Raw genomic sequence first — 57671 nt, 5'->3', positions numbered from 1 at the left:
CATGCCCGCCGCGCCCTGTGCCGCCTCCGCCGGGAGCCGCGAACCTGAACGGCCCTCACGAAATCTCCGAGGCTGCACACGCCCGGCTCCGGACCACCTCGGAACGCGCACGAGGCCGCCACAGCCGCCTCGTACGATCGCCTGGCTAACCCGCGGTAACCCATGCCCCCGGCCTCTCGCCGGTGAACGCCTCGGTGGGCGAGGCACGTACGTCAGGCAGCAAGCAGTTCACCGCTGCACGCCCGAGGAGCCGCCCCGTGACCACACCCACTCCGTTTCCGAGCGCCCCTGCCTCCTCCGGCGCGCACGTCTCGGCCACCGACTACGACGGCCGCCCGGTCCTGGTCGAACCCGCGACCCGGCGGCTGAACGGCGTCGTACGGGAGGCGTACGTCCCGCCGTTCGCGCCCCCGGTGACGCGGGGCTCGCTCGCCGACCTGCCGTTCGACAACGCCGAGGAGGACCCCGGCGCGATCGTGCTCGGCCGCAGGGTCGACGAGGAGCACTGGGAGGACGTGACGGCCGCTCTGTTCGCCCAGCAGGTGACGGCCGTGGCGAAGGGGCTGATCGCCGAGGGCCTGATGCCGGGGGACCGGATCGCGGTCATGGCCCGGACGACGTACGAGTGGACGCTGCTGGACTTCGCCGCGTGGGCGGCCGGACTGGTCACCGTCCCCGTCTACCCCACCTCCTCCGTCTTCCAGACGCGCTGGATCCTGCACGACTCCGGAGCGGTCGCCCTCATCACGGAGACCGCCGACGAGGCCGCCGCGATCGAGCCCGAACTCCAGCACCTGCCCGGCCTCAGGCATCTGTGGGTCATCGACGAGGCGCACGTGGAGGGGCTCGCCCAGCAGGGCGTCCCGGTGCCGGACAGCGAGGTGGCCGTGCGCCGGGGCATGCTCGGCCCCGACACCCTCGCCACGCTCATCTACACCTCGGGCACCACCGGCCGCCCCAAGGGCTGCGCCCTCTCGCACGGCAACTTCTTCGCGGAGATCGACAACGCCATCGAACTCCTCCACCCGGTCTTCAAGGCCGGCCGCGGGGCGGACGCGTCGGTGCTGCTCTTCCTGCCGATGTCCCATGTCTTCGGCCGGATGGTGGCGATCGCGTGCGTCCGCGCGCGGGTGCGGCTCGGCCACGCGCCGAGCCTGAGGGCGGACGACCTGCTCGCGGACCTGGCCGCCTTCCGCCCCACCTGCCTGCTGACCATCCCCTATCTGCTGGAGAAGCTCTACAACGCCGCCCGGGCGAGCGCGGAGGCGGGCGGCCGGCTGACGACCTTCGAGCGCGCGGCGGCGACGGCCGTACGGTACGGCGAGGCGCTGGAGGCCCGGCAGAACGGCACCGGGAACGGCCCCAACGCGGCTCTGAAGGCGGCCCGTTCGCTGTACGACCCACTGGTCTACCGGCGCATCAGGGCCGCCATGGGCGGCAAGGTCCGCTGCGCCATCTCCGGCGGCTCCCCGCTCGGCCGGCGCCTGGCCGCCTTCTACGCCGGGGCCGGCATCGACATCTTCGAGGGGTACGGCCTGACGGAGACCACCGCCGCCGCCACGGTCACCCCGCCGCTCAAGCCCCGCCTCGGCACGGTCGGCTGGCCGCTGCCCGGCACCCGGGTCCGGATCGCGGCGGACGGCGAGATCCTGGTCGCCGGCGACCACGTCCTGCGCGGCTACTGGGATCCGCAGGCGGGCGGTGTCGTCCCCGCCACCCAGGAGGGCTGGCTGGCCACCGGCGACATCGGCGAGCTGGACGACGAGGGGTATCTGACCATCACCGGCCGCAAGAAGGAGATGCTGGTCACGGCGACGGGCAAGTCGGTGGCCCCCGCGTTCCTGGAGAACTGGCTGCGCCAGCACCCGCTGATCTCCCAGTGCATGCTCGTCGGCGACGGCCGCCCGTACATCTCCGCCCTGCTGACCCTGGACGGCGTCGGCATCAACCACTGGCGCCAGATGAACGGCAAGCACCCCGTGCCGCCGGAACTCCTGCTCGGCGACCCCGAGCTGGAGGCCGTCCTCCAGCACGCGGTCGACGAGGCCAACACCCTCGTCTCCCGCCCCGAGTCCGTCCGCCGCTTCGCCGTCCTGCCCGTCGACTTCACGGAGGAGGCGGGCCATCTGACGCCGTCGATGAAACTGCGCAGGGAGAAGATCCTCGCGGACTTCGCCGACACGGTGGGCGGCCTGTACGGCGGCTGATCCACCCGCCCCCCCCGGCGTCCACCGGTCCGCCCGCGCCGGTGTGCCGGGTGGGGGTGGACCGGCGCGTCCGGAGGAGTCCGCCGGGGTGACGCGCGTGACGTCTTCATGATCCCCGGACGCCTTGCGCGGAGATCACGCCAAGGGGACACGGGGGCCGGGACGGGCCGGAAGAGGGAACACGCGGGCGGAGAGACGCGCGGAGTCCGGCAGATTCCGGAAGCGGCGGCGCGGTCGCGGATCGCGCGGAATTCGCCGGGAATTCATCCGGTGTTCCCGGGAAAAGGCAGGAGCCCCGTTGGCCGTGAGGCGCGGGGCTCCTTGGGTACTGCTCTCAGGTTCTGCGATCAGGCAGTGATCAGACGGGGGTGACGTTCTCCGCCTGCGGACCCTTCGGACCCTGCGTCACGTCGAAGGAGACCTGCTGGTTCTCCTCGAGCGAGCGGAAGCCCTGGGCGTTGATCGCGGAGTAGTGGACGAAGACGTCGGGGCCGCCGCCCTCCTGGGCGATGAAGCCAAAGCCCTTTTCGGCGTTGAACCACTTAACGGTTCCGGTAGCCATAAGCCCTCCTTGGGCTCAAAAGGGTTTGCCCTGCTCCAGAACCTGCACGTGCGAAACGGTGCTGCACAATTGCATTCGTCTGAAAACGACGAGAGCCCGCGGTCACATGCTCCGCAGGCTCTGTACTGCAAGGGAAACCAAACTGCAACTTGCGGCGAGCCTAGCACGCAGGCACCCGAAAGCAATAGAGGTCAAGATCACTTCACCCGTATGTTTGAAACCCCGGACGGGTGTGTTGACGGCGGGGTGGGTCCCCGGGCCGTACGGCGGGGGGTCTAGTCTCGCGATGTGGACAATTCTCGCACCCGGCCGCGTGTCGGCCACATCCAGTTCCTGAACTGCCTGCCCCTGTACTGGGGGCTCGCGAGAACCGGCACGCTCCTCGACTTCGAGCTGACCAAGGACACCCCGGAGAAGCTCAGCGAGAAGCTCGTGCGCGGCGATCTCGACATCGGGCCCATCACCCTCGTCGAGTTCCTGCGCAACGCCGACGACCTGGTCGCCTTCCCGGACATCGCCGTCGGCTGCGACGGCCCCGTGATGTCCTGCGTGATCGTCTCGCAGGTCCCCCTCGACCAGCTGGACGGCGCCCGCGTCGCCCTCGGTTCGACCTCGCGCACCTCGGTCCGGCTCGCCCAGCTGCTGCTGGCCGAGCGCTACGGCGTACAGCCCGACTACTACAGCTGCCCGCCCGACCTCAGCCTGATGATGCAGGAGGCCGACGCCGCCGTCCTCATCGGTGACGCCGCCCTGCGCGCCAACCTGCTCGACGGCCCCCGCTACGGCCTCGAGGTGCACGACCTCGGCGCGCTGTGGAAGGAGTGGACGGGGCTGCCGTTCGTCTTCGCGGTCTGGGCGGCCCGGCGCGACTACCTGGAGCGCGAGCCGGAGATCACCCGTCAGGTCCACGAGGCCTTCCTCTCCTCCCGCAACCTCTCCCTGGAGGAGGTCACCAAGGTCGCCGAGCAGGCCGCCCGCTGGGAGGCCTTCGACGAGACGATCCTGGAGCGGTACTTCACCACCCTCGACTTCAGCTTCGGCGCCCCGCAGCTGGAGGCGGTCACGGAGTTCGCGAAGCGCGTGGGACCGACCACGGGATTCCCGGCGGACGTGAAGGTGGATCTCCTGGCGCCGTAATCACTAGGCTGCGTTCGGTGAGGCGCGCCGGGGGGACCGGGGAGAGGTGGACGCCATGCAGCCGCTCGGAGCCGACGAACCGGCCGCCATCGGGCCCTACCGGCTGCTCGGCCGGCTCGGCTCCGGCGGCATGGGCCGGGTCTACCTGGGCCGCAGCGCCGGCGGCCGCACGGTCGCCGTCAAGATCGTGCACCCTCACTACGCGCTGGACGAGCAGTTCCGCGCCCGCTTCCGGCGCGAGGTGGAGGCCGCGCGCCGGGTCGGCGGCGCCTGGACCGCGCCGGTCCTCGACGCGGACCCGGAGGCGGCCGTGCCCTGGGTCGCCACCGGCTACGCGGCCGGCCCCTCCCTCGCCGCGGCCGTCACGGACGGCGGCCCGCTGCCCGCCCGCACGGTGCGGGCCCTGGGCGCGGGCCTCGCCGAGGCGCTCACGGCGGTGCACGAGCTGGGCCTCGTCCACCGGGACGTCAAACCCTCCAACATCCTGCTGACCCTCGACGGCCCGCTGCTGATCGACTTCGGCATCGCGCGGGCCACGGACGGCACCGCGTCCCTGACCTCGACCGGCGTCTCCGTCGGCTCGCCCGGCTACATGGCCCCCGAGCAGATCCTCGGCAGGACGGCCACCGGCGCGGCCGACGTCTTCTCCCTCGGCGCCGTCCTGGTGTACGCGGCGACGGGCCTGCCGCCCTTCCCCGGCGACTCCTCGGCCGCGCTGCTCTACAAGGTCGTGCACGAGGAGCCGGAACTCGGTTCCCTCGGCGGCGAGTTGCGTGAGGTGGCGGTCGCCTGCCTGGCCAAGGACCCCGCCGCGCGGCCGGCCCCCGCCGCACTCGCCCGGGGGCTCGCCCCCGAGGGAGCGGCCCGCCTGGTCACGGCCGGCTGGCTGCCCGGCCCGCTGGTCGAACAGGTCAGCCGCAGTGCCGTCCAGCTGCTCAACCTGGAGGCGGTGGGGGAGGCGCCGTCGGGACCGGTGGGATTCAGCAGCCCTTCGGTCCCGGCGCCCTCGGTCCCGGCGCCCTCGGTCCCGGCGCCCTCGGTCCCGGCGCCCTCGGTCCCGGCGCCCTGGGGACCGGGCGGCCCGGCCCCGAGGGCGCCCGCGGACTCCAACGGCCTTGCGGCCTCCACCGGCCCTGCGGCATCCGGTGGCTTCGAGGCCTCCACCGGCCCTGCGGTATCCGGTGGCTTCGAGGCTCCCACCGGCCCGACGGCATCCGGTGGCTTCGAGGCCTCCACCGGCCCTGCGGTATCCGGTGGCTTCGAGGCTCCCACCGGCCCGACGGCATCCGGTGGCCGCCCGGCTTCCGACAGTCCTGCGGCCTCCGCGGGGCCCGCGGCCCCGGCGGGGGACCCGGCTTCCGCGTCGCCGGACGCCGGGCGGTTCGGGCCCGCTCCCCGGATGGCCGCCACGGAAGCCGCCGACGCGGGCACCACCGGTTCCGGTACAGCGCGCGGGACGGGGGCCGGGACGGAGGCGGCGGGAGCCGCCGTGGCGGCGGCTCCGGGGGCGGTGACGGAGTCGTCCGGTGCCCCGGCCGGGGCACCCACCGTGGTGCCCGGGCAGCGGGGCGCGGTGCCGTCCCCGGGCAGGGTCACCGTCAGCGTCGCGGCCGCCGCCGGGCCCGGGGAGAGCGGGCGCGGGCGGCGGGTGAGCTGCACGGTGGCGCTGGCCGTGGCCGGTGCGCTGATCGGCGGGGTGGTGGGGCTGGGATCGCTGCTGCGGCCCTGGACCGGCGGCGGTGACGACACGGCGGACGGCGCGGCCTCCAAGCCCCGTCCCTCGGTCACCTCGGCCCCCTCCGGCTCCTCGGGTGCCTCCCCCGGTCCGTCCGCCGCGGCGACCGGGCCCGGGTCCGACCCGACCGGGAGCGCTCCGGCGCCCAGCACGCCGGGCGGCACCGGCGGCGCGGTCCCGTCCCGCTACCTCGGCACGTGGGAGGGCCCGGCCACCGGCCTGGGCGGCACCCTGCCCATGGGCACCTTCCGGCTCACCGTCCACCAGGCCGCCGTGGGCGCGGAGTTGGGGCGGCTGCGGCAGACCGACCAGCTCGGCGCGGTCTGCACGGACGTCCTCACGCTGAAGAAGGTCACCGGGACGCGGATCACCGCGACGTCCACCGGCGCCGCGGACAACCACGCCGGCTGCAACCCGACCCCGCACCCGGTGGAACTCACCCCGGCCGGCGACAGACTGACGTACACCTCGGACAGCGAGGCCGAGGGCAATCCGGTGGCGCGCCTGTCCAGGGCGGGGCAGAGCGATGGCTGACCTCGTGGAGGCGGCGCTGGTCGCCGTCGCCGCGGCCTGGGGCGTCGCGGCGGGCGCCCTGCTGCCCCGCGCCGCCCACCGGTTCGCCGTCCCGGACGGGGAACCCTGGCGCTCGCACTGCCCCGGCGGTCACCCGCTGCGCGGATGGCTCGGCCGCGTCCCGTGCGGCACCTGCGCGAGGACCCCGGCGGCAGCGCCCCTGGACCCGACCGGCACCCCGCACCCCGGAGCCGCCGGAGAACCCCGCCCCCCGGAGACCCGTACGGCCGATCCCGCAGCGACGGGGCAGCCGTACCCCGCAGCCGCCGACGAGCCACACTCCGCGACGACCCGGCAGCCGTACCCCGCAGAGTCCCGGGCGGCCGACCCCGCAGCGGCGGCGAGGCCCCACCCCGCGGAGACCTGCGCGGCCGACCCCGGAGCGACCGGCGAGCCGTACTTCGCGACAACCACCGGGCAGCCGTACCCCGTGACAACCCGCCAGCCGTACGTCCCCTCCGGTCTGTCGCTCGCCGGGGTGACCGCGGTCGTCTGTGCCGCGCTCGCGCTGGTCACCGGGGCGCGGCCCGAACTGGCGGTCTGGCTGGTGCTCGCGCCGGCCGGGGTGCTGCTGGGGGCCGTGGACCTGCGGGTGCGGCGGCTGCCGGACCCGCTCACACTGCCGCTCGCGGCCGCCGCGCTCGCGCTGCTCGGTGTCGCCGCCCTGCTCCCGGAGCACGCCGGGCACTGGCCCACCGCGCTCTACGGCGCCCTGGCGCTGGGCGGCGGCTACCTCGCGCTGTTCCTCGTCAACCCGGCCGGCATGGGGTTCGGCGACGTGAAACTCGCCCTCGGCGCGGGCGCCGTCCTCGGCTGGTACGGCTGGCCGACCGTGCTGCTCGGCACGTTCGCCGGGTTCGTGTCCGGGGCGCTCTACGGCGGCGCGCTGGTCGTCCTGCGCAGGGCGGACCGCGGGTCGGCGATCCCGTTCGGGCCGTTCCTCCTGGCGGGTGCCTTCGCGGGGCTGCTGGCAGGGGCGTTCACGGCCTGAGGTCGGACGGCCCCGGGCGCTGGCGTAGGCTGGCCGGGTCCGTTCACAACCTTGACGAAAGGGACGCCCGGTGTCCGAGAAGGCCGACCTCGCTTCCGTTGATGTCACAGCCGCGCTCGACCGGGCCGCCGCGGGCGGACGCATCACCCCCGAGGAAGCGCTCGTCCTCTACCGCGACGCCCCGCTGCACGCGCTGGGCGCCGCCGCCGACGCCGTACGCCGCCGCAAGTACGCGGGTATCGAGCACATCGCGACGTACATCATCGAGCGCAACATCAACTACACGAACGTGTGCGTCACGGCGTGCAAGTTCTGCGCGTTCTACGCGGCCCCCAAGGACACCAAGAAGGGCTGGACCCGCGACCTCGACGACATCCTGCGCCGCTGCGCGGAGACCGTCGAACTGGGCGGCACCCAGATCATGTTCCAGGGCGGCCACCACCCGGACTACGGCGTCGAGTACTACGAGACGCACTTCAAGGCCATCAAGGACGCCTTCCCGCAGCTGGTCATCCACTCCCTCGGCGCCTCCGAGGTCGAGCACATGGCCCGCATCTCCAAGGTCTCGGTCGAGGAGGCCATCACCCGCATCCACGCGGCCGGCCTGGACTCCTTCGCGGGCGCCGGCGCCGAACTGCTCCCCGAGCGGCCGCGCAAGGCCATCGCCCCGCTGAAGGAGAGCGGCGAGCGCTGGCTGGAGATCATGGAGACCGCCCACAAGCTCGGTGTCGAGTCCACCTCCACCATGCTGATGGGCACCGGCGAGACCAACGCCGAGCGCATCGAGCACCTGAGCATGATCCGTGACGTGCAGGACCGTACGGGCGGCTTCCGCGCCTTCATCCCGTACACCTACCAGCCCGAGAACAACCACCTGAAGGGCCGCACCCACGCGACCCTGTTCGAGTACCTGCGGATGATCGCCATCGCCCGCCTGTTCCTCGACAACGTCCAGCACATCCAGGGCTCCTGGCTGACCACGGGCAAGGAGGTCGGCCAGCTCTCCCTGCACTACGGCGCCGACGACCTCGGCTCGATCATGCTGGAGGAGAACGTGGTCTCCTCGGCCGGTGCCAGGCACCGCTCCAACCGCCTGGAGATCATCGACCTGATCCGCAAGGCGGGCCGCACCCCGGCGCAGCGCGCCACGACGTACGAGCACCTCGTCGTGCACGACGACCCGGCGAACGACCCGGTCGACGACCGCGTGGTCTCGCACATCTCCTCCACGGCCATCGAGGGCGGCACCGCCCACCCCGAGCTGAAGCTGCTGAGCGCCAACTGATCCCCGCGTGCTGACACTTCACGTCGCCGAGCGGTCCCCGGAGACGGCCGTCCTGGTCGACGGGGCGTTCATCGCCGCCGTCGGCCCGTACGAGGAGCTGGCCGCCGCCGAGCCCCGGGCGAGGGTCCGGCGCTGGCCCGGCATCCTCACCCCGGGGCTGCTGAACCCGTACGGCCCGGAGCTGCTGGAGGCCACCTACCACCCCGACCCGCGCGAGGCCGACGTGCTCGGCACCGAGCCCATCGGCGGGGCGCGGGCGCAGGCGCTCTTCCGCCGCGAACCGGCACGCCTGGGCGCGAGCGCCCGGCGGGGCGTGCAGCGGATGCTGGCGCACGGCACGGTGGCGGTGGCCGGGGAGCTGCGCTCACCGGCCGTGGCCGACGCGGTGCGCCGGGCCGGGCTGGTCGTGGCACAGCGGCCCGACCGTCTCCCGGGGCCGGCGGCGCTGTCCCCGACCCCGCTGATCCTGCTGCCACAGCCGGCTCCCGGCGCCCCGGCCCGCTTCGCCGTGTTCGACGTGGCGGACCGCGCCGAGCTGGTCCGCCGGGGCGCTTCCACCTGTGTGGCGACCGTCATCGCGGGCCGCCTCGTGTTCCGCAGCCGCTGAACGACGCCCTCCCGGCCCTCGCGGGCCGCCCGGAGGTCCTCGCGGACCGCCGGCCACGGCCCCGCGCCCCGCCGTGGCGCGGCCCGGACGGATCCCGGAAAGCCGGGCTGCAACAATGGGCGGGTGACCCGCGCATCCCTGGACAAGCAGCCGCACGAAGTCGCCTCGATGTTCGACAACGTGGCGGAACGGTACGACCTGACGAATGACGTCCTGTCGCTCGGCCAGGACCGCAGATGGCGCAAGGAGGTCGCGAAGGCGGTCGACGCGCGCCCCGCGCAGAAGATCCTGGACCTCGCGGCCGGTACGGCGACCTCCTCGCTGCCGTTCGCGCAGGCGGGCGCGTACGTCGTCCCGTGCGACTTCTCCCTCGGGATGCTCCAGGTCGGCAAGAAGAAGCACCCCTGGCTGCCGATCACGGCCGGCGACGCGACGAAGCTGCCGTTCAAGGACGACACCTTCGACGCCGTCACGATCTCCTTCGGCCTGCGCAACGTGCAGGACACCGACGCCGCCCTGCGCGAGCTGTACCGGGTGACCCGGCCCGGCGGACGCGTCGTGATCTGCGAGTTCTCGCACCCGACGTGGTCGCCCTTCCGGACCGTCTACACCGAGTACCTCATGCGGGCGCTGCCGCCGGTCGCCCGCGCGGTGTCCTCCAACCCGGACGCCTACGTCTACCTCGCCGAGTCCATCCGCGCCTGGCCCGACCAGCCCGCGCTCGCCGAGCGGCTGGCCAAGGCGGGCTGGTCGAAGGTGGCGTGGCGCAACCTCTCCGGCGGGATCGTCGCGCTGCACCGGGGCTTCAAGGCGAGCTGAGCGGCGGCCGCGCGGTCAGCGGCCGGTCATCTCGAACGCGTTGCCCGGCGTGCCGAGTTCGCGCTGGAGGCCGCCCGTCGGCGGCCTCGGCACGCGCGGCTCGCGCACACCCCCGCCGCCCTCGCCCTCACCGAAGTCGAACCACACGTACACCATCGAGTCCGGCGGCACCTCGGCACCGGGCGGCGGGAACTGGCGTACGACGTAGTCGACGACCGTGTGCGGGAAGTCCGGGCGGTCCGGCGCGTGCAGGAACAGGCCGCGCGCCCTTGCCGTTTCGCGCGCGTCCACGGCCATCAGGCCGACCAGGCGCGGAATGCGTACTTCAGATGTTTTGGGTGGTATGTGCACAGATGTCACCCCCAGCGGTACTGGAAGGGTAACTCCGCCATCTGTCACCCGGAAGTGTCATATGGCTTTCTGTGACAGTCAGTTACTGTGAGTCACAGGTCGAGGCGGTAACAGTGCCCCTCCCGCGCCGAGGCGGGCGTCACGAACGTCTCCGCGAGCCGCATGCCCAGGCGCCGGGTGACCGCGATCGAGCGCTCGTTGCGGGCGTCCACCATCGCCACCACCCGCGACACGCCCGCCGACCGCAGCCGTTCGAGAGTCTCCTCGGCGGCGGCCGAGGCGTAGCCCCGGCCCCAGTGCGCCCGGCCGAGCCGCCAGCCGATCTCGATCTCGCCCGCCGGTCCCCAGGCGTGCGGCCACGGCTGGGCGCCGGTGAAGCCGACGACGTCCCCGTCGTCGTCCAGCACCGACCACAGGCAGAAGCCCCGCTCGGCATCGTGCCGGCGCTGGCGCGCGGTGAGTTCCTCGTAGACGGAGAGCTCGGCGGCCCTGCCCCCGTGGAACTCCATCACCTCCGGGTCGGCGAAGACCCGGTGCCAGGCGAACGCGTCCTCGTCGGTGGGCACACGAAGCCGTACTGCGGGGTGAGTTCGGTTCACGGGGCAGCCCTTCAGCCGGGTGATCAATTCTGCTGAATAGACTGCCCATGTCCAGTGCCCGTCGGCACGCAGATTTTTGAACCCTGGGGAGAACCCGCCGTGACCGAGCCCCTCTCCGACAACACCGCCGATGTGATCGTCGTGGGCGCGGGGCCGGCCGGCTCCGCCACCGCGTACCACCTCGCCAAGTCCGGACTCGACGTCCTCCTGCTGGAGAAGACCGAGTTCCCGCGGGAGAAGGTCTGCGGTGACGGCCTCACCCCGCGTGCGGTGAAGCAGCTCGTGGCCATGGGCATCGACATCTCGGAGGAGGCCGGCTGGCTGCGCAACAAGGGTCTGCGCATCATCGGCGGCGGCACCCGGCTCCAGCTCGACTGGCCGGAACTCGCCTCCTTCCCCGACTACGGCCTCGTCCGCAAGCGCGACGACTTCGACGAGCAGCTCGCCCGCAACGCGCAGAAGGCGGGCGCCCGCCTCTACGAGCGCTGCAACGTGACCGGCCCCGTCCTCGACGAGCGCACCGGCCGCATCACCGGCGTGACCGCCAAGCTCGGTGAGGAGAAGCTCGAGGTCACCTTCCGCGCGCCGCTGGTCGTCGCCGCCGACGGCAACTCCACCCGCCTGTCGCTGGCCATGGGCCTGCACCGCCGCGAGGACCGCCCGATGGGCGTCGCGGTGCGCACCTACTTCACCTCGCCCCGCCACGAGGACGACTACCTGGAGTCCTGGCTGGAGCTGTGGGACCGCCGCGGCGCCCAGGACCGGCTGCTGCCCGGCTACGGCTGGATCTTCGGCATGGGCGACGGCACCTCCAACGTGGGCCTCGGCGTGCTCAACACCTCCACCTCCTTCAAGGAGCTGGACTGGCGCGAGGTCCTCAAGGCCTGGTGCGCCTCGATGCCCGAGGACTGGGGCTACACCCCGGAGAACATGACCGGCCCGATCCGCGGCGCCGCCCTGCCGATGGCCTTCAACCGCCAGCCGCACTACACCAAGGGCCTGATGCTGGTCGGCGACGCCGGCGGCCTGGTGAACCCCTTCAACGGCGAGGGCATCGCCTACGCCATGGAGTCCGGCCAGATCGCCGCCGACGTCATCGTCCAGGCCCACGCGCGGGCCACGCCCGCCGGGCGCGAGATCGCCCTCCAGCGCTACCCGCGCGTCCTGAAGGACACCTACGGCGGCTACTACACCCTCGGCCGCGCCTTCGTGAAGCTCATCGGCAACCCGCGGATCATGCAGATCGGCGCCCAGCGCGGTCTCACCCACCCGGTGCTGATGAAGTTCGTCCTCAAGCTCCTCGCGAACCTCACCGACCCGACCGGCGGCGACGCGATGGACCGTGTCATCAACGGCCTGACCAAGGTGGCCCCGAAGGCGTGACCCACGCCGTGCGGGCGGACGGCCGCCCGCACGGCACGGATCCCGTCAGGACCGGCGCAGCTCCGCGGCCCTGGCGGCCCGGCGGGCGAACACCTCGTCCCGCCGGTCGGTCATCTGCCGCAGCGCCTCCCTGCGGTCCTTGCGGGAGAGCCGGTCCAGATAGACGTGCCCCGCGGTGTGGTCGGTCTCGTGCGCCAGGCAGCGCGCGAAGTACCCCGTGCCCTCGATGACGAGCGGGGCGCCGTCCCTGTCCTGCCCGCGCACCACGGCACGGTCCGGGCGCGGCAGGGCCATCACGGCGCCGGGCACCGACAGGCACCCCTCGTCCTCGTCGAGCAGCCGCCGCGCGCCGGACGTCTCCTCCAGCACCGGATTGACGAGGTGCCCGACGTGGCGGACCCCGTCGTCGTCGGGGCAGTCGTACACGAAGACCCTCAGGCCGACACCCACCTGATTGGCCGCCAGACCGGCCCCCTCCGCGACGTACATGGTGAGGAACAGGTCGTCGATGAGCGCGGCGAGGTCGGGCCCGAACTCCGTGACGTCCCGGCAGGGCCGGTGCAGGACCTCCTCACCGGTCTCGGTGATCCGGCGCACCGCGCCGCGCGCCGCCTCGGGGGCGAGACGGGGGTAGTGGCCGGCGGGGTTTCCCTGGACGAACACGCGTGGCATCGCGCGGTCTCCTTCGCTCGGGTGCGGACCGCCGGGCGGCGGCCCGTGCCGAGCATGGCAGCGCGAGCCCGCGCGGCACGCCGGGAACGCGGCGAACACCCGGAGCGCGCCGGGAGGTCGGCAAGAGCCGGGGGCCGGGAGGGCCGGGGGCGGAGAGAGCCCGGAGGGCGGGGAGAGCCGGGAGGGCGGGGAGAGCCCGGAGAGCCGGGAGGGCGGGGAACGCCGTCAGGGCCGCCGCCCCCGAGGGGGCCGCGGCCCTGAACGTGCCTGTGCGGCGCGCTGAGCGCTCAGAGCACCCGCACGGCGCCGGTCGGCGGGTCGTACGACAGCGGCTTCTCCACGATGCCCGTGGAGGGGTTCTGGGCGCCGACGAACATGCCGTCACCGACGTACACCGCCACGTGGTACGCGCTGCCCGCACTGCCCCAGTAGAGGATGTCGCCCGGCTGAAGGTTGCTCAGCGACACCTGGGTGCCCGCGGTCGACTGGTCCTGGGAGACGCGCGGCAGGCTGATGTTCACCTGCTTGAAGGCCGTCTGCACCAGACCGGAGCAGTCGTAGGCGGAGGGACCGGTGGCGCCGGAGACGTAGGCCTTGCCGATCTGCGCCTTCACGAACGAGATGACCGCCGCGGCCGAACCGGTCGCCGTGGACGAGCCGGTGGAGGACGAGGAGCCGATGCCGGTGGACGCCGAGGCGGAGAGCGTCGTGCGCTCCGTGCTGCGCGAGGCGCGTGCGGCGGCCTCCCTGCGGGCGTCCTCCTGGGCCTTCTTCTTGGCGTCGGCGGCCTTCTGGCGGGCCTCCGCGAGGTCGGCCTTGGCCTGCTTCGCGGCGTTCGCCGCGGCCGCGTCACGCTCGGCCTGCAGCTCGTAGTTCGCGGCGGCCAGCTGGGTGGCGTCCGCGGACTGGGCGACCTGAGTGGCCACGTCGGCCGTCAGGGTGGGCAGTTCGAGGGTCTGCGTCACGGGCTCGGCCGCGTTGGCCGAACCTGCAGCCCCGGCGACTGCCAGGGTGCTGAGGACGCCACCGGCAACTCCGGCCCGCATCGCGATGGTCGACGCGCTGCGGCGGGGCTTCCGGTGGCTGCGTATGTGAGCGGTGTGGGACATGGGAACAACCGGTATCAGGGGCTCCTTCATATCTACAAGAAACGTGTGCTGCGCCACAATTGCTCAACGGAGTCTCAGAATCCCGGGCGTGTCGCTCTTTATTGACGCCGTAACGGACATAGCGGACCGGCCTCAATGGGCTCTTGATCACGGTCTTTGATCATTAAGTCCGAATTGCCCCGTGCCTACCATTCGTTGGGATGGATGGCCAAGTCCGGCTTTCCGGCGGCACTCCGCGGTGTGGCGGAGGTCACGGAACGGCCACCGGAAGGCCGGCGTCCCGCGCGTGGCGACTTCGTGAACGCGTGCACGCGCCCGGCGCGCGTCCACATCGCACCCCGGACGTCCCCCCGATGTGTGAACGGGGGTCTCTATCAAGACAGTGACCCTGGCGCCAATTTGCATGCAGGGGAACCCTCTTGATATGGAGACGCCCCCTCCGGCCTGCGACGACGAGCGAAATTGTCACTTCTGGTGATCAGCTGAACGCTTCGCGTACGAAGATCACCCCTCATCCGGCTTCATGATCCTTCGTCAGGTGGTGGAGATCACAAAGCTTGTGGAATACCCCGTGTCGCAGATCACAGAGCGGCGGGCATAAGATGCGAGGCAGTTGGGCTTGTGACCTGCTTCACATGTTCTCGATCTTCGTCGGTACCAGCGGGGCTCGTGGGGCGCGTGAGGCGGAAGCGAACCCACTGTCCGCCACCAGTCAGTGCCGACTGAGAGGAGCGAGGAGCGGTGAACGCGTATGCGCCCATCCTCGTACTGGGAGCCCTCGGGGCAGGCTTTGCGATCTTCTCCGTGGTCATGGCCACGCTGATCGGTCCGAAGCGGTACAACCGCGCCAAGCTCGACGCCTATGAATGCGGCATCGAGCCGACCCCCACGCCGGCCGGCGGCGGGCGCTTTCCCATCAAGTACTACCTGACGGCGATGCTCTTCATCGTCTTCGACATCGAGATCGTCTTCCTCTACCCCTGGGCCGTCACCTTCGACGCCCTGGGGATCTTCGGGCTCGTGGAGATGCTGCTCTTCGTGCTCACCGTCTTCGTCGCGTACGCGTACGTATGGCGGCGCGGCGGCCTGGAATGGGACTGAGGGGCCTTTAACGACATGGGACTCGAAGAAAAGCTGCCGAGCGGCTTCCTGCTGACCACCGTGGAGCAGGCCGCGGGCTGGGTGCGCAAGGCGTCCGTCTTCCCGGCCACCTTCGGCCTGGCCTGCTGCGCCATCGAGATGATGACCACCGGCGCCGGCCGTTACGACCTCGCCCGCTTCGGCATGGAGGTCTTCCGCGGCTCACCGCGCCAGGCCGACCTGATGATCGTCGCGGGCCGGGTCAGCCAGAAGATGGCGCCGGTGCTGCGCCAGGTCTACGACCAGATGCCCGACCCCAAGTGGGTGATCTCCATGGGCGTCTGCGCCTCCTCGGGCGGCATGTTCAACAACTACGCGATCGTCCAGGGCGTCGACCACATCGTCCCCGTCGACATCTATCTCCCCGGCTGCCCGCCCCGCCCCGAGATGCTGATCGACGCGATCCTCAAGCTCCACCAGAAGATCCAGTCCTCCAAGCTCGGCGTCAACGCCGAGGAAGCCGCCCGCGAGGCGGAGGAGGCGGCGCTCAAGGCCCTGCCCACGATCGAGATGAAGGGGCTGCTGCGGTGAGCGACGGACACGGCACCAACGGCGCGAACCCCGAGAAGGACCTCTCCGCGTCCAACCTCCCCGGCCAGCGCGGCCAGGGCGGCGAGGAGATCCGCGTCCAGCACGGGATGTTCGGCGCCAACAACGGAGGGGACACCTCCGGCTACGGCGGACTGGTCCGCTCCGTCCGCCTCCCGGGACCGTCGGTCCGCCCCTACGGCGGCTGGTTCGACGAGGTCGCCGACGAGCTGGAGGGCGCCCTGGAGGAACAGGGGCTCCTGCCCGCGAACGCCATCGGCAGGACGGTCGTCGACCGCGGCGAGATCACCTTCCACATCGAGCGGGAGCACCTGGTCCGCGTCGCCCGCACCCTGCGCGACGACCCGGCCCTGCGCTTCGAGCTGTGCACCGGCGTCAGCGGCGTGCACTACCCGCACGACAAGGGCCGCGAGCTGCACGCCGTCTACCACCTGCGCTCGATCACCCACAACCGGCTGATCCGCCTGGAGGTCAGCGCCCCGGACGCCGACCCGCACATCCCGTCCCTGGTCCCGGTCTACCCGACCAACGACTGGCACGAGCGCGAGACCTACGACTTCTTCGGGATCGTCTTCGACGGCCACCCGGCCCTGACGCGGATCATGATGCCGGACGACTGGCAGGGCCACCCGCAGCGCAAGGACTACCCGCTCGGCGGCGTCGCCGTCGAGTACAAGGGCGCCCAGATCCCGGCTCCGGACCAGCGGAGGTCGTACTCGTGAGCACGCAGTCAGCATCGTCCCGCGAAACCACCGAGGGCACGGTCTACACCGTCACCGGCGGCGACTGGGACGAGGTCGTCCAGTCGGCGGCCCGCGCCGACGACGAGCGCATCGTCGTCAACATGGGTCCTCAGCACCCGTCCACCCATGGAGTGCTCCGTCTGATCCTGGAGATCGACGGCGAGACGGTCACCGAGGCCCGCTGCGGCATCGGCTACCTGCACACCGGCATCGAGAAGAACCTCGAGTTCCGCACGTGGACGCAGGGCACCACCTTCGTCACGCGCATGGACTACCTGACGTCCTTCTTCAACGAGACCGCCTACTGTCTCGCCGTCGAGAAGCTCCTCGGCATCGAGGACGAGGTCCCCGACCGCGCCCAGATCGTCCGGGTCCTCCTGATGGAGCTGAACCGGCTCTCCTCCCACCTGGTGTGCATCGCCACCGGCGGCATGGAACTCGGCTCCACCACGATCATGATCTACGGGTTCCGCGACCGCGAGATGATCCTCGACCTCTACGAGCTCATCACCGGCCTGCGCATGAACCACGCCTACATCCGGCCCGGCGGACTCGCCCAGGACCTGCCGCCCGGCGCGGTGGACCGGATCCGCGAGTTCGTGAAGACGATGAAGAAGAACCTCCCGGAGTACGACAAGCTCGCCACCGGGAACCCCATCTTCAAGGCCCGCATGCAGGACGTCGGCTATCTCGACCTGGCCGGCTGCATGGCCCTCGGCGCGACCGGCCCGATCCTGCGCTCCACCGGCCTCCCGCACGACCTGCGCAAGGCCCAGCCGTACTGCGGCTACGAGACGTACGACTTCGACGTCCCGACCGCCGACACCTGCGACTCCTACGGGCGCTTCCTGATCCGCCTGGAGGAGATGCGCCAGTCGCTCAGGATCGTCGAACAGTGCCTGGACCGGCTCCAGCCCGGACCGGTCATGGTCGCCGACAAGAAGATCGCCTGGCCCGCCCAGCTCGCCCTGGGCCCGGACGGACTCGGCAACTCCCTCGACCACATCAAGAAGATCATGGGCACCTCCATGGAGGCCCTGATCCACCACTTCAAGCTGGTCACCGAGGGCTTCCGGGTACCGCCGGGACAGGCCTACGTGGCCGTCGAGTCGCCCAAGGGCGAACTCGCCGCGCACGCCGTCTCCGACGGCGGCACCCGTCCCTACCGGGTCCACTTCCGCGACCCGTCCTTCACCAACCTGCAGGCCATGGCGGCCATGTGCGAAGGCGGCCAGGTCGCCGACGTCATCGTCGCCGTGGCGTCCATCGACCCCGTGATGGGAGGCGTCGACCGGTGACCACCTCTTCTTCGGAGCGGGGCGTCAGCCTGGGCATGCCCGAACTGCCCGCGCCCGCGTACCCGGACGACGTCCGGACCAGGCTGGAGGCGGACGCGCGCGACGTGATCGCCCGCTACCCCGACTCCCGTTCGGCCCTGCTGCCGCTGCTCCACCTCGTGCAGTCGGAGGAGGGCCACGTCACGCGCACCGGGATGAAGTTCTGCGCGGACGTGCTCGGCCTGACCACCGCCGAGGTCACCGCGGTGGCCACCTTCTACACCATGTACCGGCGCAAGCCGTCCGGTGACTACCAGGTGGGGGTGTGCACCAACACGCTCTGCGCGGTGATGGGCGGCGACGCGATCTTCGAGACCCTCCAGGAGCACCTGGGTGTCGGCAACGGCGGCACCACCGAGGACGGCTCGGTCACCCTGGAGCACATCGAGTGCAACGCGGCCTGCGACTTCGCGCCGGTCGTGATGGTCAACTGGGAGTTCTTCGACAACCAGACGCCGGCGAGCGCCAAGGGCCTGGTCGACGACCTGCGCGCGGGACGCCCCGTCGAACCCACGCGCGGGGCGCGCCTGTGCACCTTCAAGGAGACCGCCCGCATCCTGGCGGGCTTCCCCGACGAGCGGCCCGGGGCCGTCGAGGAGAGCGTCAGCGCGGGCCCCGCCTCGCTGGTGGGCCTCCGCCTGGCCAGGGGAGAGGCCGCACCCGCGCGCGTGGTGCATCCGCGAGACGGCGGACCGCACGACGAGCCCCACGCGGCGGCGCACGAGCCGTCGCCGACCGAACACCTCAGCTCGCACGACGCGCCGCTGGACACGTCGGCCTCCGATCCCTCCCACCCGGCAGGCCCGACCGCAGAGGAGGGGGAGTGATGACGGTGGCAGCCGAACTCAAGGACACGAGCCCCGAGAAGCTGCTCGCACCCGTGCTGTCGGCCTTCTGGGACGAGGACCGGTCCTGGACCCTGGACGTCTACCGCAGGCACGAGGGGTACGAGGGGCTGCGCAAGGCGCTCGCCATGTCGCCCGACGACCTGATCGCGTACGTCAAGGACTCCGGTCTGCGCGGGCGCGGCGGCGCGGGATTCCCGACGGGGATGAAGTGGCAGTTCATCCCCCAGGGCGATGGGAAACCGCACTATCTGGTTGTCAACGCCGACGAATCGGAGCCCGGGACCTGCAAGGACATCCCGCTCCTCTTCGCGAACCCGCACAGCCTCGTCGAGGGCATGATCATCGCGTGCTACGCGATCAGGTCGTCGCACGCCTTCATCTATCTGCGGGGCGAGGTCGTCCCCGTACTGCGGCGGCTGCACGAGGCCGTACGCGAGGCGTACGAGGCCGGCTACCTCGGCGAGAACATCCTGGGCAGCGGACTCGACCTCGACATCACCGTGCACGCCGGCGCCGGCGCGTACATCTGCGGTGAGGAGACCGCGCTGCTCGACTCGCTCGAAGGGCGCCGCGGCCAGCCGCGACTGCGTCCTCCCTTCCCTGCGGTGGAAGGCCTCTACGCCTGCCCCACCGTGGTGAACAACGTCGAGTCGATCGCGTCGGTTCCCGCCATCCTGAACCACGGCAAGGAATGGTTCAGGTCGATGGGCAGCGAGAAGTCGCCCGGCTTCACGCTCTACTCGCTCAGCGGCCACGTCACGAGCCCCGGCCAGTACGAGGCCCCGCTCGGCATCACGCTCCGCCAGCTCCTCGACATGAGCGGCGGCATGCGCCCCGGACACCGCCTCAAGTTCTGGACCCCGGGCGGCTCCTCGACGCCGATGTTCACCGACGAGCACCTCGACGTGCCCCTCGACTACGAGGGCGTCGGCGCCGCGGGCTCCATGCTCGGCACCAAGGCCCTGCAGTGCTTTGACGAGACGACCTGCGTGGTGCGGGCGGTCACCCGCTGGACCGAGTTCTACGCCCACGAGTCCTGCGGCAAGTGCACACCCTGCCGTGAAGGGACCTACTGGCTGGTGCAGTTGCTGCGCGACATCGAGGCCGGCAAGGGCGCCATGTCCGACCTCGACAAGCTCGCCGACATCGCCGACAACATCAACGGCAAGTCCTTCTGCGCCCTCGGCGACGGCGCGGCCTCACCGATCTTCTCCTCGCTGAAGTACTTCCGCGAGGAGTACGAGCAGCACATCACGGGCCGGGGCTGTCCCTTCGACCCGGCCAAGTCGACGGCCTGGGCGGACCGCCCGGAGGTGAACGCATGACCGTGACCACCAGTTCTCCCTCCGGAGGGGGAGAGGCGGCGGTCCCGCCGGAGGACCTCGTCACGCTGACGATCGACGGCGCGGAACTCAGTGTGCCCAAGGGCACCCTGGTCATCCGTGCCGCCGAACAGCTCGGCATCGAGATCCCGCGGTTCTGCGACCACCCCCTCCTCGCCCCCGCCGGTGCCTGCCGCCAGTGCATCGTGGAGGTCGAGGGCCAGCGCAAGCCGATGGCGTCCTGCACCATCACGTGCACGGACGGCATGGTGGTGAAGACCCAGCTCACCTCCCCGGCCGCCGAGAAGGCCCAGCACGGGGTGATGGAGCTGCTGCTCATCAACCACCCGCTGGACTGCCCGGTCTGCGACAAGGGCGGCGAGTGCCCGCTGCAGAACCAGGCCATGTCGCACGGCAACGCCGATTCCCGCTTCGAGGGCCGCAAGCGGACCTACGAGAAGCCCGTACCGATCTCCACCCAGGTGCTGCTCGACCGCGAGCGGTGCGTGCTGTGCGCCCGCTGCACCCGCTTCTCCCAGCAGATCGCGGGCGACCCGATGATCGAACTGGTCGAGCGGGGCGCGCTCCAGCAGGTCGGCACCGGCGAGGGCGACCCCTTCGAGTCGTACTTCTCCGGCAACACCATCCAGATCTGCCCGGTCGGCGCGCTCACCTCCGCCGCCTACCGGTTCCGCTCCCGCCCCTTCGACCTGATCTCCTCGCCGTCGGTGTGCGAGCACTGCTCGGGCGGCTGCGCGACGCGCACCGACCACCGGCGCGGCAAGGTCATGCGGCGCCTCGCCGCGAACGACCCCGAGGTCAACGAGGAGTGGATCTGCGACAAGGGACGCTTCGCGTTCCGGTACGCGCAGCTCAGGGACCGCGTCGACACGCCGCTGGTGCGCAACGCCGAGGGCGTCCTGGAGCCCGCCTCCTGGCCCGAGGCACTGGAGGCGGCCGCGCGCGGACTCACCGCCGCCCGCTCCCGCGCCGGTGTCCTCACCGGCGGCCGGCTGACGGTCGAGGACGCGTACGCGTACAGCAAGTTCGCGCGCGTCGCCCTCGACACCAACGACATCGACTTCCGCGCGCGCGTGCACAGCGTGGAGGAGGCCGACTTCCTGGCGTCCCGGGTCGCCGGCCGCGGCCGGGACCTGGACGGCACCGGTGTCACCTACACCCTGCTGGAGAAGGCCCCCGCGGTCCTGCTGGCCGGGTTCGAGTCGGAGGAGGAGGCGCCCGGCGTCTTCCTGCGGCTGCGCAAGGCCTGGCGGGCGCACAAGCAGCGGGTGTTCGCGCTCGCCACGCACGCCACCCGGGGCCTGGAGAAGGCGGGCGGCACGCTGCTGCCGGCCGCTCCCGGCACCGAGACCGAGTGGCTGGACGCCCTCGCCGGCGGTGTGGGCCTGGACGAGCCCGGCACCCGGGCCGCCGAGGCGCTGCGGGCCGACGGCTCGGTGATCGTCGTGGGCGAACGGCTCGCCGCCGTCGCCGGAGGCCTCACCGCCGCCGTGCGCGCGGCCGCCGCGACCGGCGCCCGGCTGGTGTGGATCCCGAGGCGGGCCGGTGAGCGCGGCGCCGTCGAGGTGGGCGCGCTGCCGTCGCTGCTGCCGGGCGGCCGCCCCGCGACCGACCCGCGCGCGCGGGAGGAGGTCGCCGCCGCCTGGGGGCTGGCCGAACTGCCCCTGCGCCACGGCCGCGACACCCACCACATCATCGAGGCCGCGGCGACGGGCGAACTGTCCGCGCTGGTCGTCGCCGGTGTGGAGGTCGCCGACCTGCCCGACCCGGCACGCGCGCGCGAGGCGCTCGACTCCGTCGGCTTCCTGGTGTCGCTGGAGCAGCGCCCCGGCGAGGTCACCGAGCGCGCCGACGTCGTCCTGCCGGTCGCCGCCGTCGCCGAGAAGGCCGGCACCTTCCTGAACTGGGAAGGCAGGGTCCGCTTCTTCGAGGCCGCCCTCAAGCCCGACCAGATGACCCGCCGGCTCGCCCCCGCCGACGCGCGCGTGCTCCAGATGCTCGCCGACGCCATGGACGTCCACCTGGGCCTGCCGGACCTGCGCACCACGCGCGCGGAGATCGACCGGCTCGGCTCCTGGGACGGCCCGAAGGCCACCGAGCCCATGGAGAGCGGCGGCGCGCCGCCCCGGCCCGCCGCGGGCGAGGCCGTGCTCGCCGGTCACCGCCTGCTGCTCGACCAGGGCGTCCTCCAGCAGGGCGACGAGGCGCTCGCCGGCACCCGGCACGCCGCACGCGCGCGCGTGTCGGCGGCGACGGCCGCCGAGGCGGGCGTCGGGGACGGCGGCCTGCTCGCCGTCACCGGCCCGGCCGGCACGACCGAACTCCCGCTCCAGATCACCGAGATGCCGGACCGCGTGGTCTGGCTCCCGCTGAACTCCGCCGGCAGGGGTGTCGCCTCCGACACCGGCGCGCAGCCCGGCTCCCTCGTCCGCATCGGCCCGGCGGCATCCGCCGACACGGCCCCCAAGGAGGTGGAGGCATGAGCCCGTACCTCGCCGCTGAAGACCTCTCGATGTTCGGCCGCGACCCCTGGTGGCTGGTCGTCATCAAGGCCGTGTTCTGCTTCGCCTTCCTGATGCTGACCGTGCTGCTCTCGATCGTGTGGGAGCGCAAGGTCGTCGCCTGGATGCAGCTGCGCATCGGCCCCAACCGGCACGGCCCCTGGGGCATGCTCCAGTCGCTCGCCGACGGCGTGAAGCTGATGCTCAAGGAAGACGTCGTCGTCAAACGCGCGGACAAGGTGGTCTACGTCCTCGCGCCGATCATCGCGGCCATCCCGGCCTGCATGGCGATCGCGGTCATCCCCTTCGGCCCCGCCGACAACGAGATCTCGATCTTCGGCCACCGCACCGCGATGCAGCTCACCGACCTGCCGATCGCGATGCTCTACATCCTCGCGGTCGCCTCCGTCGGCATCTACGGCATCGTCCTCGCCGGCTGGAGCTCCGGATCCACCTATCCGCTGCTGGGCGGCCTGCGTTCCTGCGCCCAGATGATCTCGTACGAGATCGCGATGGGCGCCTCGTTCGCCTCGGTGTTCCTCTACTCGGGGTCGATGTCGACGTCGACGATCGTCGAGCAGCAGCACGACCGCTGGTACATCCTGCTGCTGCCGGTGTCGTTCATCCTCTACATCATCACGATGGTGGGCGAGACCAACCGCGCCCCCTTCGACATGCCGGAGTCCGAGGGCGACCTGGTCGGCGGCTTCAACACCGAGTACTCCTCGATCAAGTTCGCGCTGTTCATGCTCGCCGAGTACATGAACATGGTGACGGTCTCGGCGGTCTCGGCCACCCTCTTCCTCGGCGGCTGGCGGGCCCCCTGGCCGATCAGCACCTTCTGGGAGGGCGCCAACCACGGCTGGTGGCCGATGCTGTGGTTCGTCATCAAGGTGCAGCTGCTGCTCTTCTTCTTCATCTGGCTGCGCGGCACCCTGCCCCGCGTCCGCTACGACCAGCTGATGAAGCTCGGCTGGAAGGTCCTCATCCCGGTCTCCGTCACCTGGCTGATGCTCGTCGCGACCGTCCGGGCCCTGCGCAACGAGAACTACGACTTCGCCGACATCGCCCTCTACGTCGGCGGCGGTGTCCTCGCCCTGCTGCTCGTCTCCTTCGTCGCCGACATGTTCCGCGACAAGGCGAAGGCGGACCGGCAGCCCACCGCACAGGAGACCGGATTCGACCCCATGGCGGGCGGGTTCCCCGTGCCGCCCCTGCCCGGACAGGAACTGCCCGCCGTTCCCAGGCGCCGCCCGCGCCGCGACCGGGAGCTGATCGCCAGTGGCGGGCCGGACACTGTCAGTGACGGAACTTCGGATGGAAAGGAGGCGTCCGATGGCTGAGGAGCCACAGGAGACCGCGCAGACGAAGCCCGGCTTCCAGAACCCCGTGGCCGGCTTCGGCGTGACCTTCAAGGCCATGTTCAAGAAGCGGCTGACCGAGCAGTACCCGGAGCAGCAGAAGACCACGGCTCCGCGGTTCCACGGACGGCACCAGCTCAACCGCCATCCGGACGGGCTGGAGAAGTGCGTCGGCTGCGAGCTGTGCGCCTGGGCCTGCCCCGCCGACGCCATCTACGTGGAGGGCGCCGACAACACCGACGATGAGCGCTACTCGCCGGGCGAGCGGTACGGCCGCGTCTACCAGATCAACTACGCCCGCTGCATCCTGTGCGGCCTGTGCATCGAGGCCTGCCCCACGCGCGCGCTGACGATGACCAACGAGTTCGAACTGGCCGACTCCAGCCGCGCGAACCTCATCTACACCAAGGAGCAGCTGCTCGCCGGACTGGAGGAGGGGATGGTCGACACGCCCCACGCGATCTTCCCGGGCACCGACGAGCAGGACTACTACCGGGGCCTCGTGACGGAGGCCGCGCCGGGGACCGAGCGCCAGGTCGCCCGCTCCAAGGGCGAGAAGCCCGAGGACGAGGGGGTGGACGCATGAGCGCGCAGCTCGCGGCCGCGGCCACTCTCTCCGCCGGCACCTCCACCGGTGAGGCCTTCCAGTTCTGGATCCTCGGCACGGTCGCGGTGATCGGCGCCCTGTGCACCGTCTTCATGAAGAAGGCCGTGCACAGCGCCCTCTGCCTGGCCGGGACCATGATCGTGCTCGCGGTGTTCTACCTCGCCAACGGCGCCTATTTCCTGGGCGTCGTGCAGGTCGTCGTCTACACCGGCGCGATCATGATGCTCTTCCTGTTCGTGGTGATGCTCGTCGGCGTGACGGCCGCGGACTCGCTGAAGGAGACCATCAAGGGCCAGCGCTGGCTGGCCCTGCTGTGCGGGCTCGGCTTCGGCGTCCTGCTGTTCGCCGGCATCGCGAACGCCTCCCTGAAGGAGTTCGACGGAGCCGGCCAGGCGAACGCGGGCGGCAACGTGGAGGGCCTCGCGGCACTCATCTTCACCAAGTACGTCTTCGCCTTCGAGATCACCGGCGCCCTGCTCATCACGGCGGCCGTCGGCGCCATGGTGCTCACGCACCGCGAGCGCACCGAGCGCGCCATGACCCAGCGGGAGCTGTCCGAGCAGCGCGTCCGCGAGGGCCGGCACGTTCCGCCGCTGCCCGCCCCCGGCGTCTACGCCCGGCACAACGCGGTCGACATCGCCGGCCTGCTGCCCGACGGCACCCCGTCGGACCTGACCGTCAGCCAGACGCTGCGCGCGCGTGGCCAGATCCGTGACGTGTCCGCGCAGGCGCTGGACGACCTGAAGGCCCTGGAACAGCGCTCCGAGGAACGTCTGGAGCGGATCCCGTCCGAGCAGGCGGCGTTCGAGCGGTCCGAGGAGGCGTCGAAGTGAATCCCGTCAACTACCTCTACCTCTCGGCCTTGTTGTTCACCATCGGCGCGACCGGGGTGCTGATCCGGCGCAACGCGATCGTCGTGTTCATGTGCATCGAGCTCATGCTCAACGCCTGCAACCTCGCGTTCGTCGTCTTCTCCCGGATGCACGGCAACCTCGACGGCCAGATCATCGCCTTCTTCACGATGGTCGTCGCCGCCGCGGAGGTCGTGGTGGGCCTCGCGATCATCGTGTCGCTGTTCCGCACCCGCCACTCGGCCTCGGTCGACGACGCCAGCCTGATGAAGCTGTAAGGGGTCGGAAGAATCGTGGAGAACCTGATCGCGCTGCTCATCGCGGCGCCCCTGCTCGGAGCGGCCGTCCTGCTGACCGGCGGCCGGCGGTTCGACGCCGTCGGCCACTGGATCGGCACGCTGCTGTCGGCCACCTCCTTCGTGCTCGGCGTGATCCTCTTCGCCGACCTGCTCGGCAAGGACGCCGAACACCGCACCCTCACCCAGCACCTGTGGAACTGGATCTCGGTCGGCGGCTTCCAGGCGGACATCGCCTTCCGTCTCGACCAGCTGTCGATGACGTTCGTCCTGCTGATCACGGGCGTCGGCTCGCTGATCCACCTGTACTCCGTCGGGTACATGGAGCACGACGAGCGCCGCCGCCGCTTCTTCGGCTACCTGAACCTGTTCCTCGCGGCGATGCTGCTGCTCGTCCTCGCCGACAACTACCTGCTGCTGTACGTCGGCTGGGAGGGCGTCGGTCTCGCCTCGTACCTGCTGATCGGCTTCTGGCAGCACAAGCCCAGCGCTGCCACCGCCGCGAAGAAGGCCTTCCTGGTCAACCGCGTCGGCGACATGGGCCTGTCGATCGCGATCATGCTGATGTTCACCACCTTCGGCACCTTCGCGTTCGGCCCGGTCCTGACCCACGCCGGCGACGCCTCCGAGGGCCGGCTGACCGCGATCGGCCTGATGCTCCTGCTCGCCGCGTGCGGCAAGTCGGCCCAGGTCCCGCTTCAGTCCTGGCTCGGGGACGCCATGGAGGGCCCGACCCCGGTCTCGGCCCTCATCCACGCGGCGACGATGGTCACCGCGGGCGTGTACCTGATCGTCCGCTCCGCCGCGATCTTCAACGGCGCGCCGGACGCACAGCTCGTGGTCACCGTCGTCGGCGGTGTCACGCTGCTGTTCGGTGCGATCGTCGGTTGCGCGAAGGACGACATCAAGAAGGCGCTGGCCGGCTCCACCATGTCGCAGATCGGCTACATGGTGCTGGCCGCGGGCCTCGGCCCGATCGGCTACGCCTTCGCGATCATGCACCTGGTCACGCACGGCTTCTTCAAGGCCGGACTGTTCCTCGGCGCCGGCTCGGTCATGCACGGCATGAACGACGAGGTCGACATGCGCCGCTACGGCGGACTGCGCAAGTACATGCCGGTCACGTTCGTGACGTTCGGCCTCGGCTACCTCGCCATCATCGGCTTCCCGTTCCTGTCCGGGTTCTACTCCAAGGACGCCATCATCGAGGCCGCCTTCGCCAAGGGCGGCACCCAGGGCTGGATCCTCGGCGGCGTGGCCCTGCTGGGCGCGGCCATCACCGCGTTCTACATGACCCGCGTGATGCTGATGACGTTCTTCGGCGAGAAGCGCTGGCAGCCAGACGCGGAGGGCCACGAGCCGCACCCGCACGAGTCCCCGAAGACCATGACGATCCCGATGATCGTGCTGGCCGTCGGCTCGGTCGGCGGAGGCTTCTTCTTCCACCTCGGCGACCGCTTCGTGCACTGGCTGGAGCCCGTCACCGGGCACAGCGAGGGCAACTCCCCGGTCAGCGCCATGACGGTGACCGCCGCGACCCTGGTCTGCCTGGTCGTCGGCGTCGGCATCGCCTACGTGATGTACGGCCGCAGGCCGGTCCCGTCCGTCGCCCCGCGCGGCTCGCTGCTCACCCGCGCCGCCCGGCGCGACCTGCTCCAGGACGACTTCAACCACGTGGTCCTGGTGCGCGGCGGCGAGCACCTCACGCGCTCCCTGGTGTACGTCGACCACACCCTGGTCGACGGCGTCGTCAACGGCACGGCGGCCGGCTTCGGCGGCCTGTCCGGACGGCTGCGCCGGGTCCAGAACGGCTTCGCCCGCTCCTACGCGGTCTCGATGTTCGGCGGTGCGGCCCTCCTGGTCGCCGCGACCCTGCTGATGAGGGCGGTCTGATACCGATGTCCTTTCCCCTCCTGACAGCGACGGCGGTGCTCCCGGCCCTCGGGGCCGTCGCCACGGCCGCCGTGCCGGCCCGGCGGCGCACCGCCGCCAAATGGCTCGCGCTGCTGGTCTCGCTGGCCACGCTCGTCCTGGCGGCCGTCGTCCTGGTCCGCTTCGACCCCGGCGGCGCCCGCTACCAGCTCACCGAGTCCCACGCCTGGATCAAGGACTTCGGCGTCCGCTACGAACTGGGCGTCGACGGCATCGCCGCCGTGCTCATCGGGCTGACCGCCCTGCTGATGCCGTTCATCGTCCTCGCGGGCTGGAACGACGCCGACCCGATGGAGACGGGCAGCAGCCGGTGGCGGCCGACGCAGGGCTTCTTCGCCCTGATCCTGGCCGTCGAGGCGATGGTGATCATCTCCTTCGAGGCCACCGACGTCTTCCTCTTCTACATCTTCTTCGAGGCCATGCTCATCCCGATGTACTTCCTCATCGGAGGCTTCGGGGACCGTGCCCACGAGCACGGGGAGGCGGCCGCCTCCACGCAACGGTCCTACGCGGCCGTGAAGTTCCTGCTCTACAACCTCGTCGGCGGTCTGATCATGCTGGCCGCGGTGATCGGCCTCTACGTGGTCGCCGGGAACTTCAGCCTCCAGGAGATCGCGCAGGCGCGGGCCAACGGCTCGCTGCACATGGCGACCGGCACCGAACGCTGGCTGTTCCTGGGCTTCTTCTTCGCCTTCGCGGTGAAGGCCCCGCTGTGGCCGCTGCACACCTGGCTGCCCAACGCGATGCAGGAGTCGACCGCCCCGGTCGCCGTCCTCATCACCGCGGTCGTCGACAAGGTGGGCACCTTCGCGATGCTCCGCTTCTGCCTCCAGCTCTTCCCCGAGGCCAGCAAGTGGGCGACGCCGGTCATCCTCGTCCTGTCGCTCGTCAGCATCGTCTACGGCGCCCTGCTCGCCGTCGGCCAGCGGGACATCAAGCGGCTGGTGGCCTACGCGTCGATCTCCCACTTCGGCTTCATCGTCATGGGCATCTTCGCGATGACCAGCCAGGGCCAGTCCGGCGCCACGCTCTACATGGTCAACCACGGCATCTCCACCGCCGCGCTGATGCTGGTCGCCGGCTTCCTGATCTCCCGGCGCGGCTCGCGGCTCATCGCCGACTACGGCGGTGTGCAGAAGGTGGCCCCGGTGCTCGCCGGCACCTTCCTGATCGGCGGCCTCGCCACCCTCTCCCTGCCGGGTCTCGCGCCGTTCGTGAGCGAATTCCTCGTCCTGGTCGGCACGTTCACGCGCTACCCGGTGATCGGCATCATCGCCACGTTCGGCATCGTCCTCGCCGCGCTGTACACGCTCGTGCTGTACCAGCGGACGATGACGGGCCCGGTGAAGCCGCAGGTCGAGAAGATGCCCGACCTGCGTCCGCGGGAACTGCTGGTCGTCGCCCCGCTGATCGTGCTGCTGGTCTTCCTGGGCGTCTACCCGAAGCCCCTCACGGACTTCGTGAACCCGGCGGTCCAGCACACCCTGTCCGACGTCCACCAGAAGGACCCGAAGCCGGAGACGGAGGCGGCCAAGTGAGCGCACCAGCCGTCCACAGCCTGTGGACAACGGCGGCCGATCCGATCTCGAAGATCGACGCGCCGAAGATCGAATACGGACAATTGTCGCCGACGCTGATCCTGCTCGGTGCCGCGCTCGTCGGCGTGCTCGTCGAGGCGTTCGTCCCGCGCAGGTCCCGCTACTACGCGCAGGTGTTCGTGTCGGTCGTGGCGCTGTGCGCCTCGTTCGCCGCGATCGTCGCGCTCGCGGCCGACGGGTACGGCACCACGAAGGCGCATGTCGCGGCCATGGGCGCGATCGCGGTCGACGGACCGTCGCTGTTCCTCCAGGGCGTCATCGTGCTGGCCGGCCTGGTCGGCCTGTTCACCTTCGCGGAGCGGCGCCTGGACCCGGCCGCGCACGGCAGCAAGGTCGACTCCTTCGCCGCGCAGGCCGCGGCCGTCCCCGGCGGCGACGGCGAGAAGGCCGCCGTGAAGGCCGGGTTCACCACCACCGAGGTCTTCCCGCTGCTGCTCTTCGCGATCGCGGGCATGCTGGTGTTCCCCTCGGCCAACGACCTGCTGACGCTGTTCGTGGCCCTGGAGGTCTTCTCCCTGCCGCTGTACCTGCTGTGCGCGCTGGCCCGCCGCAAGCGGCTGATGTCGCAGGAGGCCGCGGTCAAGTACTTCCTGCTCGGCGCGTTCGCCTCGGCGTTCACCCTGTTCGGCATCGCCCTGCTGTACGGCTACGCGGGCTCGGTGTCGTACACGCGGATCGCGCAGGTCGTCGACGGCACGGTCGCGAGCGTCGACCCGGCGCTGGCCGGAACGATGGGCAACGACGCGCTGCTGCTGATGGGCAGCGCCCTGATCGTGATGGGCCTGCTGTTCAAGGTGGGCGCGGTCCCGTTCCACATGTGGACGCCCGACGTCTACCAGGGCGCGCCGACCCCGGTGACCGGCTTCATGGCGGCGGCGACGAAGGTGGCGGCGTTCGGCGCCCTCCTGCGACTGCTGTACGTCGTGCTGCCCGGCATGCGCTGGGACTGGCGGCCGGTGATGTGGGCGGTGGCGATCATCACCATGCTGGGCGGCGCGATCATCGCGATCACCCAGACCGACATCAAGCGGCTGCTGGCCTACTCGTCCGTCGCGCACGCGGGCTTCATCCTCGCCGGTGTCATCGCGACCACGAAGGACGGCGTGTCGGCCGTGCTGTTCTACCTGGCCGGGTACTCCTTCGTGACGATCGGCGCCTTCGCGGTGGTCACGCTGGTGCGCGACGCGGGCGGCGAGGCGACCCACCTGTCCAAGTGGGCCGGGCTCGGCCGGCGCTCCCCGCTGGTCGCGGCGGTCTTCGCGGTGTTCCTGCTGGCCTTCGCCGGCATCCCGCTGACCTCCGGTTTCGCCGGGAAGTTCGCCGTGTTCAAGGCGGCCGCGGACGGTGGCGCCGCTCCGCTGGTCGTGATCGGTGTGATCTCCTCGGCGATCGCCGCGTTCTTCTACATCCGCGTGATCGTGCTGATGTTCTTCAGCGAGCCGAGGCCCGACGGGCCGACCGTGGCCGTGCCCTCCCCGCTGACCATGGCGGCGATCGGCATCGGTGTGGCGGTCACCGTCGTGCTCGGCGTGGCCCCGCAGTACTTCCTCGACCTGGCGAACCAGGCGAGCGTGTTCGTGCGCTGAGAAGGCTCCTGTCCACGGGCGGCGGCCCGGCACCTGTCCACGGGTGCCGGGCCGCCGTGCTGCCGGTGCCGGTGTCGATGCTGGTGTCCGTGTCCGTGTCCGTGCCCTTGACCGGAATCACAGCCCACCGACCTGTGGATAACTCCGGGGCTGTCGGTGCGGGGCCCTATCGTGGAGGAAGTGGTCGAAGGGCGACGTACGGGGGGCACGGCAATGCGCGGGACGGGCGTGATCGAGGAGATGCCAGAGGCGACCGAGAGCGAGGCACTCGCCACGCTGCACCGGGTCTTCGGGTACGAGGCCTTCCGCGGCGAGCAGGGAGCGATCATCGAGCATGTGGTGGCGGGCGGTGACGCCGTCGTCCTCATGCCGACCGGTGGCGGCAAGTCGCTGTGCTACCAGATCCCCTCCCTGGTCAGGCCCGGCACGGGCGTGGTGATCTCCCCGCTGATCGCGCTGATGCAGGACCAGGTGGACGCTCTGCGCGCCCTCGGCGTGCGGGCCGGCTTCATCAACTCCACCCAGGGCTTCGACGAGCGGCGCACGGTCGAGGCCGAGTTCCTCGCGGGCGAGCTCGACCTGCTGTACCTGGCCCCGGAGCGGCTGCGCGTGGAGGCCACGCTCGACCTGCTCTCCCGCGGCAAGATCTCCGTCTTCGCGATCGACGAGGCCCACTGCGTCTCCCAGTGGGGCCACGACTTCCGCCCCGACTACCTGTCGCTCTCCCTGCTCGGCGAGCGGTGGCCGGACGTGCCGCGGATCGCGCTCACGGCGACGGCGACCCACGCCACCCACCAGGAGATCACCCAGCGGCTGGGCATGCCGTCGGCCCGCCACTTCGTGGCGAGCTTCGACCGGCCCAACATCCAGTACCGGATCGTGCCCAAGGCCGACCCGAAGAAGCAGCTCCTCGCCTTCCTGCGGGAGGAGCACGCGGGCGACGCGGGCATCGTGTACTGCCTCTCGCGCAACTCGGTCGAGCGGACGGCCGAGTTCCTGAGCTCCAACGGCATCGAGGCGGTGCCGTACCACGCCGGTCTGGACGCGGGGACGCGTGCGCGGCACCAGTCCCGGTTCCTGCGCGAGGAGGGCCTGGTCGTCGTCGCGACCATCGCGTTCGGCATGGGCATCGACAAGCCGGACGTGCGGTTCGTCGCCCACCTGGACCTGCCCAAGTCGATCGAGGGCTACTACCAGGAGACGGGACGCGCGGGCCGTGACGGTGCCGCCTCCGACGCGTGGATGGCCTACGGCCTCAACGACGTCGTCCAGCAGCGCAAGCTGATCCAGTCCGGCGAGGGGGACGAGGCGTTCCGCCGCCGGGCGGGCGCCCACCTCGACGCCATGCTCGCGCTGTGCGAGACGGTCCGGTGCCGGCGCGGCCAGCTGCTCGCCTACTTCGGCCAGGACGCCGACGCGGCCGCCTGCGGCAACTGCGACACCTGCCTGACCCCGCCGGAGACCTGGGACGGCACGGTCGCCGCCCAGAAGGTGCTGTCGACGGTGGTCCGGCTCCAGCGCGAGCGCGGGCAGAAGTTCGGCGCGGTGCAGATCGCCGACATCCTGCTGGGCAAGCGCACGGCCAAGGTGATCCAGTTCGACCACGACCAGCTGTCCGTCTTCGGCATCGGCCAGGACCTCGCCGAGGCCGAGTGGCGCGGGGTCATCCGCCAGCTGCTCGCCCAGGGGATACTCACGGTCGAGGGGGAGTACGGCACGCTGGCCCTCACCGAGGAGAGCGGCGCTGTGCTGCGGCGCGAGCGGGAGGTCCCGCTGCGCAAGGAGCCCAAGAAGCCGGCCGCGTCCCGGTCGGGCACCTCGGGGCGGGGCGACCGCAAGGCGAAGGCCGCCGCGGCCGAGCTGCCCGCCGAACTGGTCCCCGCCTTCGAGGCGCTGCGCGCCTGGCGTGCCGAGCAGGCCCGGGAGCAGGGCGTCCCGCCGTACGTCATCTTCCACGACGCCACGCTGCGGGAGATCGTCGCCCTCGGCCCCGCCTCGGTGCGTGACCTGGGCACGGTCGGCGGGGTCGGAGAGAAGAAGCTGGCGAAGTACGGCGAGGGCGTACTGGCCGTGCTGTCCGGCCTGGACGAGCCGGGCCGCTCCCCGGCGGCCCCTGCGGCCACGGCGGCCCCTGCGCGGACCGCCCCCGCCCGCGATGTCCCGGCCGTGGACGAGGAGCCCGAGCCCCCCTACTGGTCCGAGGCGGGAGAGGAGCCGGAGCCGGAACCGGAGGACTGGATGTGACCTCACGGGGCGCCCGGCACCCCCGCGGGTGGCGCGGGCGCCTCAGGACAGGGCGGTCAGCCCCGGCGCGAACGTGATCAGCAGGGGCAGCAGCGGCACCAGCGAGGCCACTGTCGTCGTCAGCGCCCGGTGCCGGGGCAGCAGGCGCGGCGGGGGCTCCAGGAGGCGGTCCACGCGTTCGCCGAGGAGCCGGCGGCTGGAGGCGCAGGACAGGACGCCCCGGTGCTGGTTCAGCTCGATCAGGGCCAGCGCGGTGGTGAGGTGGCCGCAGCGCCGGGAGGCCGTGTCGTCGGCGGACAGTTCGACCAGCCGGTGCGTCTGGTCGCAGAAGTGGGCGAAGAGCGGCACGCGCGGGAAGCCCGTGGCCAGCGCGGTGGACAGGTGCAGCAGCCAGTCGTGGTGGGCGCGGGCGTGGCCGCGCTCATGGGTGAGGACCGCGTCGAGCTGATGGTCGGTGAGCCGGTGCAACGCTCCGGTGGTCACGACGAGTTGCGGCGGATGGCCGGGCATCCACCAGGCGTCGGGGTACTCGTCCTCCAGGACCAGCAGGGGCCCGCGCGCGGCCGGCAGCCCCGCCGGCAGGTCCGGGGCGCGCTCGCGCAGATGCGCCCGGGCCTGGCCTCGGCGCCGGCGGGCCTCGGCGAGTTCCCGGGCGAGCATGGCGGTGGTCCAGGCGGCCCCGCCGGCCAGCAGCACGGTGAGGGCGTCGGCCCAGACGGGTGCGGGGGACAGGCCGTAGGCGGCGGTGACGGCGGGGGGAGCGGGGGCGAAGACGTGGTCGCGCACGGTGTGGAAGACGGCGGCCGCGCCGAGGACGAGCCCGGTCAGGCAGCTCAGCAGGACCGTGGCGACCAGGCACTGCCACACCCACAGGGCGAGTACGGGTTCCCGTTCGGGCCACGCGGCCCGGGTCAGCGCGCGAGGCGCCGGTACGGCGGCCGTCAGGCCGACGACGCTCAGCAGGAGCAGGCAGGCGATCATGCCGGGGCTCCGGTTCCTGGTCGGGCGGGAGTGCGGGTGGCGGGTGCTGCGTGTGCGGTGCGCGTGTGCCGTGCGTGGAGGTGCGTCGGCGGTGCGCGGACGATGCTCGGGCGATGCGTGGGCGTGCACCGGGGTGCGGTGCGTGGCGTGCGGCGCGTGGACCGTGCCGTGTGCCGTCCCGGTGCGGAAGTCCGCTCCGTCCCCGCCAGTATGACGGGGACGGGGGCCGCGGGGCAGGTGCCGGCGGGGATCCGGTCCCGCCCGGACCCGCCGCCCGCGCACCTGCCGCGTCCGCGCGAACTGTGGTGCCAGTATGGCGAGTTCACCTCACCCGGTCACCACGCGCCCGCTGACCTCGCCCAGCCCGATCCGGCCGCCGTTCTCCCCGGGGGCCCAGGCGGACAGGGTCACCACGTCCCCGTCCTCCAGGAAGGTGCGCTTGCCGCCGGGGAGTTCGAGCGGGTCGCGGCCGTTCCAGGTCAGCTCCAGCAGGGAGCCGCGCTGGTTCTCGGCGGGGCCGCTGACCGTGCCGGAGCCGTACAGGTCGCCGGTGCGCAGCGAGGCTCCGTTGACCGTCAGGTGGGCGAGTTGCTGGGCGGCGGTCCAGTACATGGTGGAGAAGGGCGGTTCGGAGACGACCTCGCCGTTGATCGCGACGGAGATGCGCAGGTCGTAGCCGCCGGGCTCGATCTCGGTGGCCGAGTCGTCGAGGTAGGGGAGCAGCGGGTGGGTGCGCTCCGGGGGTGCCACGCGCGCGTGGTCGAGGGCCTCCAGGGGGGTGATCCACGCCGAGACCGAGGTCGCGAAGGACTTGCCGAGGAAGGGGCCGAGGGGGACGTACTCCCAGGCCTGGATGTCCCGCGCGGACCAGTCGTTCAGCAGGCAGAGCCCGAAGACGTGCTCCCGGAAGTCGCCGAGCGCGACCGGGCTGCCCTGCGCGGAGGGCGCGCCCACGACGAAGCCGACCTCGGCCTCGATGTCGAGCCGGACCGAGGGGCCGAAGACGGGCGCCGGGTCGCCGGGTCCCTTGCGCTGGCCGGAGGGCCGTACGACGTCCGTGCCGGAGACCACCACCGTGCCGGCGCGGCCGTGGTAACCGATCGGCAGATGCTTCCAGTTGGGGGTCAGCGAGTCCTCCGCGTCTGGGCGGAAGATGCGGCCGACGTTACGGGCGTGGTTCTCGGAGGCGTAGAAGTCGACGTAGTCCGCGACCTCGAACGGCAGGTGCAGGGTGACCTGCGACAACGGATGGAAGAAGGGCTCGGTCGTGTCGCGGTGCGCGGGCACCGTGACCCATGCCGTGAGCGCGCGCCGCACGTCCGACCAGGCGGTGCGGCCGGCGGCGAGCAGCGGGCCGAGGGTGGGGCGGTCGAGGAGGGAGACGTAGGGCGAACCGAGCGCGGCGGCCGCGGCGCCCGCGTCGAGAACGTGGTCGCCGAGCCGGACGCCGACCCTCCGTTCCGTGCTGCCGGAGGGCGAGAACACGCCATAGGGGAGGTTGTGCGGGCCGAAGGGGTCGCCCTCGGGGACGTCGAAGGGGGGCATGGGGTGCTGCCTCACTCTCATCCGGGCCATGCATGGCGCTGTGTTCCATGTGGTCGCGCCACACGTTACGACTGCGTCATGTGTCTTGGGCAGTGCCTCAGGAGGTGTTCGGCCGGAGTCCCGACGAGGGAAGGCGCCGGCCCGGGGGAGGCGGGTGGCGTTGGCGTACGGGTTGCCCGGGCCGTGCATAAAGAGTTCGCAATGTCCGAATAGGTCTTGTCGGAGGGGCTAATTCCGGCTTAGCGTCCTTGGGGGACACGGACGGGGTGGGTCCGTTCCGTAGGGGGGACGCGTGGGGGGACCCGTGGCCAGAGACACCGTCAGTGTGCCTTTCGAGGCGGACCGCGAGGTGCCGGGGCTGATCGTCAAGTTCGGCGGCTACCCGCTGCACCACGGCGGGGTCGGCGCGATCCGCAGTCTCGGCAGGCTGGGCGTGCCCATGTACGCGATCACCGAGGACGCCTACACACCGGCGGCCTCGTCGCGGTACCTCAAGCGGGCGTTCGTGTGGCCGACGACCGGCGCCGAGGACCCCGGGCACCTGGTCGAGGGGCTGCTGCGGATCGGCCGCCGGATCGGGCGTCCGACGGTGCTGATCCCGACGGACGAAGAGGCCGCCGTCCTGATCGCCGAGCACCAGGACGCCCTGGCCGGACCCTTCCTCTTCCCGCGGGTCGACCCCGCGCTGCCCCGCCGGCTGGCCAGCAAGCAGGGACTGCACGAGCTGTGCGCGGAGCACGGCATCGCCAGCCCTGAGGCGGCCTTCCCGGAGTCGTACGAGGAGATCGCCGCCTTCGCCGACAAGGCGCGCTTCCCGGTGGTGGCGAAGAACCGCGAGGCGTTCGTGCGGCGCAAACAGCCCGCCGTCAACGGGACCACGAGGATCACCACCCGTGAGGGTCTGCTCTCCCTCGCCCGCGACTGGGGCGAGCAGCCCGGAGTGATCCTCCAGGAGTACCTGCCGAGGGAGGAGGCGGAGGACTGGATCGTGCACGCCTGCTTCGACGCGGACTCCAGCCCGCTCGCCCTCTTCACCGGCGTCAAGGTCCGCTCCTGGCCCCCGCACGCGGGCATGACGGCGAACGCGTACGTCGTCGACAACCCGGAACTCGCCGATCTCGCCGCGCGCTTCATCAAGGAGATCGGCTTCAGCGGCATCGTCGACCTCGACCTGCGCTTCGACCGGCGCGACGGACAGTACAAACTCCTCGACTTCAACCCGCGCATGGGCGCCCAGTTCCGGCTCTTCGAGAGCGGGTCGGGCGTGGACGTCGTACGCGCCATGCACCTGAACCTCACCGGCCGCCCGGTTCCGGAGGGCGAGCAGCGCTCCGGCCACCGCTACGTCGTGGAGAACATCGACCTGCCCGCCCTCCTCGCCTACCGCCGCAGCGGCTACACGACGCCGCACGCGCCGGCCCGGGCGAGCGGGACCGAGCTGGCCTGGCTCGCGGGCGACGACCCGATGCCGTTCCTCACCATGCTCGCCCGCTTCGTGCGTCCGGGCGCGCAGCATCTGTACCAGCTGTGGCGCACCAACCGCCGCGGCAGCACCGGCCCGGCCCCGAAGTAGCCGGGGCCGCCGGCCGGGGGACGTGGCGCGCGCCGCGGGCGGGTACCCCGCGAGCCTCGCCCGGCATCCCCCGGCGCACAAGTGCCCGTGCAGCAGGGTGAGTCGGGGAGTCGCGCGGTCCGTATTCTCTGATCATGGCCGCACCTCTCCCGTACTCACTGATCGCCACCGATTTGGACGGGACGCTGCTGCGCGGCGACGACACCGTCTCCGACCGGTCGCTCGACGCGCTCGAACAGGCGTCGCGGGCCGGCGCCCGCCATCTGGTGGTCACGGGCCGCCCGGCCCCGCGGGTACGGCCGCTGCTGGACCTGCTCGGCTGCACCGGGCTCGCCGTCTGCGGGCAGGGCGCGCAGGTGTACGACGCGGGCGCCGGCCGTCTGCTGTGGTCGGTGCGCCTGGACCGGGACCTGGCCGAGACGGCGCTCGGCAAGATCGAGGCCGAGGTGGGGCAGGTGCACGTGGCCGTCGACCAGGACGGTGTGGACGGCCTCACGCTGATCGAGCCGGGCTACCGGATGCCGCACCCGACCCTGCCCGCCGTGCGGGTCGGCCGCCGCGACGACCTCTGGTGCGAGCCCATCAGCAAGGTCCTGCTGCGCCATCCCACGCTGTCCGACGACGAGTTGGCGGCGGCGGCCCGCTCGGTCGTCGGCTCGCTGGCGACGGTCACCATGTCGGGACCCGGGACGGTCGAGCTCCAGCCGTGCGGGATCACCAAGGCGACCGGTCTGGCCATGGCCGCCGAGCACCTCGGCCTCGGCCGGGCCGGCACCCTGGCCTTCGGCGACATGCCCAACGACATCCCGATGTTCGACTGGGCGGCCCGCGGCGTCGCCATGGCCGACGCGCACCCTCAGCTGAAGGCGGTGGCGGACGAGGTCACCCTCTCGAACGAGGACGACGGCATCGCGGTGGTGCTGGAGCGCGTCTTCGGCTTCCGCGCCACCGTCCTCTGAGCGGCACCCCGCGCCGGGACGACGCGAAGGGGTGCCCCTCGGATCCACCGGCTGGATCCGAGGGGCACCCCTTCGTTCACCCGTCCTCGCGGACGGCTCAGTACGCGCCGAAGACGTTGTCGATCGAGCCGTAGCGCGCGGCGGCGTAGTTGCACGCGGCGGTGATGTTCGCGACCGGGTCGTAGGGGTCGAACGAGGTGCCGGCCACGTGGTAGGCGCGGAAGGTCGGGTCGATGACCTGGAGCAGGCCCTTGGACGGGGTGCCCTTGACCGCGTTGGAGTCCCAGAGGTTGATGGCGAGGGGGTTGCCCGAGGACTCGCGCATGATGTTGCGGTGGATGCCGTCGTAGGTGCCCGGGATGCCCTTCTGGGCCATGATCGCGAGCGACTCGCGGATCCAGCCGTCCAGGTTGTTCGGGTAACCGGCCGGGGTGGTGGCCGGCGTGGTGGCGGCCGCGGGGGTGGCGGCGGAGGCGCTGGTGGTGCCCAGGAGGGTCAGCGCGAGGGCGGCGGCACCGGTGCCGGCGACGGCGAGGGTGCGGGCGATACGGGCCGTACGGGCACGGCGGGGCTGAGCGGCAGCAGGCATGGGGACGTTCCTCTCCGCCGCCTGCGAGGTGAGCTGTCGGGTTCGGGCGGGGAGGTGCCCGGCCACGCCCGGTGATTCCCCCAGGCCCGTCGGGCGCTGGGAGAGGCGTGGCTTCACCCCGAGCCGGTCCGTACGGCATGTGCCGTCCGTCCCGGCGGACTTACCTGGTTCCCCCGCTCCTGCCGTACGAATGCTTCATCGGTGGGTGATGCCGGGCGCGGCAGGATTCGGCGTTCGCCCGACGGCCCGGAACGTATGCGAGAGCACATGTCCGGAACAAGTGTCGGAATCACACAACGTGCCAGTTGACCTTGATCTGTACCAATTGAGGCACTTGATCCTTTGCGATCGCCAACCCTCAACTGGCCGGGCGGGCAAGGTGCCACCGGCGTGGACGAGGGGCTCGCGGGGGCGGCTCGCCGGGTGGGGGCGCGTGACCCAACTCACGAAGTGTCAAAATGCGCAAAAACAGACAAGGGGGATTAGGTGGATTAAGTCTGTTTGGGGCCATTCGGGGGTGTCGGTCCCCTTCCGGGCGGAACCTCTGGGGTGGCGCCCTTCGTTGGCGTGTGTGGAGGTGCGACGGTGGGTGCATCTTCCCGTTAAGTCGATAAATGTCCGTTCTTATTACCTGATCGCGAACACGCCGGTTGTGATCCGATACCTCCCGGGCTGGACCGGTGGGTGCTATCGGTGATCGAAAGAGGACCGGATACGCTGACTCGAGTGGTGGCAGCGACCTATCGACAAACCGCATGAGCGCCAGCAGACACCTGCAGACAGGAGACTCCTCGTGACCGTCACCGGGCCGTTCGGGCTGAGCGTGCGGGACCAGGCTCTGGAGGCCGATGTCCAGGTCGGACTGGCGGCTGTCGAAGAAGGCCTGCTCGAGGCCACCAAGAGCGAGGTCCCGTTCATCACGGGAGCCTCCCAGCATCTCGTGCGGGCCGGCGGCAAGCGGTTCCGGCCCCTGCTCGTGCTGCTCGCCGCGCAGTTCGGCGACAAGCACGCGCCGCGCATCGTGCCGTCGGCCGTCGTCGTGGAGCTGACCCACCTGGCCACGCTGTACCACGACGACGTCATGGACGAGGCGGCCGTGCGCCGCGGCGTCGACAGCGCCAACTCCCGCTGGGGCAACTCCGTCGCGGTCCTCACCGGCGACTTCCTCTTCGCCCGCGCCACGCAGATACTGGCCGACCTCGGCCCCGAGGCCGTACGCGTCCAGGCCCTCGCCTTCGAGCGGCTGGTCACCGGTCAGATACTGGAGACCGCGGGTCCGATGGACGGCCGCGACCCGGTCGAGCACTACCTGGACGTGCTCGCGGGCAAGACGGGCTCGCTGGTGGCCGTCTCCTGCCGGTTCGGCGCGATGATGTCCGGCGCCGACGAGACGGTCGTCGACGTGCTCACCCAGTACGGGGAGCGGCTCGGCGTCGCCTTCCAGCTCGCCGACGACTTCCTGGACATCGCCTCCGACTCCCACGAGTCCGGCAAGACCCCGGGCACCGACCTGCGCGAGGGCATCCCGACGCTGCCGGTCCTCCGGCTGCGCGAGCGGGCCGCGCGTCTCGGCCTGCCCGAGGACATCGCGCTGTGCGAGCTGCTCGACTCCGACCTCAGCGACGACGCCCGGCACGCGGAGGCGCTGACCGCGCTGCGCGCGCACCCCGCGCTGGAGCAGGCCCGCCGGGACACCATCCGGTACGCGGAGGAGGCCCGCGCCGCGCTGGCCCCGCTGCGCGAGTGCAGCGCCAAGGCCGCGCTGCTCGAACTGTGCGACGCGGTGGTCCACCGGGCCGGCTAGCACCCCGTCGGACAGCCCGCCACCCGGAGCGCCGGGTCGCGCGCCGTCCGCTCCGCCGGACAGACATGAGGGCGGTGTCCCCGCACGACCCCTACGGGTCGGGTGGAGGCACCGCCCTCCGGCGTCATACCGCAGGTGTACGCGCAGTTGCCTCCGAGGTCTGACGATTCCCGGCGCCGGATTTGGTGAGATGGAAACCACGGGAATCACCACTCCTCACCGATTCGGGTGAGAATGGCGGCTCAGATGGATTCATCGCGAGGGAAGCCGCCGCCGACGACGGAGGTAAGGCAGACATGGCACCGTACGAATCCGACGACGTGAAGGGCGCCGCGCCGGACGAGGAGCCGCGCTCCGCGGGCCGCAAGGCCGCGAGGTACGCCGTTCCGGTGGCGGTGGTGGGCGTCGCGGCCGTGACGATCGGCCTGGTCCCGGCGCTCGCCGACTCCGGCGACCCCGACCTGCCGAAGATCAGCGCCCAGCAGCTCATAGAGAAGATCGCCAAGTCGGACGTGCAGCAGCTGTCCGGCACGGTGAAGACCGACACCGACCTCGGCCTGCCCGACCTGGGCGGCATGGAGAACGGCATGCTGTCCGGCGCCGCCGGGGGCGGCGACGGCTCCTCCGCGGCCCCGAAGGCCAAGCTCGTCGAGCTGCTCTCCGGCACGCACACCCTGCGGGTGGCCGCCGACGGCCCGGACCGGCAGAAGCTGTCCGTGCTGGAGCAGGGCGCGGAGTACAGCGTCGTCCACAACGGCAAGGACGTCTGGGGCTACGACAGCAAGAGCAACGAGGTCTACCACGGCACCGCCGGCAAGGAGGCCGAGGACCGGCGCGCGGAGCGGCAGGCGCTGCCCCAGAACTTCGCCAAGGACCTGCTGAAGTCGGTCGACGACACCACCGCCGTCACCGTCGACGGCACCGCCCACGTCGCCGGCCGCGACGCCTACAAGCTCCAGATCAAGCCGAAGCAGCCCGACACCACTGTCGGCGCGATCAACATCGCCGTGGACGCCAAGACGGGCGTGCCGCTGAAGTACACGCTGACCCCGAAGAGCGGCGGCGCCGCCGTGTTCGACGCGGGCTTCACCCAGGTCTCCTTCGCGAAGCCCGCCGCCTCCACCTTCGACTTCGTCCCGCCCAAGGGCGCGAAGGTCACCGAGGAGAAGCAGGGCGGCACCGAGGGCGGCGCGGACCACGGCGACATGGGCACGCACGAGCCCGGTGCGCCGGGGCACACCCCGAAGCCCGGCGACGGCCCCGGCGGCATGTTCGGCCACGGCGACAAGGGATTCCACGTCCTGGGCAAGGGCTGGGACTCCATCGCGGTCTTCGACACCGGCGCCAAGGGCGGCAAGTCCTCCGGCGACCGCAGCGGCGAGCTCGGCGGCATCATCGGCTCGCTCGGCGACCCGGTCTCCGGCAAGTTCGGCAAGGGCACGGTCTTCTCCACGCGCCTGGTCAACGCCCTGATCACCGACGACGGCAAGGTGTACGCGGGCGCGGTGACCAAGGAGGCGCTCGTGAAGGCGGCCGACGAGGGGAAGTAGTCCCACGGGCCCGGCCGCGCGGGCCGGGCCGCACGAGCCCGGAACCGCGGGCCCCCGGACCCGCCGGGCGGTCCGGGGGCCCTGACGGATCGAGGTGAGCCGATGGACGCACCGCCCGCCACGGAGCATGATCCGGCGGACCCGGCGCCGGCCGGGGACACGCCGGAGCACGTCATCGCCACGCACGGTCTGACCAAGCGCTACCGCGGCGGACAGCTCGCCGTCGACGGTCTGGACCTGACCGTCCCGGCGGGCAGCGTCTTCGGCTTCCTCGGCCCGAACGGCTCGGGCAAGACCACCACGATCCGCATGCTCATGGGGCTGATCTCCCCGACCTCGGGCACGGCCCGGGTCCTGGGCCACCCCATGCCGGGCTCGGCGCGCACCGTCCTGCCCGAGGTCGGCGCGCTCATCGAGGGCCCCGCCCTGTACGGCTTCCTCTCCGGCCGGGACAACCTGCTGCGCTACGACTCCGCCGACCCGGCCGCCGACCCCCGCACCCGGCGTGCCCGGGTCGGCGCCGCGCTGGAGCGGGTCGGGCTCGCGGCCGCAGCGGGGAAGAAGGCGCGGGCGTACTCCCTCGGCATGAAGCAGCGGCTCGGCCTCGCCGCCGCGCTGCTCCAGCCGCGCAGGCTGCTCGTCCTGGACGAGCCGACCAACGGCCTCGACCCGCAGGGGATGCGCGAGATCCGCACCCTCGTGCGCGAGCTGGCCTCCGACGGCACCACCGTCTTCCTCTCCTCGCACCTCCTCGACGAGATCGAGCAGGTGTGCACCGACGTGGCGGTGATGAACCGGGGCCGGCTCGTCGCGCAGGGCCCGGTGGCCGGCCTGGCGGCCGGTGCGCACGGCCGGCTCGTGGTGACCACGCCGGATCCCGCCGACGCGGCCCGGGTGCTGAAGGAACAGGGCGTCGGGGACGTCACCGTCGACGGCGACCGGGTCCTCGGCGAACCGCCCGCGCGCGACCTGGCCGAGGTCAACGCGGCGCTCGTCACGGCGGGCGTCCGGGTCCGGGGCTTCGCGCTCGAACGGGCCTCCCTGGAGGATGCGTTCGTGGCACTGACGGGGGAGGGCTTCGATGTCGCGGGCTGAACGGCCGCACGCACCCGACGGCCCCGGCTCCGGCTCGCGCCCGGGGGCCGGTCCCGGCTCGCGCACCGGTTCCGCCCCCGCCCCCGCGCGCGGGGCGCCGCCCGTACCCGGAACCGCGCCCGGCGCAGCGTCTGGAACCGCGCCCGTACCCGGCCGCGCGCCCGGTCGCCGGAACCCGTTGTGGACCTTCGGACTGCTGCGCAGCGAGCTGACCACCACCCTCCGCCGCTGGCGGACGCTCGCGCTGCTCGGCGTGCTGGCGGCGGTGCCGGTGCTGATCGGGATCGCGGTACGGATCGAGACCCGGGACGGCTCCCCGGCGGGCCGGGGCGGCGGCGAGGGGCCGGCCTTCATCGCGCAGGTCACCAACAACGGACTGTTCCTGGTGTTCACGGCCCTGGCCGCGACCCTGCCGTTCTTCCTGCCGATGGCGGTCGGCGTGGTCGCCGGTGACGCGATCGCGGGCGAGGCGAACGCCGGGACCCTGCGCTATCTGCTGGTCGCCCCGGCCGGCCGGACCAGGCTGCTGCTGGCCAAGTACACGACGGTCATGGCCTTCTGCCTGCTGGCCACCCTGGTGGTCGCCGGTTCCGCGCTCGCCGTCGGCGCGCTGCTGTTCCCGCTCGGCGACCTCACCACCATCTCCGGCACCCGCATCGGTTTCGGCGAGGGACTCGGCCGGGCGCTGCTGATCGCGCTGGTCGTGGCCGCCTCACTGATCGGCGTCGCGGCCCTCGGCCTGTTCGTGTCCACGCTGACCAGCAGCGGGATCGCGGCGATGGCGACCACCGTGGGCCTGGTGATCACCGTCCAGATCCTCGACCAGATCCCGCAACTGCACGCCTTCCAGCCCTACTTCTTCTCCCACTACTGGCTGTCCTTCGCCGACCTGATGCGCGACCCGGTCTACTGGGACGGCCTGACGAAGAACCTCGGTCTCCAGGCGCTGTACGCGGCGGTGTTCGGCACCGCCGCCTGGGCGAGGTTCACGACGAAGGACATCAACGCCTAGGCGGCGTCGCGGGCCCGCGACACACGGGGAGACGCCCCCCAGAGCCCCTGGCCGGGAAGCAGGGGCGACGGAGGCCTCAGCCGGCCTGGTGCGGGAAGCGTGCGAGCGGTGCCTCCGTCGCGAAGAACGTCTTCGCGCGCGCCAGCGCCTCGCCGTCCCCGCGTACGTCACCGGGCGCGCTGCCGTTGCCCTGCAGCACCCCGCCGAAGCGCATCCCCAGGTAGGCGGCCGAGTTGTTGAGCGTGCCGACGAGCGGGTCGGCGACCGACGGTTCCCGGTCCGCCCTGGCCGACACGCCCCACAGCGTGCGCCCCGCCATGGACGCCTTGAAGTCCACGCCCGGGATGCGCAGCCACCCGGACCAGTGGTCCAGGTAGTGCTTGGTGAGGCCCGACACCGAGTACCAGTACAGCGGCGAGGCGATCACGATGTCCGTGGCCGCGAGGGTCGCGTCCAGCAGCATCCCGGCCGGGGTGTCCGGTGCCGGCCGCACGTGGTCGCTGTCGTGCCGCAGGTCCGAGAACTCCGGCAGCGCGATCTCGCTCAGCCGGACCCACCTGCGCTCCACGTCCGCGGGCAGCTGTTCGGCGGCGGCGCGGGCCAGGATCTCGGTGTTTCCCTCGGTGCGGGCACTGCCCAGGACGAAGAGGAAGCTGCGGTTCATGTGTCCCCCGGAGCGAGCGTCGTCGTAGCACGATCAAAGACGTATCAAAGACGTCTGCATTTTATGCACATGCAAGCACTTTGGTTCAAGGGTGCGGCTGGTGCGAGGCTGTGACGTCGCGGTGACGCCGGCGCCGGGTCGGAGTGGACAGACTGACGGCAGGACGTGTACGACCGGATCGTGACGCCGGGGGAGTGAGGAAAGACCGATGTCCCGACTCAGCTTCGAGAAGAAGCGGGCACAGGCGCCCGTGGCGCATCCGGCGACGGTGCGCGTCCGGGTGTCCGGTGCCGGAACCGCCTCGGTGGACGGGACCGCGGTCACGGCGGCGCCCGGCGAGGACGTCCAGCAGGCCGTGCTGAACCGCCTGCACCGCCTCGCCATCAGCCTCGGCGCCCCGGTGAACGCCACCATCCACGACGACCGCACCGGCTGTGTGGTCCCGTTGGAGGTCGCGACGGACGGCTCCAGCCGGGTGACGGGCGACCCCGTACGGCTGAATGTTCCGGCGGCGCCGCGCACCCCGGCCGCGCCGAGCGGTCCCGTGGTGCTGGGCGGCCCGGTGCCGGACGGTACGACGGCGACCCCTGCCGGTACGACTGCGACCCCGGCGGGTACGACGGCGGCGCCGGCCACCGCGTCCGCACCGGCCGCTCTGCCCGCCCAGGCCGCCCCGCCCGCCGCGGGCGTCGCGTCCGCGCCGGGCACGGTGCAGGCGCCGACCGGGGTGTTCGGGCCGGCGCCCGTCATGGATCCCGTACGCGGCCAGGGACCCGGCGGCCGGCGCGCGGGCTCCGCGTACACCCCCGGGCCGGACGTCACCCGCGCCGGGCGTGGGACCGGGAGCGGGCTGCCCGTCCTTCCGGAACCCGGTACCGACCTCGCCGCGGCCGCAGCGCCCGCCCCTCCCCGGGGCTTCGACGCCGTCGCCGAGGAGGTCCTGTGCGACGAGCCCGTGACCGAGACGGCGGAGGGCGCCGAGCTGCTGGCCGGACCGCTGGCCCAGATCAACGAGGCCGTCCGGGAGGGCCGTACCGAGGAGGCGGCGGAGCTGGCCGGGCGCGCGGTCGCCGAGGCGTCGGCGGTGCTCGGACCCCGCCACCGCGAAGTGCTCCGCCTGCGCGAGCTGAGCGCCTACATCGCCTGGCTGGAGGGCGACCCGGTCCGCGCGTTCACGCTCTCCCTGGACACCGCCCGCGGGCGCCGCGCGCTGGACGACGCGGCGGGCGCCTACGGCGACCTGCAGAGCGCGGCCACCGCCTGGCGCGCGGTGCGCGACCCCGGGCAGGGGCTGCGGATGGGGCGCGACCTGATCGGCCTGTGGGCCGCTCTCGCGGCGGAGCCCGGCCCCGCGGCCGACGACCCGCGCCCCCTGGAATCGGCACGCGCCCGCATGGCCCGCCTCACCGACCGCGCGGCCGCCGAAGCCTGACTCACTGTCCGCGGCACGCTTCCGACGACGGCCTGCCGTCGTTCAAGCCGAAGCCGGCCCGAGGCCGAAGCCGGCCCGAAGCCGAAGCCGAAGCCGAAGCCGAAGCCGAAGCCGAAGCCGGCCCGAGGCCCTGCCGCGAGGGCGTGACCGGCACGGCACCGAGCGGCGCCGCGTCCGCGCCGAGTCCACCACGGGCCCGCCCGGACGTCCGCCACGGTGCCGCCCAGGCGTACCGCCGGACTTCCGCCACGGTCCCGCCCGGACGTACGGCCGGACTTCCGCCGCGGGCCGCCCAGGCGTACGGCCGGACTTCCGCCACGGTGCCGCCCAGGCGTACCGCCGGACTTCCGCCGCGGTCCGCCCGGGTGTGCCGTCAGGCCTCCGCCGCGGTCCGCCCAGATGTGCCGTCAGGCTTTCGCCGCGGGCCCGCCGTCGCGTGCCGTCAGGCTTCCACCACGTCCGCCGGGGCGGCCGGTGCGGCCTCCGCGACGGGCGTCTCCAGGCGCGGCCGGGGTGTCTCCACGCCAAGCCCCGCCGCGACCACCCGCGCCCGCCGCACGGAGCGCATCGCGTTCCAGGTGAGCAGGATCAGCGCCAGCCACACCAGGCCGAAGCCCGCCCACCGCTCCGGCGGCATCGACTCGTGGAAGTACAGGATGCCGAGCACGAACTGGAAGACCGGCGCGAGGTACTGGAGCAGCCCCAGCGTGGACAGCGGGACCCGGATGGCCGCGGCGCCGAAGCAGACCAGCGGCAGCGCGGTGACCACGCCCGTCGAGACGAGCAGCGCGGAGTGACCGGTGCCGTGACCGGTGAAGGTGGACCCGCCGTGCGCGCCGAGCCACAGCAGATAGCCGAGCGCGGGCAGGAACTGGATCGCGGTCTCGGCGGCCAGTGACTCCACGCCGCCCAGGCCGACCTTCTTCTTCACGAACCCGTAGACGGCGAAGGAGAGGGCGAGGCACAGGGAGATCCACGGCGGCCGGCCGTACCCCACGGTCAGCACGACGACCGCGGCGACGCCGACCCCGACGGCCACCCACTGAAGGGCCGAGAGCCGTTCCTTCAGGAGCAGGACGCCCATCGCGATGGTCACCAGCGGGTTGATGAAGTACCCGAGCGAGGCCTCGACCACGTGGCCGGAGTTCACGGCCCAGATGTAGACGCCCCAGTTCACGGTGATGACGGCGGCGGCCAGCACGACCAGCGCGAGGCGGCGCGGCCTGCGCAGCAGCTCCCCGGCCCAGGCCCAGCGCCGTACGAAGAGCAGGGCGACGCCGACGAAGAGCAGGGACCACACCATCCGGTGGGCCAGGATCTCCATGGCGCCCGCCGGTTTCAGCCGCGGCCAGAACAGGGGGACCAGCCCCCACATCCCATAGGCGGCGAAACCGTTCAGCAGGCCTATTCGGTGCTCACCCTTGGGCGATCCGGCCACGGACCCCTCCTTCTCACAATCAGGCACGCGAGGAGGAAGGTAGCGCCGAGCGGCCCCCTCTGTCATGTCCGTACCGCTATACGGTCATGACAGGCGGCCGTGAACCGCTTCCGGACACCGGCGAGGCCCGGGACGTGGCACGACGTCCCGGGCCTCGCCGGTGTCGGTGAGCGCCGGCCGCCAGGGCCGCCGCGGCCGTCTCAGCCGACGACCGTCCAGGTGTCCCCGCCCGCCAGCAGCGTGGCCAGGTCGCCCTCGCCGCGCTGCGCGACGGCGGTGTCGAGCTGTTCGGACATCTGCGTGTCGTAGACGGGCCGCTCGACGGAGCGGAAGACGCCGATCGGCGTGTGGTGCAGGGTGTCCGGGTCCGCCAGCCGCGAGAGCGCGAAGGCGGTGGTGGGGGACGCCGAGTGGGCGTCGTGCACCAGGACGTCGGCCTCGTTCTCCGGCGTCACGGTCACCACCGTCAGATCCCCGGTCCGCCGGTCGCGCACGACACCGCGCGACCCGTCGGCGCCGAAGCGGATCGGCTGCCCGTGCTCCAGGCGGATCAGCGCCTCTTCGGCCCGCTGGTTGTCCTTGAGGGCGTCGAAGGCGCCGTCGTTGAAGATGTTGCAGTTCTGGTAGATCTCGATCAGGGCCGTGCCCGGGTGGTCGGCGGCCGCGCGCAGCACCTCGGTGAGGTGCTTGCGGTCGGAGTCGATCGTGCGGGCGACGAAGGAGGCCTCGGCGCCGATCGCCAGCGACACCGGGTTGAAGGGGGCGTCCAGCGATCCCATCGGCGTCGACTTGGTGATCTTGCCGACCTCGGAGGTCGGGGAGTACTGCCCCTTGGTCAGGCCGTAGATCCGGTTGTTGAACAGCAGGATCTTGAGGTTCACGTTCCGGCGCAGCGCGTGGATCAGGTGGTTGCCGCCGATGGACAGGGCGTCGCCGTCACCGGTGACGACCCAGACGCTCAGGTCCCGCCGCGAGGCCGCGAGGCCGGTCGCGATCGCCGGGGCACGCCCGTGGATGGAGTGCATCCCGTAGGTGTTCATGTAGTACGGGAAGCGGGAGGAGCAGCCGATGCCGGAGACGAAGACGATGTTCTCCTTCGCCAGGCCCAGCTCCGGCATGAAGCCCTGCACGGCCGCCAGGATCGCGTAGTCACCGCAGCCCGGGCACCAGCGCACCTCCTGGTCGGACTTGAAGTCCTTCATCGACTGCTTGGCCTCGGCCTTGGGGACCAGCTGCAGCAGCCCGTTGCCGGCGTCAGTCATCGATGGCCTCCTTGAGCGCGGCGGCGAGCTGTTCCGCCTTGAACGGCATGCCGTTGACCTGGGTGTAGGAGCGTGCGTCGACCAGGTACTTCGCCCGGATCAGGGTGGCGAGCTGCCCGAGGTTCATCTCGGGGACGATCACCCGGTCGTACCCCTTGAGGACCTTCTCGAGGTTGGCCGGGAACGGGTTGAGGTGGCGCAGATGGGCCTGCGCGATGGACTCGCCGGCCGTCCGCAGCCGTCGTACCGCCGCGGTGATCGGCCCGAAGGTCGAGCCCCAGCCCAGCACCAGCGTGCCCGCTCCGTCCGGGTCGTCGACCTCCAGGTCCGGGACCTCGATGCCGTCGATCTTGGCCTGACGGGTGCGGACCATGAAGTCGTGGTTGCCCGGGTCGTAGGAGATGTTGCCCGAGCCGTCCTGCTTCTCGATGCCGCCGATGCGGTGCTCCAGGCCCGGCGTGCCCGGGATCGCCCAGGGGCGGGCCAGGGTGTGCGGGTCCCGCTTGTACGGCCAGAAGACCTCGGTGCCGTCCTCCAGCGTGTGGTTCGGGCCCTCGGCGAACGGCACCCGCAGGTCGGGCAGCTCCTCCAGGTCCGGGATCCGCCACGGCTCGGAGCCGTTGGCCAGGTAGCCGTCGGAGAGCAGGAAGACGGGCGTGCGGTAGGTCAGCGCGATCCGCGCGGCCTCCAGGGCGGCGTCGAAGCAGTCGCCCGGGGTCCGGGGCGCGACCACCGGGACCGGGGCCTCGCCGTTGCGGCCGTACATCGCCTGGAGCAGGTCCGCCTGCTCGGTCTTGGTCGGCAGACCCGTCGACGGGCCGCCGCGCTGGATGTCGACCACCAGCAGCGGCAGCTCCAGGGAGACGGCGAGGCCGATGGTCTCCGACTTCAGCGCCACACCCGGGCCGGAGGTGGTCGTGACCGCGAGCGAGCCGCCGAACGCCGCCCCCAGGGCCGCGCCGACGCCCGCGATCTCGTCCTCCGCCTGGAAGGTGCGCACGCCGAAGTTCTTGTGCTTGCTCAGCTCGTGCAGGATGTCCGAGGCCGGGGTGATCGGGTACGAGCCCAGGAACAGCGGCAGATCCGCCTGCCGGGAGGCGGTGACCAGGCCGTACGACAGGGCCAGGTTGCCGGAGATGTTGCGGTAGACGCCCGGCGGGAACGCCTTCGCGGCGGGCGCGACCTCGTAGGAGACCGCGAAGTCCTCCGTGGTCTCACCGAAGTTCCAGCCGGCCCGGAAGGCGGCGATGTTGGCCGCCGCGATGTCCGGCTTCTTGGCGAACTTGTCCGTCAGGAACTTCTCGGTGCCCTCGGTCGGCCGGTGGTACATCCAGCTCAGCAGGCCCAGCGCGAACATGTTCTTGCTGCGCTCGGCCTCCTTGCGGGAGAGCTCGAACTCCTTCAGCGCCTCCACGGTCAGCGTGGTCAGCGGCACCGGGTGCAGCTGGTAGCCGTCCAGCGAGCCGTCCTCCAGGGGGGACTTCTCGTACCCGACCTTCTGCAGGGCGCGCTTGGTGAACTCGTCGGTGTTGACGATGATCTCCGCCCCGCGCGGCAGATCGCCGATGTTGGCCTTCAGGGCGGCCGGGTTCATCGCGACCAGCACGTTCGGCGCGTCGCCCGGGGTGAGGATGTCGTGGTCGGCGAAGTGGAGCTGGAACGAGGAGACTCCCGGCAGGGTGCCTGCGGGGGCGCGGATCTCGGCCGGGAAGTTCGGCAGCGTGGAGAGGTCGTTGCCGAAGGTCGCGGTCTCCGAGGTGAACCGGTCACCGGTGAGCTGCATGCCGTCGCCCGAGTCTCCCGCGAACCGGATGATCACCCGGTTCAGGCGCCGCACGTCCTTCGCTCCACCCGGTTTGCGCTGCTCTGCCACGACGGTTCCGTCGGTGTGCTCCGCTGGGCTGCTGACCTGGCTGGTCACTGAACTGGACCTCCTTCGAGGCGGCTGTCCGGGCATGTCCGTACCACGGACCATCCCAAAATCAACCCTACGTCGGTTAGGGTCGCCTTCCCGTGGCCATCCGCATGATGGACGGCTTTCTGAGACGGCCTCTCGCGCTGACAACTCATGATTTCCCGTCCCTCCGGGCATATGCACGGGTTATTCGCCCGGACGACGTCCGAAGACCCTCCTTGACACAGTGTCAGACCGTTACGAGTTCAGATAGGTCAGCACGGCCAGAACACGCCGGTGGTCACCGTCGCTGGGGGCCAGTCCCAGTTTCAGGAAGATGTTGCTGACGTGCTTCTCCACGGCACCGTCGCTGACCACCAGCTGCCGGGCCACGGCCGAGTTCGTCCGGCCCTCCGCCATCAGCCCCAGCACCTCGCGCTCACGCGGCGTGAGCCCCGCCAGCACGTCCTGCTTGCGGCTGCGGCCGAGCAGCTGCGCGACCACCTCCGGGTCCAGCGCCGTACCGCCCCGGGCCACCCGCACCACCGCGTCGACGAACTCCCGCACCTCGGCCACCCGGTCCTTGAGCAGATAGCCCACACCCCGGCTGGAACCGGCCAGGAGTTCGGTGGCGTAACGCTCCTCCACGTACTGTGACAGCACGAGCACGCCGAGCCCCGGATGCGCCTTGCGGAGCCGTACGGCGGCGCGCACGCCCTCGTCCGTATGGGTCGGCGGCATCCGTACGTCGGCCACGACCACGTCCGGCAGCTCTCCCCGCGCGGCCAGCTCCGTGATGGTCCCGACCAGCGCCTCCGCGTCCCCGACGCCGGCCACGACATCGTGCCCGCGGTCGGTCAGCAACCGGGTCAGGCCCTCTCTGAGCAGCACCGAGTCCTCGGCGATGACCACGCGCACCCTGTCCTCCACGATCTCCCGGCCCCCCACTGCCCCGCCCTTCCGGTGACGTACGGCGTACGGCGTACGTGCGTACGGAAGTCCAGCATTCCAGTATTCGCGGCGGCCGTGGGCGCGGCGGGGGAATCGATGATCGGCGGGAGCCCGGCGGGAGCGGGATCCGGCTGGACCGGAATGGGCGGGGCCGAATGGGGGTGCGTGCGCCGGGGCACGGCGGGAGTCCGATATCCGGACGGGAGTCGCTCCGGATTCCCGTCCGGGCGGAAGCCGGTATTCAGCGGAAGGCGGTATTCAGCGGAGGCCGGTATGCGAACGGGAGCGGTCCCGGGATTCCGTCCGGAAGACGGCGGGATTTCCGCCGGCTTCCCCCTGGGCCCTGTCGTCGAACTCCCGTCCGCTCTGCGACAGGACCTGGCGCGGACTTTCTCAGACCCGCCAGGGCAGTTCCGCGACGACATGCGTGGGGCCGCCCGCCGGGGAGTCCACCAGAAGGACTCCGTCCACCGCGTCCAGCCGGCCCGACAGCCCCGCGAGGCCCGAGCCGAGCGACGCGTCCGCGCCGCCGGTTCCGTCGTCCGTGACCTGCAGCATCAGCCGGTCGTCCGCGCGCCACACGTCGACCGAGGCGGACCGCGCCCGGCTGTGCTTGCTGATGTTCTGCAGCAGCTCGCAGACGGTGAAGTAGACGATGCCCTCGATCGCGGAGGCCGGCCGGGCCGGGAGGTCGACCTCCACCCGCACGGGCACCGTGCAGCGGGAGGCGACCGCCGAGAGCGCCGCGTCGAGACCGCGGTCGGTCAGCACGGCCGGGTGGATGCCCCGGGCGAGCTCGCGCAGCTCCCGCAGCGCCGTCTTCACCTCGCCGTGCGCCTCCTCCACCATCCGCGCCGCCGCCCGGGGATCCTCCCGCAGCTTCTCCTTGGCGAGGCCCAGGTCCATCGCCAGGCCGACCAGCCGGGCCTGGGCCCCGTCGTGCAGGTCCCGCTCGATGCGGCGCAGATCGGCCGCGGCGGTGTCGGCCACGGCCCCCCGGTCCGACTCCAGCTCCACCACCCGCGCCGACAGCCGCGACGGCCCGAGCAGCCCGCGCACCAGCAGCCCGTCGACGGTCGTCAGCCCCCGCACGATCCAGGGCGTGACCAGCGTGAACACCAGTCCGACGAGCGCGGTCACCGTGATCTCGAACGGGTTGTCCAGATAGACGCTGTGGTGCGCGTCGCCGTACAGCTGGATGCCTCCCTGCCCGGCGTACACGGGCAGGACCCAGAACCACAGCGGGTACGTCAGCAGCGACCAGCCCGTCGTCCAGAAGACGACCGCGACCACGAAGGAGAACACCGCCCAGGGGAACCGCAGCAGCGCGTACAGCAGGTGCCGCCACGAGGCGCCGCTCTTCAGCACCGCGCCCATCCACGCGAACGCCCCCGGACCGCGGGGCCGCAGGGGCTCCGGGTCGGCCACGTCCAGGTGGAGGAGTCCGCGGGCTCGCATCCGCTCCAGCACGCCGAAGCCCCGGCAGCCGACGAGGGCGAGCGCGAGCACCGGGATGCCGACGAAGGTGACCAGCAGGCCCGCGCCGAGGGAGGTCAGGGCCACCGTCCAGGTGAACAGCGCGATCGAGACCGGCAGGCTCAGCAGGACGTAACCGAACTCGCGCCAGGCGCGTGCCTCCAGCGGCGCCCGCAGCCCGGCCGGCAGGCGGTGCGGCGCCCGGGTGCCGTGGGCGGCCGAGCGGTGCCCGTCCCCGCGGCCGTACCCCCGGTCGTCATCCCGGTCGTCCCCGCGGCCGTACCCCCGGTCGTCCCCGCGGCCGTGCCCGCCGTCGTACCTCCGGCCGGGCTTCCGGTCGTACCCGTGGCCGTGTCCCCGGCCGTCCTCGGGTCCGTACTCCTGTCCGTACTCCGTGGCCATCGGTGGCGTTCCGTTCTGCTCGTCCTGGCGGCTTCGGTGCCGTGCCTCCAGACTCGCGGGCGGTGCGGCCGCGGGCCATGGAGTCCGTCGGCGTCTCGGGCGGGGGGTTTTCCCCACCTTCCGTGCCGCGCGCGGTGTGCGCGCCACCGGGCGTGTCGTGGCGAGTGGCCAGGCGCCACCTTCCGCGCCGCGCGCGGTGTGCGCCCCGCGCTCAGGGGGCTTCCCGGCCGCCGGGGCGCGGCCGGGTCACTCCTTGCGGTCCCGCCAGGGCAGCTCCGCCGTGACGACCGTCGGACCGCCGGCCGGGGAGTCCACCACGAACAGGCCGTCCACCGCGCCCAGCCGCTCCGCGAGGCCCCGCATCCCGCTGCCCCTCTCCAGCGTCGCGCCGCCGCGGCCGTCGTCCCGGACCTGGATCAGCAGCCGTTCCTCCGCGCGCCAGACATCGACGGAGGCGGTACGCGCGCCGCTGTGCTTGCTGATGTTCTGCAGCAGCTCGGACACGGTGAAGTAGGCGATGCCCTCGATCGCGGGCGCCGGCCGGGCGGGCAGTTCGGCGGTCACCTTCACCGGCACGGTGCAGCGGGAGGCGACGGAGGACAGCGCCGCGTCCAGGCCGCGGTCGGTCAGCACGGCCGGGTGGATGCCCCGGGCGAGGTCGCGCAGCTCCTGCAGCGCGAGCTTCACCTCGCCGTGCGCCTCGTCCACCATCGCCGCCACCTGCTCGTCGGCCTGCCCCTCCAGCAGTTTCTCCTTGGCCAGTCCGAGTCCCATCGCCAGATTGACCAGCCGGGCCTGGGCCCCGTCGTGCAGGTCCCGCTCGATGCGGCGCAGATCGGCGGCCGCGGTGTCCACGACCACCCCGCGGTCGGACTCCAGTTCGGCGATGCGGCGCTCCAGCTCGTCCGACGGCGAGAGCAGCCCGCGCACCATCGCCCGGTCCACGTTCGCGAACCCGCGCGCGATGAACGGCAGCACCGGCCACAGCACGAACAGCGAGACCAGCACGGTGCAGAAGGTGAGGATGCCCCAGGGCAGCCGGATGAGGTCGTACAGCAGCGTCCGCCACGCCACCGGGTCCTTCAGCGCCATCCACAGCCGCTGCGCCATCCCGCCGCCCCTGGCGAGCGGCAGCGGTGTCGGCTCCTCCACCCGCACCCCGAGCAGCGCCCGGCTCCGGCCCCGCTCCAGCTTGCCCAGCTGCCGGGCGCCGAGCAGGCAGGCGGCCAGCAGCGGAAGTCCGACCACCGTGAGGGTGAGGACGCCGCTGACGAGCACCGCGGAGAACACGTACACGAAACCGAGCACCGCCACGGGCAGGTTCAGCAGGAGGTGCGCGATCTCCTTCCAGGTGTGCACGTCGTAGGCGAAGCGGGTCGGCGGCAGGCGGTCGGTGCCGTCGGCACGGCTGTCGGTGCGGCCATCGGTGCGGCCATGGGTGCGGCCGTCGGCGCGGCCTGCGCCGCCGGTTCGGTCGCGGGCGGCGGTCCGGCGGGCGGCCGCGGAGCTGGGAGCGGTCATGGCAGCCAGCCTGCCGTGCCCGGTCCCCGGCGCGCCATGAGGTGCGCCGCCTTCCCTCCCGGGGGAAAACCCCACTCCGGCCCCCGCCCCCGCGGAGGCCCGGCACCCCGTTCCGCCGCGGGCCCGGAACCCCGTTCCCGGAGCGCTCCCGGCACCGGCACGACAGGCACTTCCAACCCCCGCTGCCCGTACGGCCCTTGTGTCTCACGCAGTGACGGCCTGCTTACCGTGCTCTTATCAGGGCCTAGACTCCCGTGCGTACACAACCTCGAATCGCGTGACACCACGTGATTCATCAGGTCATGGGGTCAGGGAGCGAGGGACGGACGGTGCGGGAGACGTTGAGGGGCTCGACACTCGCCGCTGAGAACGTCGCGGCCGGATATTTCGCGTCCTACTCGGTCGTGGGACTGCTCGCCCTCGTCGGCGTGCTCTTCGTCGCGGTCGCCTTCGGCGCGGGCCGCCTGCTGCGGCCCGTCGTGCCGACCCCCGAGAAACTCCTGACCTACGAGTGCGGTGTCGACCCAGTCGGCGAGGGCTGGGCCCACACCCAGGTCCGCTACTACGTCTACGCCTTCCTGTACGTGATCTTCGCGGTCGACTCGATCTTCCTGTTCCCCTGGGCGACGGTCTTCGCCGCCCCCGGCTACGGCGCGACGACCCTGGTGGAGATGTTCATCTTCCTGGGCTTCCTCGCCGTGGGCCTGCTGTACGCCTACAAGAAGGGCGTCCTGACATGGACGTGAACCCGGCCGTCCCGGAGCCCGTGGCCGCGGCGCCCGCCGCCGGGCCGGTGCTGCTTCCCGAGCCGAAGCGGCTGGGCACCCTCGCCCGGCTCGCTCCCGAGCCGATGAAGGTGATCCTCAACTGGGGGCGCCGCTACTCGCTCTGGGTCTTCAACTTCGGCCTCGCCTGCTGCGCGATCGAGTTCATCGCCGCGTCGATGGCCCGCCACGACTTCATCCGCCTCGGCGTCATCCCCTTCGCGCCCGGACCCCGCCAGGCCGACCTGATGGTCGTCTCCGGCACGGTCACGGACAAGATGGCCCCTGCGGTCAAGCGGCTGTACGAGCAGATGCCGGAACCCAAGTACGTCATCTCCTTCGGCGCCTGCTCCAACTGCGGCGGCCCCTACTGGGACTCCTACTCCGTCACCAAGGGCGTCGACCAGATCATCCCGGTCGACGTGTACGTCCCCGGCTGCCCGCCCCGGCCCGAGGCGCTGCTCCAGGGCATCCTCAAGCTCCAGGAGAAGATCGCCGAGGAGTCGCTGGCGCAGCGGTACGGCCCCTCCAAGGCCCCCCGCGCCTCGGCCGCCGCCCTGCAGAGCGGCCTGGTGAAGCCCCCGGTCCCCGCGGAGGCCGCGGTCCCCGCGAGCCCGGCGACCCCCGAGGCGCCTGGTGCGTCCGGTGCGCCCGGTGCGCCCGGTGCCTCCGCCTCCGCCGAGGGAGACGCGCGATGACCACGGCCGGCTGGCTGCCCGCCCCCGCCGGGGAACTCTTCGGCGCGGAGGCCACGGCCGAGGAGTCGTACGGCGTCCTGACCGTCGACGTCCCGCCCTCCGCCTGGCTCACCGCCCTGGAGACGGCCCGTACGGCCCTCTCCTGCACCTACTTCGACTGGCTGAGCGCGGTCGACGAGCCGGGCACCGGTTTCCGCGTGTCCGCCCACGTCGTCGCCCTGCACCCGGTGCGCCGCCTGCTGCTGCGCACCACCGTCCCGCACGAGGCGCCGGTCCTGCCGTCCGCCGTCGGTGTCTACGCCGGCGCGGCCTGGCACGAGCGCGAGACCCACGAGATGTTCGGGGTCGGCTTCGAGGGCCACCCGGGGCTGGACCACCTGCTCCTCCCGGAGAACTTCGAGGGCCACCCCCTGCGCAAGGACTTCGTCCTCGCCGCCCGTGTCGCCAAGGCCTGGCCCGGCGCCAAGGAGCCCGGCGAGTCCGACCACGGCGGTCCCAAGCGCCGCCAGATGCTGCCCCCCGGCGTCCCCGACCCGAACGAGTGGGGCCCCCTCAAGGGCCAGCTGCCCGCCGCCCCCGCCCGCCCGGCCCGGGGCGCGGGCCGCGCCGCAGGGGAACGCCCCGCGCGGGCGGCGGCCGGCGAGCGCCCGGTCCGGCGCGCCCGCACGGCCGCGGGCGGCTCCGCGAGCCAGGCGGCCGAGGGCGCGGCCGAGGCGGCCCAGGCGGTGGAGGCTGTCGAGGCGGTCGAGTCCGCAGGGACCACGGGAGCACCGGCAACACCTGCAACACCTGCGGCACCGGGCGGTACGGGTGCCACCGCCCGGCCGCGCCGTACGAGGAGCGCGAGCGAGGGCTCGGCGAGCCAGGCGGCGGGTCCGGCACCGACCGGTCCCGCGGCGACCGGTCCCGCAGCTACCGGTTCCGCGGCGACCGGGGCCGGGGAGGACGGCGGCACCGGAGCGGTCGCGCGGCCGGGCCGTACGAGGAGCGCGAGCGAGGGCTCGGCGAGCCGGCTCACCGGCTCGGACGCCCCGTGGCATCACGCGCGCCCGGCGTTCGAGGAACCGGAGCCGTCTCCCACCGCGGAGCCCGCCC

Annotated in this window: 48 protein-coding genes and 1 riboswitch (1 of these 49 only partly in view); of the genes, 33 read left to right on the top strand and 15 right to left on the bottom strand. The window is 72.0% G+C overall.

What is annotated here, in order from left to right:
* The first annotated feature begins 257 nt into the window (after window positions 1–257).
* Complete coding sequence (locus ACIPRD_RS05040; protein WP_401559888.1) at window positions 258–2207, top strand: AMP-dependent synthetase/ligase; 1950 nt, start codon at window positions 258–260, stop codon at window positions 2205–2207.
* A gap of 358 nt (window positions 2208–2565) precedes the next feature.
* Here the strand turns inward: ACIPRD_RS05040 and ACIPRD_RS05035 are convergent, their stop codons facing one another.
* Entirely contained in the window at window positions 2566–2769 is a 204-nt protein-coding gene (locus ACIPRD_RS05035) for a cold-shock protein (RefSeq protein ID WP_003974443.1), read from the bottom strand.
* Window positions 2770–3057: 288 nt separating this feature from the next.
* On the opposite strand from ACIPRD_RS05035, the gene ACIPRD_RS05030 reads away from it, so the two are divergent.
* The 6 genes from ACIPRD_RS05030 to ACIPRD_RS05005 all read left to right on the top strand — a co-directional run bounded on the left by ACIPRD_RS05030 (window position 3058) and on the right by ACIPRD_RS05005 (window position 9916).
* Entirely contained in the window at window positions 3058–3906 is an 849-nt protein-coding gene (locus tag ACIPRD_RS05030; RefSeq protein WP_356401081.1) for a menaquinone biosynthesis protein, read from the top strand.
* Between the two features lie 55 nt (window positions 3907–3961).
* On the top strand, window positions 3962–6175 hold the full coding sequence (locus ACIPRD_RS05025) for a protein kinase (RefSeq protein WP_401559885.1): 2214 nt from the start codon (window positions 3962–3964) through the stop codon (window positions 6173–6175).
* On the top strand, window positions 6168–7205 hold the full coding sequence (locus tag ACIPRD_RS05020; protein ID WP_401559882.1) for a prepilin peptidase: 1038 nt from the start codon (window positions 6168–6170) through the stop codon (window positions 7203–7205). The genes ACIPRD_RS05025 and ACIPRD_RS05020 overlap by 8 nt, the downstream gene beginning before the upstream one ends.
* A 70-nt stretch (window positions 7206–7275) precedes the next feature.
* Window positions 7276–8490: a cyclic dehypoxanthinyl futalosine synthase gene (mqnC, locus tag ACIPRD_RS05015; RefSeq protein WP_356401075.1), complete on the top strand. Its 1215-nt coding sequence runs from the start codon at window positions 7276–7278 to the stop codon at window positions 8488–8490.
* 7 nt (window positions 8491–8497) lie between these two features.
* Entirely contained in the window at window positions 8498–9097 is a 600-nt protein-coding gene (locus ACIPRD_RS05010) for a hypothetical protein (protein ID WP_356401073.1), read from the top strand.
* 123 nt (window positions 9098–9220) lie between these two features.
* The gene (locus ACIPRD_RS05005) at window positions 9221–9916 is read left to right on the top strand and encodes a demethylmenaquinone methyltransferase (protein ID WP_356401071.1); all 696 of its coding nucleotides are present in this window, start codon (window positions 9221–9223) and stop codon (window positions 9914–9916) included.
* Between the two features lie 15 nt (window positions 9917–9931).
* Here the strand turns inward: ACIPRD_RS05005 and ACIPRD_RS05000 are convergent, their stop codons facing one another.
* The gene (locus tag ACIPRD_RS05000; protein ID WP_356401069.1) at window positions 9932–10267 is read right to left on the bottom strand and encodes a PASTA domain-containing protein; all 336 of its coding nucleotides are present in this window, start codon (window positions 10265–10267) and stop codon (window positions 9932–9934) included.
* 92 nt (window positions 10268–10359) lie between these two features.
* Entirely contained in the window at window positions 10360–10893 is a 534-nt protein-coding gene (locus ACIPRD_RS04995) for a GNAT family N-acetyltransferase (protein WP_401559877.1), read from the bottom strand.
* Between the two features lie 72 nt (window positions 10894–10965).
* On the opposite strand from ACIPRD_RS04995, the gene ACIPRD_RS04990 reads away from it, so the two are divergent.
* Window positions 10966–12249: a geranylgeranyl reductase family protein gene (locus ACIPRD_RS04990; RefSeq protein WP_356401065.1), complete on the top strand. Its 1284-nt coding sequence runs from the start codon at window positions 10966–10968 to the stop codon at window positions 12247–12249.
* Window positions 12250–12294: 45 nt separating this feature from the next.
* On the opposite strand, the gene def is transcribed toward ACIPRD_RS04990, so the two are convergent.
* Window positions 12295–12921, bottom strand: coding sequence for a peptide deformylase (def, locus tag ACIPRD_RS04985; protein WP_356401063.1), 627 nt, complete (start codon window positions 12919–12921; stop codon window positions 12295–12297).
* 287 nt (window positions 12922–13208) lie between these two features.
* Complete coding sequence (locus ACIPRD_RS04980; protein WP_356401061.1) at window positions 13209–14030, bottom strand: C40 family peptidase; 822 nt, start codon at window positions 14028–14030, stop codon at window positions 13209–13211.
* A 741-nt stretch (window positions 14031–14771) separates the two neighbouring features.
* Here ACIPRD_RS04980 and ACIPRD_RS04975 point away from each other — a divergent pair.
* From ACIPRD_RS04975 to recQ, 15 genes are all read left to right on the top strand, one after another.
* The gene (locus ACIPRD_RS04975; RefSeq protein WP_053654533.1) at window positions 14772–15131 is read left to right on the top strand and encodes an NADH-quinone oxidoreductase subunit A; all 360 of its coding nucleotides are present in this window, start codon (window positions 14772–14774) and stop codon (window positions 15129–15131) included.
* 15 nt (window positions 15132–15146) lie between these two features.
* On the top strand, window positions 15147–15701 hold the full coding sequence (locus ACIPRD_RS04970) for an NADH-quinone oxidoreductase subunit B family protein (protein ID WP_356401058.1): 555 nt from the start codon (window positions 15147–15149) through the stop codon (window positions 15699–15701).
* Window positions 15698–16441, top strand: coding sequence for an NADH-quinone oxidoreductase subunit C (locus ACIPRD_RS04965; protein WP_356401056.1), 744 nt, complete (start codon window positions 15698–15700; stop codon window positions 16439–16441). The genes ACIPRD_RS04970 and ACIPRD_RS04965 overlap by 4 nt, the downstream gene beginning before the upstream one ends.
* A complete protein-coding gene (locus tag ACIPRD_RS04960) occupies window positions 16438–17760 on the top strand; it encodes an NADH-quinone oxidoreductase subunit D (protein WP_356401054.1) in 1323 nt (440 codons plus the stop codon). Before ACIPRD_RS04965 ends, ACIPRD_RS04960 begins: the two co-directional genes overlap by 4 nt.
* Window positions 17757–18626 carry an NADH-quinone oxidoreductase subunit NuoE gene (gene nuoE, locus ACIPRD_RS04955; protein WP_356401052.1) on the top strand — a complete coding sequence of 290 codons (870 nt, stop codon included), beginning with the start codon at window positions 17757–17759 and terminating at the stop codon, window positions 18624–18626. Before ACIPRD_RS04960 ends, nuoE begins: the two co-directional genes overlap by 4 nt.
* Window positions 18623–19972, top strand: coding sequence for an NADH-quinone oxidoreductase subunit NuoF (nuoF, locus tag ACIPRD_RS04950; RefSeq protein ID WP_356401050.1), 1350 nt, complete (start codon window positions 18623–18625; stop codon window positions 19970–19972). Before nuoE ends, nuoF begins: the two co-directional genes overlap by 4 nt.
* Window positions 19969–22473, top strand: a complete 2505-nt coding sequence (locus ACIPRD_RS04945; RefSeq protein ID WP_356401048.1) for an NADH-quinone oxidoreductase subunit G — start codon at window positions 19969–19971, stop codon at window positions 22471–22473. The genes nuoF and ACIPRD_RS04945 overlap by 4 nt, the downstream gene beginning before the upstream one ends.
* Window positions 22470–23834, top strand: coding sequence for an NADH-quinone oxidoreductase subunit NuoH (gene nuoH / locus ACIPRD_RS04940; protein WP_356401046.1), 1365 nt, complete (start codon window positions 22470–22472; stop codon window positions 23832–23834). Before ACIPRD_RS04945 ends, nuoH begins: the two co-directional genes overlap by 4 nt.
* Window positions 23827–24438 (top strand): NADH-quinone oxidoreductase subunit NuoI, encoded by a 612-nt coding sequence (nuoI, locus tag ACIPRD_RS04935; RefSeq protein WP_401559867.1) that lies wholly within the window; start codon window positions 23827–23829, stop codon window positions 24436–24438. The genes nuoH and nuoI overlap by 8 nt, the downstream gene beginning before the upstream one ends.
* Window positions 24435–25292, top strand: a complete 858-nt coding sequence (locus tag ACIPRD_RS04930; protein WP_401559865.1) for an NADH-quinone oxidoreductase subunit J — start codon at window positions 24435–24437, stop codon at window positions 25290–25292. The genes nuoI and ACIPRD_RS04930 overlap by 4 nt, the downstream gene beginning before the upstream one ends.
* A complete protein-coding gene (gene nuoK, locus ACIPRD_RS04925) occupies window positions 25289–25588 on the top strand; it encodes an NADH-quinone oxidoreductase subunit NuoK (RefSeq protein ID WP_066995480.1) in 300 nt (99 codons plus the stop codon). The genes ACIPRD_RS04930 and nuoK overlap by 4 nt, the downstream gene beginning before the upstream one ends.
* Before the next feature lie 15 nt (window positions 25589–25603).
* Complete coding sequence (gene nuoL / locus ACIPRD_RS04920) at window positions 25604–27499, top strand: NADH-quinone oxidoreductase subunit L (RefSeq protein ID WP_356401039.1); 1896 nt, start codon at window positions 25604–25606, stop codon at window positions 27497–27499.
* A 5-nt stretch (window positions 27500–27504) separates the two neighbouring features.
* Window positions 27505–29076 (top strand): NADH-quinone oxidoreductase subunit M, encoded by a 1572-nt coding sequence (locus tag ACIPRD_RS04915; RefSeq protein ID WP_401559862.1) that lies wholly within the window; start codon window positions 27505–27507, stop codon window positions 29074–29076.
* Window positions 29073–30722, top strand: a complete 1650-nt coding sequence (gene nuoN / locus ACIPRD_RS04910) for an NADH-quinone oxidoreductase subunit NuoN (RefSeq protein ID WP_356401035.1) — start codon at window positions 29073–29075, stop codon at window positions 30720–30722. Before ACIPRD_RS04915 ends, nuoN begins: the two co-directional genes overlap by 4 nt.
* A gap of 213 nt (window positions 30723–30935) precedes the next feature.
* Window positions 30936–32966 carry a DNA helicase RecQ gene (recQ, locus tag ACIPRD_RS04905; protein WP_401560060.1) on the top strand — a complete coding sequence of 677 codons (2031 nt, stop codon included), beginning with the start codon at window positions 30936–30938 and terminating at the stop codon, window positions 32964–32966.
* Between the two features lie 42 nt (window positions 32967–33008).
* Here recQ and ACIPRD_RS04900 read toward each other — a convergent pair whose 3' ends face one another.
* Both ACIPRD_RS04900 and fahA read right to left on the bottom strand, forming a co-directional pair.
* Window positions 33009–33947: a M56 family metallopeptidase gene (locus ACIPRD_RS04900; RefSeq protein ID WP_356401031.1), complete on the bottom strand. Its 939-nt coding sequence runs from the start codon at window positions 33945–33947 to the stop codon at window positions 33009–33011.
* Window positions 33948–34274: 327 nt separating this feature from the next.
* A complete protein-coding gene (gene fahA, locus ACIPRD_RS04895) occupies window positions 34275–35492 on the bottom strand; it encodes a fumarylacetoacetase (protein WP_356401029.1) in 1218 nt (405 codons plus the stop codon).
* A 325-nt stretch (window positions 35493–35817) separates the two neighbouring features.
* On the opposite strand from fahA, the gene ACIPRD_RS04890 reads away from it, so the two are divergent.
* Both ACIPRD_RS04890 and ACIPRD_RS04885 read left to right on the top strand, forming a co-directional pair.
* The gene (locus tag ACIPRD_RS04890) at window positions 35818–37065 is read left to right on the top strand and encodes an ATP-grasp domain-containing protein (protein WP_401560057.1); all 1248 of its coding nucleotides are present in this window, start codon (window positions 35818–35820) and stop codon (window positions 37063–37065) included.
* A 134-nt stretch (window positions 37066–37199) separates the two neighbouring features.
* Window positions 37200–38024 (top strand): HAD family hydrolase, encoded by an 825-nt coding sequence (locus tag ACIPRD_RS04885; RefSeq protein ID WP_401559858.1) that lies wholly within the window; start codon window positions 37200–37202, stop codon window positions 38022–38024.
* A gap of 97 nt (window positions 38025–38121) precedes the next feature.
* Here the strand turns inward: ACIPRD_RS04885 and ACIPRD_RS04880 are convergent, their stop codons facing one another.
* Entirely contained in the window at window positions 38122–38613 is a 492-nt protein-coding gene (locus tag ACIPRD_RS04880; protein WP_356401023.1) for a transglycosylase SLT domain-containing protein, read from the bottom strand.
* 3 nt (window positions 38614–38616) lie between these two features.
* Window positions 38617–38856: riboswitch (cyclic di-AMP (ydaO/yuaA leader) on the bottom strand.
* 550 nt (window positions 38857–39406) lie between these two features.
* On the opposite strand from ACIPRD_RS04880, the gene ACIPRD_RS04875 reads away from it, so the two are divergent.
* The 4 genes from ACIPRD_RS04875 to ACIPRD_RS04860 all read left to right on the top strand — a co-directional run bounded on the left by ACIPRD_RS04875 (window position 39407) and on the right by ACIPRD_RS04860 (window position 44074).
* On the top strand, window positions 39407–40417 hold the full coding sequence (locus tag ACIPRD_RS04875) for a polyprenyl synthetase family protein (protein WP_356401021.1): 1011 nt from the start codon (window positions 39407–39409) through the stop codon (window positions 40415–40417).
* 296 nt (window positions 40418–40713) lie between these two features.
* Window positions 40714–41967 carry an outer membrane lipoprotein carrier protein LolA gene (locus ACIPRD_RS04870; protein WP_401559854.1) on the top strand — a complete coding sequence of 418 codons (1254 nt, stop codon included), beginning with the start codon at window positions 40714–40716 and terminating at the stop codon, window positions 41965–41967.
* 102 nt (window positions 41968–42069) lie between these two features.
* Window positions 42070–43062 (top strand): ABC transporter ATP-binding protein, encoded by a 993-nt coding sequence (locus ACIPRD_RS04865; protein WP_401559851.1) that lies wholly within the window; start codon window positions 42070–42072, stop codon window positions 43060–43062.
* On the top strand, window positions 43049–44074 hold the full coding sequence (locus ACIPRD_RS04860) for an ABC transporter permease (protein ID WP_401559848.1): 1026 nt from the start codon (window positions 43049–43051) through the stop codon (window positions 44072–44074). The genes ACIPRD_RS04865 and ACIPRD_RS04860 overlap by 14 nt, the downstream gene beginning before the upstream one ends.
* Before the next feature lie 76 nt (window positions 44075–44150).
* On the opposite strand, the gene ACIPRD_RS04855 is transcribed toward ACIPRD_RS04860, so the two are convergent.
* A complete protein-coding gene (locus ACIPRD_RS04855) occupies window positions 44151–44738 on the bottom strand; it encodes an NAD(P)H-dependent oxidoreductase (RefSeq protein ID WP_356401013.1) in 588 nt (195 codons plus the stop codon).
* 208 nt (window positions 44739–44946) lie between these two features.
* On the opposite strand from ACIPRD_RS04855, the gene ACIPRD_RS04850 reads away from it, so the two are divergent.
* Window positions 44947–46170 (top strand): tetratricopeptide repeat protein, encoded by a 1224-nt coding sequence (locus ACIPRD_RS04850; RefSeq protein ID WP_401559845.1) that lies wholly within the window; start codon window positions 44947–44949, stop codon window positions 46168–46170.
* A gap of 442 nt (window positions 46171–46612) precedes the next feature.
* Here the strand turns inward: ACIPRD_RS04850 and rarD are convergent, their stop codons facing one another.
* The 6 genes from rarD to ACIPRD_RS04820 form a co-directional block, all read right to left on the bottom strand.
* Window positions 46613–47608, bottom strand: coding sequence for an EamA family transporter RarD (rarD, locus tag ACIPRD_RS04845; RefSeq protein WP_356401009.1), 996 nt, complete (start codon window positions 47606–47608; stop codon window positions 46613–46615).
* 200 nt (window positions 47609–47808) lie between these two features.
* Window positions 47809–48870, bottom strand: coding sequence for a 2-oxoacid:ferredoxin oxidoreductase subunit beta (locus tag ACIPRD_RS04840; protein ID WP_356401007.1), 1062 nt, complete (start codon window positions 48868–48870; stop codon window positions 47809–47811).
* On the bottom strand, window positions 48863–50791 hold the full coding sequence (locus ACIPRD_RS04835) for a 2-oxoacid:acceptor oxidoreductase subunit alpha (RefSeq protein ID WP_356401005.1): 1929 nt from the start codon (window positions 50789–50791) through the stop codon (window positions 48863–48865). The genes ACIPRD_RS04840 and ACIPRD_RS04835 overlap by 8 nt, the downstream gene beginning before the upstream one ends.
* 231 nt (window positions 50792–51022) lie before the next feature.
* Window positions 51023–51682, bottom strand: coding sequence for a response regulator transcription factor (locus ACIPRD_RS04830; protein ID WP_356401232.1), 660 nt, complete (start codon window positions 51680–51682; stop codon window positions 51023–51025).
* 426 nt (window positions 51683–52108) lie between these two features.
* Window positions 52109–53593: a sensor histidine kinase gene (locus ACIPRD_RS04825; protein WP_401559840.1), complete on the bottom strand. Its 1485-nt coding sequence runs from the start codon at window positions 53591–53593 to the stop codon at window positions 52109–52111.
* A gap of 246 nt (window positions 53594–53839) precedes the next feature.
* Entirely contained in the window at window positions 53840–55114 is a 1275-nt protein-coding gene (locus ACIPRD_RS04820) for a sensor histidine kinase (protein WP_401559837.1), read from the bottom strand.
* A gap of 329 nt (window positions 55115–55443) precedes the next feature.
* Here ACIPRD_RS04820 and ACIPRD_RS04815 point away from each other — a divergent pair, with 329 nt between their 5' ends.
* The 3 genes in view from ACIPRD_RS04815 to ACIPRD_RS04805 are tightly spaced (each overlapping or abutting the next) and all read left to right on the top strand, a layout consistent with a single transcriptional unit that may run on beyond the window.
* A complete protein-coding gene (locus ACIPRD_RS04815; RefSeq protein ID WP_356401000.1) occupies window positions 55444–55860 on the top strand; it encodes an NADH-quinone oxidoreductase subunit A in 417 nt (138 codons plus the stop codon).
* On the top strand, window positions 55851–56576 hold the full coding sequence (gene nuoB, locus ACIPRD_RS04810) for an NADH-quinone oxidoreductase subunit NuoB (RefSeq protein ID WP_401559834.1): 726 nt from the start codon (window positions 55851–55853) through the stop codon (window positions 56574–56576). The genes ACIPRD_RS04815 and nuoB overlap by 10 nt, the downstream gene beginning before the upstream one ends.
* Window positions 56573–57671 carry the 5' portion of an NADH-quinone oxidoreductase subunit C gene (locus tag ACIPRD_RS04805; protein ID WP_401559831.1) on the top strand. 461 nt of this gene lie beyond the right edge of the window, so the window shows 1099 of its 1560 coding nt (coding positions 1–1099); it begins with the start codon at window positions 56573–56575; its stop codon lies off the right edge, out of view. The genes nuoB and ACIPRD_RS04805 overlap by 4 nt, the downstream gene beginning before the upstream one ends.

This window comes from Streptomyces sp. NPDC090108 (assembly GCF_044747185.1).
Lineage (GTDB): Bacteria > Actinomycetota > Actinomycetes > Streptomycetales > Streptomycetaceae > Streptomyces.
This window is presented reverse-complemented; position numbering and strand designations above follow the sequence as displayed.

What these genes read in the sequence shown, in the direction of transcription:
- ACIPRD_RS04870 (WP_401559854.1), top strand. Translation starts at nt 40,714, where the DNA reads ATGGCACCGTACGAATCCGACGACGTGAAGGGCGCCGCGCCGGACGAG.
- ACIPRD_RS04970 (WP_356401058.1), top strand. Translation starts at nt 15,147, where the DNA reads ATGGGACTCGAAGAAAAGCTGCCGAGCGGCTTCCTGCTGACCACCGTG.
- ACIPRD_RS04930 (WP_401559865.1), top strand. Translation starts at nt 24,435, where the DNA reads ATGAGCGCGCAGCTCGCGGCCGCGGCCACTCTCTCCGCCGGCACCTCC.
- ACIPRD_RS04865 (WP_401559851.1), top strand. Translation starts at nt 42,070, where the DNA reads ATGGACGCACCGCCCGCCACGGAGCATGATCCGGCGGACCCGGCGCCG.
- ACIPRD_RS05035 (WP_003974443.1), bottom strand. Translation starts at nt 2,769, where the DNA reads ATGGCTACCGGAACCGTTAAGTGGTTCAACGCCGAAAAGGGCTTTGGC.
- fahA (WP_356401029.1), bottom strand. Translation starts at nt 35,492, where the DNA reads ATGCCCCCCTTCGACGTCCCCGAGGGCGACCCCTTCGGCCCGCACAAC.
- ACIPRD_RS04945 (WP_356401048.1), top strand. Translation starts at nt 19,969, where the DNA reads ATGACCGTGACCACCAGTTCTCCCTCCGGAGGGGGAGAGGCGGCGGTC.
- recQ (WP_401560060.1), top strand. Translation starts at nt 30,936, where the DNA reads ATGCGCGGGACGGGCGTGATCGAGGAGATGCCAGAGGCGACCGAGAGC.
- nuoI (WP_401559867.1), top strand. Translation starts at nt 23,827, where the DNA reads ATGGCTGAGGAGCCACAGGAGACCGCGCAGACGAAGCCCGGCTTCCAG.
- ACIPRD_RS04850 (WP_401559845.1), top strand. Translation starts at nt 44,947, where the DNA reads ATGTCCCGACTCAGCTTCGAGAAGAAGCGGGCACAGGCGCCCGTGGCG.
- ACIPRD_RS04885 (WP_401559858.1), top strand. Translation starts at nt 37,200, where the DNA reads ATGGCCGCACCTCTCCCGTACTCACTGATCGCCACCGATTTGGACGGG.
- ACIPRD_RS04840 (WP_356401007.1), bottom strand. Translation starts at nt 48,870, where the DNA reads ATGACTGACGCCGGCAACGGGCTGCTGCAGCTGGTCCCCAAGGCCGAG.
- ACIPRD_RS04855 (WP_356401013.1), bottom strand. Translation starts at nt 44,738, where the DNA reads ATGAACCGCAGCTTCCTCTTCGTCCTGGGCAGTGCCCGCACCGAGGGA.
- ACIPRD_RS04915 (WP_401559862.1), top strand. Translation starts at nt 27,505, where the DNA reads ATGTCCTTTCCCCTCCTGACAGCGACGGCGGTGCTCCCGGCCCTCGGG.
- def (WP_356401063.1), bottom strand. Translation starts at nt 12,921, where the DNA reads ATGCCACGCGTGTTCGTCCAGGGAAACCCCGCCGGCCACTACCCCCGT.
- ACIPRD_RS04820 (WP_401559837.1), bottom strand. Translation starts at nt 55,114, where the DNA reads ATGACCGCTCCCAGCTCCGCGGCCGCCCGCCGGACCGCCGCCCGCGAC.
- nuoB (WP_401559834.1), top strand. Translation starts at nt 55,851, where the DNA reads ATGGACGTGAACCCGGCCGTCCCGGAGCCCGTGGCCGCGGCGCCCGCC.
- ACIPRD_RS04980 (WP_356401061.1), bottom strand. Translation starts at nt 14,030, where the DNA reads ATGTCCCACACCGCTCACATACGCAGCCACCGGAAGCCCCGCCGCAGC.
- ACIPRD_RS04860 (WP_401559848.1), top strand. Translation starts at nt 43,049, where the DNA reads ATGTCGCGGGCTGAACGGCCGCACGCACCCGACGGCCCCGGCTCCGGC.
- ACIPRD_RS04880 (WP_356401023.1), bottom strand. Translation starts at nt 38,613, where the DNA reads ATGCCTGCTGCCGCTCAGCCCCGCCGTGCCCGTACGGCCCGTATCGCC.
- ACIPRD_RS05025 (WP_401559885.1), top strand. Translation starts at nt 3,962, where the DNA reads ATGCAGCCGCTCGGAGCCGACGAACCGGCCGCCATCGGGCCCTACCGG.
- ACIPRD_RS05020 (WP_401559882.1), top strand. Translation starts at nt 6,168, where the DNA reads ATGGCTGACCTCGTGGAGGCGGCGCTGGTCGCCGTCGCCGCGGCCTGG.
- nuoH (WP_356401046.1), top strand. Translation starts at nt 22,470, where the DNA reads ATGAGCCCGTACCTCGCCGCTGAAGACCTCTCGATGTTCGGCCGCGAC.
- ACIPRD_RS04900 (WP_356401031.1), bottom strand. Translation starts at nt 33,947, where the DNA reads ATGATCGCCTGCCTGCTCCTGCTGAGCGTCGTCGGCCTGACGGCCGCC.
- ACIPRD_RS04825 (WP_401559840.1), bottom strand. Translation starts at nt 53,593, where the DNA reads ATGGCCACGGAGTACGGACAGGAGTACGGACCCGAGGACGGCCGGGGA.